Source organism: Alcanivorax hongdengensis A-11-3 (assembly GCF_000300995.1).
Classification (GTDB): Bacteria; Pseudomonadota; Gammaproteobacteria; order Pseudomonadales; family Alcanivoracaceae; genus Alcanivorax; species Alcanivorax hongdengensis.
On record NZ_AMRJ01000012.1, the window covers coordinates 54502 to 106679 of the forward strand.

The 52178-nt window shown below is 61.8% G+C and carries 51 protein-coding genes (1 of these 51 running past the window's edge); 27 read left to right on the forward strand and 24 right to left on the reverse strand.

Annotated elements, in window-relative coordinates; translation table 11 throughout:
- The 9 genes in view from A11A3_RS09130 to A11A3_RS09170 are tightly spaced (at most 45 nt apart) and all read left to right on the forward strand, a layout consistent with a single transcriptional unit that may run on beyond the window.
- Positions 1-174 carry the final stretch of a CpaE/TadZ family protein gene (locus tag A11A3_RS09130; RefSeq protein ID WP_008929002.1) on the forward strand. Its footprint begins 1002 nt before the window's first position, so the window shows 174 of its 1176 coding nt (coding positions 1003-1176); its start codon lies off the left edge, out of view; the stop codon is at positions 172-174.
- Positions 175-199: 25 nt separating this feature from the next.
- Entirely contained in the window at positions 200-1366 is a 1167-nt protein-coding gene (locus A11A3_RS09135) for a TadA family conjugal transfer-associated ATPase (protein ID WP_008929003.1), read from the forward strand.
- Positions 1356-2276 (forward strand): type II secretion system F family protein, encoded by a 921-nt coding sequence (locus A11A3_RS09140; RefSeq protein ID WP_008929004.1) that lies wholly within the window; start codon positions 1356-1358, stop codon positions 2274-2276. The genes A11A3_RS09135 and A11A3_RS09140 overlap by 11 nt, the downstream gene beginning before the upstream one ends.
- Entirely contained in the window at positions 2269-3138 is an 870-nt protein-coding gene (locus A11A3_RS09145; protein ID WP_008929005.1) for a type II secretion system F family protein, read from the forward strand. Before A11A3_RS09140 ends, A11A3_RS09145 begins: the two co-directional genes overlap by 8 nt.
- Positions 3139-3167: 29 nt before the next feature.
- Entirely contained in the window at positions 3168-3845 is a 678-nt protein-coding gene (locus tag A11A3_RS09150) for a tetratricopeptide repeat protein (RefSeq protein ID WP_040296972.1), read from the forward strand.
- A 26-nt stretch (positions 3846-3871) separates the two neighbouring features.
- Entirely contained in the window at positions 3872-4144 is a 273-nt protein-coding gene (locus A11A3_RS09155; protein WP_008929007.1) for a hypothetical protein, read from the forward strand.
- A 45-nt stretch (positions 4145-4189) separates the two neighbouring features.
- Entirely contained in the window at positions 4190-5902 is a 1713-nt protein-coding gene (locus A11A3_RS09160) for a pilus assembly protein TadG-related protein (RefSeq protein ID WP_008929008.1), read from the forward strand.
- Positions 5902-6972, forward strand: a complete 1071-nt coding sequence (locus tag A11A3_RS09165; RefSeq protein WP_008929009.1) for a phosphatase PAP2 family protein — start codon at positions 5902-5904, stop codon at positions 6970-6972. Before A11A3_RS09160 ends, A11A3_RS09165 begins: the two co-directional genes overlap by 1 nt.
- Positions 6965-7993 carry a phosphatase PAP2 family protein gene (locus A11A3_RS09170; protein ID WP_008929010.1) on the forward strand — a complete coding sequence of 343 codons (1029 nt, stop codon included), beginning with the start codon at positions 6965-6967 and terminating at the stop codon, positions 7991-7993. Before A11A3_RS09165 ends, A11A3_RS09170 begins: the two co-directional genes overlap by 8 nt.
- A gap of 36 nt (positions 7994-8029) precedes the next feature.
- Here the strand turns inward: A11A3_RS09170 and A11A3_RS09175 are convergent, their stop codons facing one another.
- Both A11A3_RS09175 and A11A3_RS09180 read right to left on the reverse strand, forming a co-directional pair.
- Positions 8030-9220: a DesA family fatty acid desaturase gene (locus A11A3_RS09175; protein WP_008929011.1), complete on the reverse strand. Its 1191-nt coding sequence runs from the start codon at positions 9218-9220 to the stop codon at positions 8030-8032.
- An 82-nt stretch (positions 9221-9302) separates the two neighbouring features.
- Positions 9303-11273, reverse strand: a complete 1971-nt coding sequence (locus A11A3_RS09180) for a hydantoinase/oxoprolinase family protein (RefSeq protein WP_008929012.1) — start codon at positions 11271-11273, stop codon at positions 9303-9305.
- A gap of 129 nt (positions 11274-11402) precedes the next feature.
- Here A11A3_RS09180 and mutM point away from each other — a divergent pair, with 129 nt between their 5' ends.
- The 3 genes from mutM (at position 11403) to A11A3_RS17720 (ending at position 15198) form a co-directional block, all read left to right on the forward strand.
- Positions 11403-12212, forward strand: coding sequence for a bifunctional DNA-formamidopyrimidine glycosylase/DNA-(apurinic or apyrimidinic site) lyase (gene mutM, locus A11A3_RS09185; RefSeq protein WP_008929013.1), 810 nt, complete (start codon positions 11403-11405; stop codon positions 12210-12212).
- Between the two features lie 129 nt (positions 12213-12341).
- Complete coding sequence (locus A11A3_RS17430) at positions 12342-12683, forward strand: hypothetical protein (RefSeq protein ID WP_083851724.1); 342 nt, start codon at positions 12342-12344, stop codon at positions 12681-12683.
- A 229-nt stretch (positions 12684-12912) separates the two neighbouring features.
- Positions 12913-15198, forward strand: coding sequence for an Ig-like domain-containing protein (locus A11A3_RS17720; protein WP_157375534.1), 2286 nt, complete (start codon positions 12913-12915; stop codon positions 15196-15198).
- Positions 15199-15356: 158 nt separating this feature from the next.
- Here the strand turns inward: A11A3_RS17720 and A11A3_RS09190 are convergent, their stop codons facing one another.
- Both A11A3_RS09190 and hemW read right to left on the reverse strand, forming a co-directional pair.
- Entirely contained in the window at positions 15357-16352 is a 996-nt protein-coding gene (locus A11A3_RS09190; protein WP_008929015.1) for a TetR/AcrR family transcriptional regulator, read from the reverse strand.
- A gap of 69 nt (positions 16353-16421) precedes the next feature.
- Positions 16422-17570: a radical SAM family heme chaperone HemW gene (hemW, locus tag A11A3_RS09195; protein WP_040296973.1), complete on the reverse strand. Its 1149-nt coding sequence runs from the start codon at positions 17568-17570 to the stop codon at positions 16422-16424.
- A 138-nt stretch (positions 17571-17708) separates the two neighbouring features.
- Between hemW and A11A3_RS09200 the strand changes: the two genes are divergently transcribed.
- On the forward strand, positions 17709-18158 hold the full coding sequence (locus tag A11A3_RS09200) for a YaiI/YqxD family protein (protein WP_008929017.1): 450 nt from the start codon (positions 17709-17711) through the stop codon (positions 18156-18158).
- Here A11A3_RS09200 and A11A3_RS09205 read toward each other — a convergent pair.
- From A11A3_RS09205 to metX, 4 genes are all read right to left on the reverse strand, one after another.
- Positions 18149-18790 (reverse strand): hypothetical protein, encoded by a 642-nt coding sequence (locus A11A3_RS09205; protein WP_040296974.1) that lies wholly within the window; start codon positions 18788-18790, stop codon positions 18149-18151. The genes A11A3_RS09200 and A11A3_RS09205 overlap by 10 nt on opposite strands.
- A gap of 126 nt (positions 18791-18916) precedes the next feature.
- Complete coding sequence (rdgB, locus tag A11A3_RS09210) at positions 18917-19510, reverse strand: RdgB/HAM1 family non-canonical purine NTP pyrophosphatase (RefSeq protein WP_008929019.1); 594 nt, start codon at positions 19508-19510, stop codon at positions 18917-18919.
- 41 nt (positions 19511-19551) lie between these two features.
- A complete protein-coding gene (gene metW, locus A11A3_RS09215) occupies positions 19552-20151 on the reverse strand; it encodes a methionine biosynthesis protein MetW (protein WP_008929020.1) in 600 nt (199 codons plus the stop codon).
- Positions 20148-21299, reverse strand: a complete 1152-nt coding sequence (metX, locus tag A11A3_RS09220) for a homoserine O-succinyltransferase MetX (protein ID WP_008929021.1) — start codon at positions 21297-21299, stop codon at positions 20148-20150. Before metX ends, metW begins: the two co-directional genes overlap by 4 nt.
- A gap of 130 nt (positions 21300-21429) precedes the next feature.
- On the opposite strand from metX, the gene A11A3_RS09225 reads away from it, so the two are divergent.
- Together A11A3_RS09225 and A11A3_RS09230 are read left to right on the forward strand one after the other, a co-directional pair.
- The gene (locus A11A3_RS09225; protein WP_008929022.1) at positions 21430-22731 is read left to right on the forward strand and encodes an MFS transporter; all 1302 of its coding nucleotides are present in this window, start codon (positions 21430-21432) and stop codon (positions 22729-22731) included.
- 125 nt (positions 22732-22856) lie between these two features.
- A complete protein-coding gene (locus A11A3_RS09230; RefSeq protein ID WP_008929023.1) occupies positions 22857-23465 on the forward strand; it encodes an outer membrane beta-barrel protein in 609 nt (202 codons plus the stop codon).
- Positions 23466-23508: 43 nt separating this feature from the next.
- Here A11A3_RS09230 and trmB read toward each other — a convergent pair whose 3' ends face one another.
- From trmB to A11A3_RS09285, 11 genes are all read right to left on the reverse strand, one after another.
- A complete protein-coding gene (gene trmB, locus A11A3_RS09235) occupies positions 23509-24225 on the reverse strand; it encodes a tRNA (guanosine(46)-N7)-methyltransferase TrmB (protein WP_008929024.1) in 717 nt (238 codons plus the stop codon).
- A 203-nt stretch (positions 24226-24428) separates the two neighbouring features.
- Complete coding sequence (locus A11A3_RS09240; protein WP_008929025.1) at positions 24429-25208, reverse strand: thiazole synthase; 780 nt, start codon at positions 25206-25208, stop codon at positions 24429-24431.
- 73 nt (positions 25209-25281) lie between these two features.
- On the reverse strand, positions 25282-25479 hold the full coding sequence (gene thiS, locus A11A3_RS09245) for a sulfur carrier protein ThiS (RefSeq protein WP_008929026.1): 198 nt from the start codon (positions 25477-25479) through the stop codon (positions 25282-25284).
- 8 nt (positions 25480-25487) lie between these two features.
- Entirely contained in the window at positions 25488-25856 is a 369-nt protein-coding gene (locus tag A11A3_RS09250) for a DUF423 domain-containing protein (RefSeq protein WP_008929027.1), read from the reverse strand.
- A 118-nt stretch (positions 25857-25974) separates the two neighbouring features.
- Positions 25975-26844, reverse strand: coding sequence for an RNA polymerase sigma factor RpoH (gene rpoH, locus A11A3_RS09255; protein WP_008929028.1), 870 nt, complete (start codon positions 26842-26844; stop codon positions 25975-25977).
- 215 nt (positions 26845-27059) lie between these two features.
- Positions 27060-28073, reverse strand: coding sequence for a permease-like cell division protein FtsX (gene ftsX, locus A11A3_RS09260; protein ID WP_008929029.1), 1014 nt, complete (start codon positions 28071-28073; stop codon positions 27060-27062).
- Positions 28063-28743 carry a cell division ATP-binding protein FtsE gene (gene ftsE, locus A11A3_RS09265; protein WP_008929030.1) on the reverse strand — a complete coding sequence of 227 codons (681 nt, stop codon included), beginning with the start codon at positions 28741-28743 and terminating at the stop codon, positions 28063-28065. Before ftsE ends, ftsX begins: the two co-directional genes overlap by 11 nt.
- A gap of 80 nt (positions 28744-28823) precedes the next feature.
- Complete coding sequence (gene ftsY / locus A11A3_RS09270; RefSeq protein WP_008929031.1) at positions 28824-30002, reverse strand: signal recognition particle-docking protein FtsY; 1179 nt, start codon at positions 30000-30002, stop codon at positions 28824-28826.
- 70 nt (positions 30003-30072) lie between these two features.
- Complete coding sequence (locus A11A3_RS09275; protein WP_008929032.1) at positions 30073-31629, reverse strand: DHA2 family efflux MFS transporter permease subunit; 1557 nt, start codon at positions 31627-31629, stop codon at positions 30073-30075.
- A gap of 10 nt (positions 31630-31639) precedes the next feature.
- Positions 31640-32815: an HlyD family secretion protein gene (locus A11A3_RS09280; protein WP_008929033.1), complete on the reverse strand. Its 1176-nt coding sequence runs from the start codon at positions 32813-32815 to the stop codon at positions 31640-31642.
- An 18-nt stretch (positions 32816-32833) separates the two neighbouring features.
- Positions 32834-34339, reverse strand: coding sequence for an efflux transporter outer membrane subunit (locus tag A11A3_RS09285; RefSeq protein WP_008929034.1), 1506 nt, complete (start codon positions 34337-34339; stop codon positions 32834-32836).
- A 159-nt stretch (positions 34340-34498) separates the two neighbouring features.
- On the opposite strand from A11A3_RS09285, the gene A11A3_RS09290 reads away from it, so the two are divergent.
- From A11A3_RS09290 to A11A3_RS09315, 6 genes are all read left to right on the forward strand, one after another.
- Positions 34499-35179 (forward strand): CerR family C-terminal domain-containing protein, encoded by a 681-nt coding sequence (locus tag A11A3_RS09290; protein ID WP_008929035.1) that lies wholly within the window; start codon positions 34499-34501, stop codon positions 35177-35179.
- A gap of 77 nt (positions 35180-35256) precedes the next feature.
- Positions 35257-36603, forward strand: coding sequence for a M16 family metallopeptidase (locus tag A11A3_RS09295; RefSeq protein ID WP_008929036.1), 1347 nt, complete (start codon positions 35257-35259; stop codon positions 36601-36603).
- Positions 36600-38012 carry a M16 family metallopeptidase gene (locus A11A3_RS09300; protein WP_008929037.1) on the forward strand — a complete coding sequence of 471 codons (1413 nt, stop codon included), beginning with the start codon at positions 36600-36602 and terminating at the stop codon, positions 38010-38012. Before A11A3_RS09295 ends, A11A3_RS09300 begins: the two co-directional genes overlap by 4 nt.
- A complete protein-coding gene (rsmD, locus tag A11A3_RS09305; RefSeq protein WP_008929038.1) occupies positions 37984-38571 on the forward strand; it encodes a 16S rRNA (guanine(966)-N(2))-methyltransferase RsmD in 588 nt (195 codons plus the stop codon). The genes A11A3_RS09300 and rsmD overlap by 29 nt, the downstream gene beginning before the upstream one ends.
- A 136-nt stretch (positions 38572-38707) precedes the next feature.
- Entirely contained in the window at positions 38708-39010 is a 303-nt protein-coding gene (locus A11A3_RS09310) for a hypothetical protein (RefSeq protein WP_157375537.1), read from the forward strand.
- Positions 39007-40116 (forward strand): ABC transporter permease, encoded by a 1110-nt coding sequence (locus tag A11A3_RS09315; protein WP_008929040.1) that lies wholly within the window; start codon positions 39007-39009, stop codon positions 40114-40116. Before A11A3_RS09310 ends, A11A3_RS09315 begins: the two co-directional genes overlap by 4 nt.
- Here the strand turns inward: A11A3_RS09315 and A11A3_RS09320 are convergent.
- A complete protein-coding gene (locus tag A11A3_RS09320; protein ID WP_008929041.1) occupies positions 40113-40499 on the reverse strand; it encodes a cupredoxin domain-containing protein in 387 nt (128 codons plus the stop codon). The genes A11A3_RS09315 and A11A3_RS09320 overlap by 4 nt on opposite strands.
- 271 nt (positions 40500-40770) lie before the next feature.
- On the opposite strand from A11A3_RS09320, the gene A11A3_RS09325 reads away from it, so the two are divergent.
- Entirely contained in the window at positions 40771-41712 is a 942-nt protein-coding gene (locus tag A11A3_RS09325) for a transporter substrate-binding domain-containing protein (RefSeq protein ID WP_008929042.1), read from the forward strand.
- Here A11A3_RS09325 and A11A3_RS09330 read toward each other — a convergent pair.
- From A11A3_RS09330 to A11A3_RS09345, 4 genes are all read right to left on the reverse strand, one after another.
- The gene (locus A11A3_RS09330) at positions 41687-42409 is read right to left on the reverse strand and encodes a DUF6901 family protein (RefSeq protein ID WP_008929043.1); all 723 of its coding nucleotides are present in this window, start codon (positions 42407-42409) and stop codon (positions 41687-41689) included. The genes A11A3_RS09325 and A11A3_RS09330 overlap by 26 nt on opposite strands.
- Positions 42399-43838 (reverse strand): PAS domain-containing sensor histidine kinase, encoded by a 1440-nt coding sequence (locus A11A3_RS18160; protein WP_040296985.1) that lies wholly within the window; start codon positions 43836-43838, stop codon positions 42399-42401. The genes A11A3_RS09330 and A11A3_RS18160 overlap by 11 nt, the downstream gene beginning before the upstream one ends.
- 36 nt (positions 43839-43874) lie before the next feature.
- Complete coding sequence (locus tag A11A3_RS09340; protein WP_008929045.1) at positions 43875-44324, reverse strand: response regulator; 450 nt, start codon at positions 44322-44324, stop codon at positions 43875-43877.
- 188 nt (positions 44325-44512) lie between these two features.
- The gene (locus A11A3_RS09345; RefSeq protein WP_008929046.1) at positions 44513-44941 is read right to left on the reverse strand and encodes a PaaI family thioesterase; all 429 of its coding nucleotides are present in this window, start codon (positions 44939-44941) and stop codon (positions 44513-44515) included.
- Between the two features lie 139 nt (positions 44942-45080).
- On the opposite strand from A11A3_RS09345, the gene A11A3_RS09350 reads away from it, so the two are divergent.
- From A11A3_RS09350 to A11A3_RS09370, 5 genes are all read left to right on the forward strand, one after another.
- Complete coding sequence (locus A11A3_RS09350) at positions 45081-45392, forward strand: hypothetical protein (RefSeq protein WP_008929047.1); 312 nt, start codon at positions 45081-45083, stop codon at positions 45390-45392.
- 57 nt (positions 45393-45449) lie between these two features.
- Positions 45450-46667, forward strand: coding sequence for a TolC family protein (locus A11A3_RS09355; RefSeq protein WP_008929048.1), 1218 nt, complete (start codon positions 45450-45452; stop codon positions 46665-46667).
- A 160-nt stretch (positions 46668-46827) separates the two neighbouring features.
- A complete protein-coding gene (locus tag A11A3_RS09360; RefSeq protein ID WP_008929049.1) occupies positions 46828-48018 on the forward strand; it encodes an efflux RND transporter periplasmic adaptor subunit in 1191 nt (396 codons plus the stop codon).
- A 114-nt stretch (positions 48019-48132) separates the two neighbouring features.
- On the forward strand, positions 48133-51276 hold the full coding sequence (locus tag A11A3_RS09365; RefSeq protein ID WP_008929050.1) for an efflux RND transporter permease subunit: 3144 nt from the start codon (positions 48133-48135) through the stop codon (positions 51274-51276).
- A gap of 175 nt (positions 51277-51451) precedes the next feature.
- Positions 51452-52178, forward strand: a 727-nt coding sequence (locus A11A3_RS09370; RefSeq protein WP_008929051.1) for a hypothetical protein, incomplete at its 3' end; no start/stop codon positions are given.

A 52178-nucleotide genomic window follows, 5' to 3' on the forward strand; every position in this document is an offset into this window, starting at 1 on the left:
GCCGCATTGCCGATGGATTGGCGTCACCGTCTGGAGGCGATCAATCTGGGTCTGCCCATGCAGGAAAGTGCCCCAAAGAGTCTCTATAACAAGAAGCTCAAGGCGCTGGTCGCACAATTGGATAGTGTGGACATAGAAGCCCCCTCCCGCTGGAGTTTTTTCAAGCGGGCCTGAACCAGCCTGACTGACAGGGGATAGTGTGGCGGGACGAATTGACGAAGAATATCAACAGCTCAAGGCTCACACCCATCAGCGGGTGGTGGACCGGCTGGATGAAGATGGCATCGAAGTGGCCCGCAGCAACCGGACCCGGGTCGAGGATGCCATTACCCGTGCCGTGCATCAGCACATCGCCGAGCGACGTATTCCACTTTCCAATCAGGACATGAACCAGCTGGTGCGCGACATGATCGATGAGGTCATGGGCTTCGGGCCGCTGGAGCCCATGCTGCGCGACAGCACCATCAATGATGTGCTGGTTAATGGCCCCGAGGATGTGTTCATCGAGGTGCGCGGCGTGCTGCAACGGGCCCAGGCTCGCTTTATCGATGACGACCATGTCATTCGGGTGATCCGGCGTATTCTGGCTCCTCTGGGGCGCCGTCTGGATGAAGCCAGTCCCATGGTGGATGCTCGCCTACCCGACGGCTCCAGGGTCAACGCCATCATTCCGCCGCTGGCGCTGGACGGGCCATCCATTTCCATTCGTAAATTCAACCGCCATCACATGACCGCCGAGGATCTGATTCGCGCCGGCTCCATGACTGAAGAGTGTCTGCGGGTGATGGTGGAGGCGGTGCAGAAGCGTCGCAACATTCTGGTCAGCGGCGGTACCGGTACGGGTAAAACCACCATGCTGAACCTGATCAGCCAGTACATTCCGCGCAATGAGCGGGTGCTGACCATCGAGGATTCCGCCGAACTGATGCTTGAGCATCCCCACGTGGTGCGCCTGGAAACCCGGCCGGCCAATACCGAGGGCAAGGGGCGCATTACCGCCCGGGAGCTGGTGGTCAACGCCCTGCGTATGCGTCCGGACCGCATCATTCTTGGCGAGGTGCGCTCCAGTGAAATCATCGAATTGCTGCAGGCCATGAACACCGGCCATGAAGGGTCCATGAGTACCATCCATGCAAACGGTACCCGTGATGCGCTGGTGCGCATCGAAACCCTGCTGGCGGTCAGTGGCTATGACGCCAGTGAACAGGCCATTGGCCGCCTGATCGGCTCGGCCCTGGACATGATTATCCAGCTGGTACGCCGCCCGGATGGCAAGCGCGAAGTCAGCGCCATTGTTCAGCTGGCGCCCCGCGAAGACGACCCTTATCACATGGAATACCTGTACAGGAGTGATAATGAACGCTGAGGTACTGCTGGCTGCCGCTCGCAATCTCGCCATCCTGGCCGTGCTGTTGCTGGTCGGTCAGTGGTGGTTTGCGCGTGTGCGTGAGCGCCAGCAGGCCCGTCGGCGGGTCAATGCCCGGCTGGGCACGGGGCATGACATTCAGGATGACGAGCGCGAAGCGCGACTGGCGGGCGGGCGTTTCGAGCGTTTGCTGCTGCGGGCCGGTCTGCATATCAGTCAGTCCACCCTGACCTTGCTGGTGATGGTGGTGGTGGTGGCCACCCTGGTCACCATGGTGCTGGCCAAGGTCTGGATGGCGTTGCTTGTGCCGGTGCTTGCCGCGGGCCTGGCCTGGATGCTCTGGAACATGCTCTACCAGAAACAACGGCGCATCATTTTTGACAGCCTGCCCGGCATCATCGATATCGTGGTACGCAGTATTGATGCCGGCCGTTCGCTGGAAATGGCGCTGGTGGATAGCCTGCGTGAAGCGCCACCGGTATTTGAACCCTTGTCTTTCCGGTTGCGCAGTGCCGTGGAAGCCGGCCGCGATTACACCTATCTGATGGATGATTTTGCCGAACTTTATCAGGTGCCACCGCTGGTTTTCGTGGCCGTGGCCCTGCGAACGTCCAGCCGTTTCGGCAGCTCCATTCGTCCCATCCTGCGACAGGTTTCCGAAGCCCTGCGCTCCCAGCAGGAGATGCGCCGGGAATTCATGGCGGCCACCGCCGAGACACGGATGACCGCCATTGCCTTTGCCGTCCTGCCGGTGGGGATTGGGGTCTATGTGATAGCCATGAACGAAGGCTTTCGCGAGATCCTGCTGCACACCGATACCGGCCAGAAGATGCTGATGGTAGCCGTGGGGCTGCTGGTGTTTGGCATTGCCCTGATCATGCGCATGATCCAGGGGGTGGGCCGTGGTTAATCTCTGGCTGGCCCTGCTGTGTGCCCTGCTGGCGTTGTGGATTGCGCTGGTGAAGTCCCGTACCTGGGAACGGCGCCAACGGGTGCTGACACGCATGAATGAAGGCGACAAGGCCGGCCGTGATGAAGAGAGCCGCAATCTGCTGCTTGCCAGCCTGTCACGGCGGCTCACCTCTTCCGCGTTTGTCAGTGATGATTATGACGAGATTTATGCGGCGCTGAAGCTTACCGGGCGCAGCGCGGAACGTATCCAGGTGATCTACCTGGTGAGTTGCTGGGTGCTGCCGATGGTCATGCTGGTTATCGGGATTCTGGTTGCCGGGCTGGGCGGTGCCATTGTGCTGGGAGCACTGGGCTTCATCATGCCGCGCCGCTATATCCGGGCGGTGGCCGACCGGGCCCGTTACCGTCAGAACCTGGAGGCCATCGAACTGGCTCAGGTCATGCGCATGTTATTGGAGGCCGGGCTTTCCATCGAACGGGGGTTTCGTATCGCAGCCCTGCAGGCCCGCCCCCTGATTCCGACGCTGGCCTATCGACTGGATCGCTTCAACCGCCTGATGGATAGCGGCGCCGATCGCAGTGCCGCGCTGGACGATATCGGCGATGACAAGACCGTGCCGGTCCTGCATAACCTGACTCGCCTGCTCAAGCAGGCCGGTTCGCTGGGTGGCAGTGTGACAGAGAGCATCGAGCAGATCATTCTGGAAGGTCAGGATGTGGAGCGTAGTCGTATCAAGGAACAGGTCAACAAGATCGGCGTGAAAATGACCATCATCATGATGGCCATCATGCTGCCGGCCCTGTTCATCATTATTGGCGGTCCCGCGGGGATTTCCATCATGGAAGCACTGAGCCGTTGAGGCAGCAACAATGTTTTCGGGAGCGAAGAATGAAAAGTAAACGGTTAGGGGTGGCCACAGGGGTTCTGCTGATGCTGGCCGGGTGTGCCCAGAATCAGCCTCGGCCGGTCACCGCTGAAATCGGTAGCCCCAAGACCAGAATCAGTTGCGATGTGGATGTGCAGCCCGAGGATCGGGTCGAACTGGAAATGGTTGATACGCTGATGTCCCGTGATCTGGTATACGCGGCGCTGGCACAGCTGCAAAAGCATCAGCAGCGTAACGAGGAATACTGGCAGCGTTATGGTCAGCTGCTGGCCAAGACCGATGACATGGATGGTGCACGGGATGTGTTTACCCAGATGCGTGACCAGTGCAACAGTGGCGAGGCTTACCATGGCCTGGGGATGATTGCGCTCAAACAGGGCTACCTCTCCGAAGCACTGACCAATTTCAAGGAGGCGGTGAGCCGGTTGCCAGCCTCGGCATCCGTGCGTAATGACTATGGTTATGCGCTGTTGCTGGAGGGCGATTTCCCCGAAGCCCAGCGTAACCTGAGAACCTCCCTGGAGCTGCAGAACGGTTCCGGTGCGGCCCGACAGAACCTGGCCGTGGCTTATATTCTTGCCGGCAACAAGCAAGGGCTGGCATTGCTTCGTGACAAGTACCATTTCACCGATGATGAAATGGCCTATGCCCATTCCCTGGCGGATCAGATGAGGAAATGATGATGAAACCTCTGGCGAAGCCTGTTATGGCAAGCGCGTTACTGCTGATGTTCTGCTCACCGGCATTGGCCGATCAGGATGGCGACTATGCCTTCGGTTTGTCCGACTCCGTAGTCAGGGAAAAGCCGAAGACCACCACGGACTGGCTGCTTGATCAGCAACGCCATTCGCCGCCGTCGCAAAAGAGCGAGCTGCCGGCGCAGCTTTACGTGGATAGTCAGCGTCGTATCAGCGATACCTTCAAACAGCCGATTCCTGAAAGCATTCAGGACAAGGCCACGTCCACGGACGATAACTGACCGCAGCGGCCAGTGATCCTGGGCTGACGGTCGCAAGGAGGAGGCATGAGACAATTCGGCATTGCACGTCAAAGCGGTGCGATTGCGCTGGCCACCCCCTTCGTGATTCTTCTGATTCTGGCGTTGACGGTTTTCTTGCTGGATGGCGCCAGGCTGTATGCCGCCAAGCGGGAAATGCAATCCATTGTCAACGCGGCGGCGACCGCCGCGGCGGATAACGGCCAGACCTGTAACAGCATGGGCGATTCACCGACCTTGTCAGATATACAGACCCGTGCCGAAACCGCCGCCACCCAGCGCGGCTGGGATGGCAAGGGTACGCTGACGGCCAGCACCGGCCTGGTCAGTACGGTGGAGGGCGGTCCCGATGATGGTCAGCAGGAATTCGAAGCCCGACCGGTGCTGCAAAGCAACGCGGTCGCCATCCGCTATTCGCGGCCGCACAACATTTCCCTGTTATTGGGCGGGCTGGGGACCATCACGCTGGATGCCACGGCGGTGGCCCGCAAGGAACTGAATGCCGGTATTTCCGTGGAGTCTTATACCGCCAGCCTGGATTCCACCCAGTCCGCACTGTTGAACCTGGTCATTGGTGGCATTCTTCAGCAGGACGGCGGCTTGCATCTCAATGGCGTCAATTTTGATTCCCTGCGCGGCACGCTGGTGGATGTGGAAGATCTGGTCGCGGGCCTCACGGGCGGCACCGCGGCAGGAGATATTCTGGGTAGCGACGTGACTGCTGATGCGGTGCTGTCCGTGCTGAAAAGCACGTCGGATGCCACCGGTGTTGCAGCCATCGCACTGGATCAGGTGGTCGATGCGGCAGTGGGCACCAATACCAATGTGGCGCTGGCAGATATCGTTAATGTGCTGGGTGATGGCGAGATACCGAAGGGCGCCAAGATCCCGGCGCTGGATGTGATTATTTCAACGGTCTTCAATGTAGGCAAGGCGCTGCCTTCCACTATCCATCTTGATCTGGCTGACAGTAGTGCCCTTGGGTCACTGTTGTCATCGTTGGGTGTGGGGGCGGCGACGCTGGATCTGGAAATTGATCAGGCGCCGGGTTTCGTTTTTGCGCCGGCTCGCCAGGATGAAAATGGCAACTGGTACGGCAAGGCGAAAAGTGCCGATATTACCTTGACGCTGGATCTTGGACTGAATGTATCTGTGCTGGGTCTTGCTTCACTGACGACGTCGCTGCCATTGACGCTGGATACTGGCTCGGCAGAGGTGACACTGGTTGGAGCCAGGTGTGCAGCAGGCACCACCAATCAGGTCACACTGGATACTCAAGTAAAGCGTAGCCTGCTTTCCCTGCAGACCAACGCCAGCGTGGATATCAATGCCATTTTGCTGGGGAAACTGGCCAGTGTTTCCGTCACAGCGGATTCCGGTTCCTATGGCGGTGGCGCCGAGTATGTTGAGCTGGGACCGATTATGCTCAACGACCCACAGCCTTACGCCATTGAACAGGGCGACAGCGGCGCCGCCCTGGATGATGCCCTCACTGGCTTGCTCAGTGATCTCGATCTTAATATAACCAGTCAGGTGCCATTGCTTAACGTCGTGTTTGGCAGTGTGACCGGGCTGCTCAATGGTGTGACACAAACACTGGTTCCCATACTTCAGTCCGTTAGTCAGCAGATACTGGGGCCGCTGCTGGACGCACTGGGTTTGTCGGTAGGCAATGCCAGAATTACGGTGGCGTCAAAAGTTCAGAGTCCGGTGGTACTGCTGGAGGATGTGGATTTCTGATGACCTCCTCACCTGAGGAACAGCGCCCCTTGCTGGAGCGTTGCGCCGCCGGGGTGTGGCGGGGGCTTGGCAGGGATGCCGGCATTTATCTGTTAGTGAGTGGCTATATCGTTATCACGGTGCTGGCAGCCGGGTTGACCGGTCATCTGCCGCATTACTCGCTAATGGTATACCCACAAACCACCATTCAGGTCAGTATCGTTCTGGGTCTGTTCATGGTGGTGGGTTACGGCGGTTATGTCATGCTGTATCGCCGCCCGTCTTTTCCGTTGCGTTATCTTGCCGGCCAGATTCGTCGATTCGTGGTATCTGCTGCTTTTTTTCGCGGGCTCTTTCTGCTGCTTGTCTTTACCCTTTTCTTCTCCGCAGTATCATCCAGTAAATCCCTGATCGGGGTCTGGCAGCCGTTTGCCTGGGATGCGCGCTTTGCCCACTGGGATGCCTGGCTGCACGGGGGCAAGATGCCCTGGCAGTGGTTACAGCCGGTGCTGGGCTATCCCTGGATTACCACCGCGATCAATGCCGTTTACAACCTGTGGTTCATGGTCATGTTTGCGGTGTTTTACTGGCAACTTTTTTCTTCCCGTGACGAGCGACGCCGGCAACGTTTCCTGATCAGTTTTATCGGCTGCTGGGCGGTTAATGGCACCTTGCTGGCGGTGCTCTTTTCATCAGCGGGGCCCTGCTTTTTTCATTACCTTTTGCCGGACGGACCAGACCCCTTTGCTCCCCTGATGCGCTATCTACATGCGGCACAGCGTGTGTCACCGGTGTGGGCGCTGTCCACCCAGGACATGCTTTGGCAATATCACCAGGCCGGGGCCCTGGGTGTGGGCACCGGGATTTCCGCCATGCCCAGCATGCACGTCAGTATCGCCTGGTTGATGGTGCTGCTGACTGCTGGCAGCCCCCTCATTTTGCGCTATTTCCTCAGGGCATTCTTTGTGGTGATCCTGCTGGGCTCCGTGCATCTGGGTTGGCACTATGCCATTGATGGTTATTTTTCTGTGCTGACGACCACGCTTATCTGGAGTGTGACGGCCTGGATTGGCAGGCCTGCTCATGAATAGGTGGGGCTCACCGCTTGATCGTTTTCTGCTGGCGACGGTGGCCGGCTTTGCCGTGCTGGTTTACGGGGTGACGGCCTACTTCCGTTTGCCTTACCGACCCGTGCATGATTTCTATTCCCTGCCACTGCTGTTCGGTACCGGTTTTTTTGTGCTGGGTTTTTTCTGTTTTCGGCTATTGAGGATGATGTTGTTGCATCGGGGGCATGGCTTGTTGAAAGCGGCCTGGCGCGATGTATGGAGCTTTGTATCCTGGCCGCGTTTTTGCACGGCGTTGCCGGTGCTGTTGTTGATCCCGGTATTTTTCTCCGTGTTCACCACCATGAAAAATGCCATCCCGGCGTTGCAGCCGTTTTATCTGGACCCGGCCCTGGCGGAGCTGGATCAGAGGCTTCACGCAGGTACACAGCCCTGGCAATGGCTGCAGCCTTTGCTGGGTATCCCGTTGGTAACCATGTTGATCAGCGCGTTCTATAAAAGCTGGTTCTTTTTCAAATATGGCATGGTGTGTTGGCAGGCTTTCAGTCTTGCCGATCCACAACGGCGTGCCCGTTTCTTTGTCACCCTGTTGCTTTGCTGGATACTGCTGGGTGTGGTGCTGGCCACGTTGCTGTCATCGGCGGGCCCCTGTTTTTATGGCGGCCTGTATCCTCAGCTGCCCAACCCCTATGCCGGGCTGATGACGTATCTGCATCAGGCTGACAGTCACTATCCGGTATTCGATCTGTTTGCCCAGCATTATCTCTGGCGGGCCTACCAGGGGCATGTGGCCTTGCCGTTTTCCGGCATCAGTGCCATGCCCAGCATGCACGTGAGCATGGCTACCCTGTTTCTGCTGTTGTGCTGGCAAAAGGGTAGGGTGCTGCGGTGGCTGCTGGGAGGCTATTTACTGCTGATCCAGGTGGGGTCGGTAATGCTGGGGTGGCATTACGCAGTGGATGGCTATCTGGCCATGATAATGACCGGTTTGCTCTGGTGGGTGGCGGGGTGCTGGGTAAGGCGATGGCGGTTTCCCATGACATAAAAAAGGCCGCATTGCGGCCTTTTTTATTCGCTCGGTTCAGTGAGCGGCTATCTGCCGATAGCGGGTTAGCTGTTCGGCGAATTCCTGCAGCGAGCGAATGCCGGAATCCCGGGCATCGTGGTACCACTGCTCGAGCGCTTCCAGCATTTCGCTGGAGTTGCGGCTGGTCTGGGACCAGATATCCTGCAGCCGCAGGCGGAACTGGTAGATGGCCGCCAGGGTTTCGTTGTTGTCGGTGAGGCTTTGCAGGCGAACCTGATGGCGTGGCTTGATCAGGCTGTGATCCAGATGCAGCAGAGCCTTGGCGCGACCGTAAAGGTCCCGGGTGGCCTCGCAGGCACGGGCTTTTTCCTGTTCGAAGACCGGGGCAATCACGGTCTTGCGGTACTGCGCCATGACCTGGAAGCGGTGCTGCAATACGCCTTTCAGGGCATCCAGATCCACGCCGCTGGCATTGCTGACCCGGGCGGGCTTGGGCGCCACTTTCTTCACTTTGGCCAGGTGCAGGATTTCAAACAACCGGATCCAGGCCCAGCCCATGTCGAACTCGAAGCGGCGTACGGACAGCTTGGCGGAGTTCGGATAGGTGTGATGGTTGTTGTGCAGCTCTTCACCGCCAATCAGGATGCCCCAGGGGGAGATGTTGCGAGAGGCATCGGCGCATTCAAAGTTGCGGTAGCCCCAGTAGTGGCCAATACCGTTGATCACACCGGCGGCAAACAGCGGGATCCAGATCATCTGGATGGCCCACACAGTGATACCGGTGGCGCCGAACAGCAACAGGTCGATGGCGCCCATCAGGGCGATGCCGCCCAGCGGGAAACGTGAATAGACATGGCGTTCCATCCAGTCATCCGGGCAGCCGGCACCGTACTTTTCCAGGGTTTCTGTGTTTTCCGCTTCCTGGCGATAGAGTTCGGCACCCTCTCGCAGCACCTTGCCGATGCCCTTCACCTGCGGGCTGTGCGGGTCCTCTTCAGTTTCGCACTTGGCGTGATGCTTGCGATGGATGGCAGTCCATTCGCGGGTGTTCTGGCCGGTGGTCAGCCACAGCCAGAAGCGGAAGAAGTGTTTCAGGGCGGGATGCAGTTCCAGCGCCCGGTGAGCCGAGTAACGGTGCAGATAGACCGTCACACTGACAATGGTGATGTGTGTCAGCGCCAGGGTGATGAGCACCAGGCCGACAATTCCGGGGGCCAGCAGGCCCTCACTGAGATAATTCCACATGAGCGATAATCGATAATTCAGGAGGCCTCATTGTGCCCTGCCGGGATGACAGACAGAAGATGCCAAACGGGTCATATTCGGACTATCGCTGTAACAAAAGATGCCCCTGCGGGTGCACGTCCGCCTGCCAGCCGGGGGCCAGCCAGGTGGTGCCGACGGCCTCGAAAACCAGGGCCGGCCCGGTGATGCGCTGGCCGGCGGCCAACGCCTCACGGCGGTATATTGCCACTGGCTCAGACTGGCCGGGCAGGGTCAGGCTGCCGCCGGAAGGCATGGCCTTGCCGACCAGTGGCGGGACCGGCGGCACGGCCAGGCGGGCGCTGCACTGAACGCGCACATTGACCTCGTCCACGGGCAGCGACAGGCGATGTCCGAAGCGCTGTTCGTGGGCATTGTGGAAGTGCTGCCGGCGCACGCGACTGTCCCGGTGCCAAGGTATCTGCAGCTGGGAGGACTGGCCGCGGTAGCACATGTCGATGAAGGTCTGGCGGGCTATGCTGTCCGTGGCAATGCCCTCCTGTTCAAGCTCCGCGCGTCCCCGGGCTTGCAGCTGGTCGATCAGCTGTTCCACCAGAGTGGTATCCGCCCCTTCTGGCAGGGCCTGCAGCAGTTCGCGCTTGCGCGGCGCATGGACCAGGCCCTCGGCGGACAGCACGCCGGCGCGCATGGGCACCACGGCCTGGTGCATGCCCAGGTTTTCCGCCAGGGCGCAGACATGCAGGCCGCCGGCCCCGCCGAAGCTGGCCAGGGTAAAATCCTGTGGATCGAAGCCTTTCTGGATGGAGATCACCCTGAGCGCCTGGGTCATGTGTTCATTGGCCAGATCGATAATGCCGCTGGCGGCTTCCAGCAGGGATAGTCCGAGAGCATCGGCAAGGCTGGACACCGCCCGGCGTGCGGCCTCCACGTCCAGCGTCAGGCTGCCGCCCAGGGCAAAGTCCGGCTGTAGCCGGCCCAGCACCACATTGGCATCGGTCACCGTGGGCTGCTTGCCCCCGCGCCCGTAGCAGGCGGGCCCGGGGGCTGCGCCGGCGGATTGTGGGCCCACATGCAGCAGACCGGCCTCGTCCACCCGGGCCAGGGAGCCGCCCCCGGCGCCAATGGTGTGCATGTCGACCATGGGCACGGCCACCGGGTAGGGGCCGATATGGCCCTGCTGGGTGAGGCGTACATCCCCATCCAGCAGGGCCACGTCGGTGGAGGTGCCACCCATGTCAAAGGTCATCAGCTGCGGGCGTTGTAGCTGCTCGCCAATGCGCTGGGCGGCCGCCAGGCCACCGGCGGGGCCGGACAGCAGCAGGTTGACGGCCCGGGTGGCGGCCTGCTCGGCGGCGATGGTGCCGCCATGGGACTGCATGATCGCCAGCGGCGCGGGGCGGGTGGCCTGTTGCAGACGCTGCAGATAGGCGGCTACCTTCGGTTCCAGCCAGGCGTTCAGCCAGGTGGCCATGCCCCGCTCGTATTCGCCGCGGGTGGCCAGTACCTGATGGGAGGCGCTAACGCTCAGGCCGGCCTGGCGCAGGGTGTCCGCCAGGCGCTGCTCGTGGTCCGGATTCAGGTGGGCAAACAGCAGACACAGGGCGACGGAATCCGGCGCATGGTTGCGAACCGCCGTCAGCAGGGCGGCCAGGTCTGCATCGCGCAGTGGCGCGATCTCCTCGCCCCGGGCGCCCTGGCGACACGGCACGCCCAGCACGGGCAGGGTGCTCAGCACGCTGGCCGCCGGGGCCGGAGTCAGGTTGTATAGCTGGTCACGGTTCTGCCTGCCGATGCGCAGCCAGTCCTCGATTCCCTGGTTGGTGATCACCAGCGTCCGGGCGCCCTTGCCCTCCAGGGCGGCATTGGTGGCAACGGTGGTGCCATGGACAATGGCCAGCTGACCGGCGGCCATGGCGTCAGTCAGGCCCAGCTCGTCAATGCCTTGCAGGATCGCCTCTTCCGGCGCGTGCGGGGTGGACAGGACCTTGTGAATGCGGGGTTCACCCTGCCCCAGGAGGACAAAATCGGTGAAGGTGCCGCCGGTATCGACGCCAAGCCAGAGGGAAACGGACATAATTAGGTAATTGATAATGAATAATTGATAATTGATAGCTTAAGAGCAAAAGATGTGTAGCGTAAGTGCGCACCCACGTTGCAGGGGGCGTGTTTTCGTTATCCATTTCCAACGTCCATTGATGTGCCGATGCCTGAATTGCCTGAAGTTGAAACCACCCTGCGGGGGATCCGTCCCCATCTTCAAGGGCGCACCCTGCGTCAGGCCGTGGTGCGTGAACGTCGCCTGCGCTGGCCGGTCAGTGAGTCTTTACTCTCTCTGCGTGACAGTAAAATCATGGCTGTGGAGCGGCGCGCCAAGTATCTCTTGCTGACGCTGGAGAGCGGACAGCTGCTCATCCATCTGGGCATGTCGGGCACCCTGCGGGTGCTGGAGGCTGCCACGCCTTTGCGCAAGCATGACCACCTGGATCTGGTGCTGGATAACGACACCGTGCTGCGCTTCAACGATCCTCGCCGCTTCGGCACGGTGCTGCTATCCCCACCTGGCGAGCCCCATGGATTGCTGGCCAGGCTGGGTCCGGAGCCACTGGCGGACGATTTTGACGGTGACTGGCTGTACCGGCGTTCACGCGCTCGTAAAGTGGCGGTGAAAAACTTCATCATGGATAACGCCACGGTGGTGGGGGTGGGCAATATCTATGCCCAGGAAAGTCTGTTTGATGCCGGGATCCACCCATCGCGGCCAGCAGGCCGTATATCCCGCGAGCGTTACGCGGTGCTGGCGGCGGCCATCAAAGCGGTGTTGCATCGGGCTATTGCCGCTGGGGGAACCACGCTGAGGGATTTTACCAGGGTGGATGGTCAGCCGGGCTATTTTGCCCAGTCCCTGTCGGTCTATGGCCGGGCCGGGCAACCTTGTCCCCGCTGCGGCGCAGCGCTGAAAGCCGACCGACACGGACAGCGCAGTACCGTCTACTGCGCCCAATGCCAGCGCTGACGGGCTCGCCAGGCTATTGCCGCCCCAGGAACAAAGGTGTAGATTGTGATGCAATTGTCGGAATATTAAAGACTTAGAAGACATAATAGCAGCAATACTTTAACTATAAGAAAGCAAGAGGGTCTCACCATGATCGGAGCAATGCGCCAGGTAGCGGCAACTGTTCTTGCCTTTGCCTTGATGTTAGGGCTGTGTTCACCACTTGCCGCCCATGCCAGGTCAGGCCAAGCCGACGACATTGAAGGCGCTCGGCCTGGGGAAGTTGCGATGATCGCAGACACGGTTCTTGTTCGTCCTGTAATGTTTGGCGCAACGATAGTGGGAGCGGCACTTTATACCGTATCCTTGCCATTCTCCCTGCTGGGACGCAATGCTGCGGAAGCGGGAAACGTGCTTGTGGTTACACCTGCACGCTCTACCTTTCTTCGTTGTCTGGGATGTACACCGGGCCAGAACAAGAACATTCGTTAAATATTAGATCATGTCGAGCTATTGCCGCAGTTATCTGGGGTGCCGCTTGATGGGGTCAGCCTCTTTGCTCTTAACGCGTTGGTGAATGGTTTTACTAAGGGGCTTTCAATCTGATTGCAGATTTAAGAGCAAAGGCATAAACAGCTGCAGGAATGATGAAAAGGGCCTGGAGGCCCAGACTCAATTGGGGATTATCATGGCGATAACAAACACAAGTCTCCAGAGACTTATGATGCTGGCCTTGGCAGGCCTTTTGGCAACTGCTCTGACGGCATGTGGAGGCAACAGCAAGGACTTGATTACTACAGGTGGGTCATCAAATGGTGGCTCCAGTGGTAGTTCAGGGTCGGGTGGCGGCACTGATAGCCAGTCACAGGTCGCTGTTGCCATGAGCATAACCGATGCATCCGGTGTTGTGGTTGGCACGGCAGACAGGCCCATCACCGAAAATCGTTCAGGGAAAGTGAAAGTGCAGGTCACCAATGCCGATGGTGGTATTGCGAACCAGGTGGTGACATTCAGCAGTACTCTTGGGGAATTTGATCCTGCTGCTACGGCCCTCACTGATGTAAATGGGGTTGCTGAAGTTTCGTTAAAAGCAGGTAGTCAGGCCGGTGCTGATATATTGACTGCATCCGCTGATGTTGGTGGCAAAACCTATACACAAACACTGGGTTTCCGTACCACTGGAAGCGACCAAACCGGCGACTCAGCGGGGGGTGGGGCTGTTTCCATTCTGATTGGTAGCGGGACTGGTGCAGCTTTCCAGGAAGGTGAGGTTGGCCTCTCTGCGACCACTACCAGTGCCAAGTCAACGCTTTCCGCCATCGTTAACCTGGTAACCTCTGATACAAATGGTGCTTGGGATGGTTCCGCGAAAGTGTCTTTTTCATCATCATGCGCGACAGCAGGGAAGGCTTCTTTTGATCCCCAAGAGGTTATTCCTGTGGCCGGCACGGCGGTAACCAGCTATCAACCGGAAAATGGTTGTACCGAAGATGTTATTACTGCATCTGTGACCATATCTGGTGAAATCAAAACAGCCACTTCTCCTACGATTACTGTAGAACAGTCTCCCCCAGCATCTTTGACGTTCCTTGGTGCTGAGCCTCCCATTATTGGTATTAAAGGTTCGGCACAAGTGGGGGCTCCGGAATCCTCTGTTCTCAGCTTCCAGGTAAAAGACAGTAATGGTGACCCGGCAACAGCCGGTGAATCGGTTTCTTTCTCTGTGGCGTCAGATAATGGCGGTTTCGCCATCACGTCCGATACGACGGCTAGCACTAATGCCCAGGGTGTCGCTCAAGTCACCGTGCGCAGTGGTACGGTGCCTTTCTCGGCATTCGTGTTGGCTGAGTTGGCCTCAAATGGGGATATCAGCTCAACGGGTTCTGTTTCTGTCCAGTCCGGGCCGATTACACAAAGCCGCTTTTCTCTCGCTCTTGATATGGTGAATCCCAAAGCGGGTAATCATCAGGGGTTGCAGGTGCCTGTCAATGTCCGCGCAGCAGACCGTTTCGGGAACTGGGCGCCTGATGGTACACGCATCAACTTCACATCAGAGCTTGGTGATATTGATGGTAGCTGCCAGACAGTTGACGGCACCTGCAGCGTGGTTTGGACAAGCCAGGCAGTACAGACAATTCATTTTGACAAGCAAAGAGACACGCGATCCTGTTTTTCCGGAACAGGGCCCGAGAGGGAGCAAAGTGGTTTAACTGCAGATACAGGCTGCGGTGACTTTGATCGTTTCGGGCGTAATACTATTACTGCATGGACCGTTGGGGAGGAGTCTTTCTCTGACGAGAATGGCAATAACTTGTTTGATGTTGGCGAGGACTGGTTGCCTCTTGCTGAAGCGTTTCGAGATGATAACGGTACCGGTATCCGTGATAACCAATCACCGTATTCCGAAGAGTTCATGGATTATAATTCCAATGGTACTTATGATTCGGCTGGTACGGTTTTCCGTGGTCTGGGGTGTAGTGACGCCGCCTCGGTAGCAGGTAACTGCGAGAGTTTGGCCAATGTGCGTGACTCTTCAGTGATGGCCCTCTCTACGGATACTCTGCAGGTCGAGTTCGTGAAATCTGCAAGTGATCTTGTCGGTGCTTCATGGGAAAGTGCCAGTCAGCCCGGAATGCCGCCGCAGAATTGGGGTGACGCTGCTCTGAAGCTTCAAAGTGGCACAACGCTGTCTAGCCTTGATATTAGTCCAGGTTCCAATAGCTTTGTGGCGGTAATTGCCGATGTTAATGGCAATGCGCCTTTTAACGGCCTTCATATTTTTGTTACGGGCTCTACCCCTGACGTAACGGTGCTTGGGGGTCAGGTTCGATGTGATGTTGACATGACAACGGAGGCGGTTCTGTGTCCCTTTACAGTTCAGGCTCCGCTCGACCCAACAGAGTTCAGCAACGCAAATTTGACCGCAGTAACGGTTAGTTTTGCGTATCCTGGCACGACGGATGTGTACCCCGGTGGTCGTATTATCAGTTTGGTGAAAGTTCCATAAATTTATTCAGGTGAAACCATAAAAAAGCCCCGCCATGCGGGGCTTTTTTATGGCTCTTCGCGGATTAGAGGTAAATCAGCCAGGCCCAACGGTCGGAAGGGATAGGCTGAAACACCAAAGATCCAACCACCCCTAAAAAATCGTCACCGGCTCGTGCCCTAGGGGTGTTTGTTTGCAAATGGATGGGGCTTTATTCGCGTGCAAGCTCGCGCAGGCTGCAGGCGAGGGGCGTAGGCGTGCGGATGCAAGAGGCGCCTCGAAATCTCAGTGCTGAGCCAGCTATCGGGGTTCAGATTGGCGTCCGACCTTGTACGTTTTCCCGCGATCCCGCAATGAACCTTTTTTATGACTGATTTCAAAAGGCAGTCTATATCAGGATGGCTGCCCTGAAGGGCTGCAGCGGTCCATGTCCAACGTGCCTTGCTCCTTACAGAAATCAGAAAAGACTTTTTTTTGCATAACCTTGTCACATCCTCTTCGAGCGCCTTTCGATCGAAAGGATTCTCCGCCAGCGGTTTCCAGCCCAACGCATTGAGCTGCAGGCGAATATTCTGCAACAGCAGACGGTAAGGGTCGTTCAGGTCATAGAGCGACAGGACGCCATCGGCATGGATCAGAGTGTGCATGCCGGTGCTCATGGTCCATTGCCCCACGGCCAGTGCCAGGGGAGCGATGTCGTAGGGTTCCACGTCGCCGTCATCAATGGCCTGCCGGGCCAAGCTTTCCACCATCCTGCCCACCGGCTGCATGGCTTCCAGAAACTGCTGGCGACGGTGTTCTGAGGTGGCCTGCCAGATCACTTCGGTCATCACGTACTGTTCCAGACGAAAATGCTCCGGGTGATGCTGGGCGAACAGGGCATGGGCCACGGCAAAACCGAACATCTTGTCGCGATTATTGGCCCCCTGCCATTCGTGAACGCGGCGGAAGTAGAGCTGGCGAGTGGTGGACAGCTCGCTGCACACCGCCATCAGCAGGTCTTCCTTGCTGGCAAAATGGTGATACAGCGTGCCGGTGGCGAAATTGCAGCTTCGGGCAATGGCCGCCATTTGCACACCCAGTAACCCCTGCTTGCAGATCTGCTGGCGGGTGGCTTCGATAAACAGTTTTTCGCGGTCGGCCAGGGCCTGTTCGCGGTTGGCGCTTTTTTTCATTCTGGTCGGATAACGTTGGAAGGTTTAACAAGTGTGAAGAGCATTGGGCAAGGGATCAAGCGTTGCCGGTTACAGCTGGTCGGCAATTTGTTCCAGCAAGGTATTCAAATGGCGCAGGCCTGTTTCTGTGCAGGCCAGCCTTTCATTCTCGACCCGCAACAGCTTGCGGGCCACAAGAGGCTGAAGGCGGGGTAACCAGCGCTCCGGGGCCTGGCCGCTGGTGGCGGTCAGCTGAGTCAGGGCAATGCCTCCGGGCAGGCGAAGGCCGTTGAGCAAGGCTTCGAACAGGCGCTCGTCCTTCTCGACCCGGGTCCACTGGCGACGGGCGCCGCCCGGGTCAGCCAGATAGTGCTCCGGTAGCCGGGTTTTTTGATAGCGGTGCACGGTGTCGTCAGTCACGTTGGTGAGCTTGCCGTGGGCGCCGGCGCCAATGGCCAGATAATCCCCGTACTGCCAGTAGTTGAGGTTATGGCGACATTCCCGGCCAGGTTGGGCAAAGGCCGAGATCTCGTAGCGGTGGTAGCCATGGTCTGCCAGCAGGGCAAAGCCGGCGCTTTCGGTATCGGCCATGGTATCGCTGTCCGGCTGCGTGGGCGGTGAGCGATAGAATACCGTATTGGGCTCGATGGTCAGCTCGTACCAGCTCAGGTGAGTCGGAGCGAGTTCAATGGCCCGTTGCAGATCATCCAGTGCCTGCTCGCGGCTTTGCCCCGGCAGGGCGTGCATGATGTCCAGGTTGAAATTATCAAAGCCGGCCTGGCGGGCCTGGTGGGCGGCGGCTACCGCTGCCTGGCTGTCGTGAATGCGCCCCAGGGCTTGTAGGTGCTGGTTGTTGAAGCTCTGTACGCCAATTGACAAGCGGTTGATGCCGGCCTCTCGAAATCCCTCGAACCGCCCGGCTTCCAGGGTGCCGGGGTTGGCCTCCAGAGTGATCTCCGCGCTATCGGCCAGCGCCAGTCGCTGGCGCAGCCCGCGAAACAGCTGCTGATAAAAATCCGCGCTGAGCAGGCTGGGCGTGCCACCCCCGATAAACACGGTCTCCACCGTGCGTCCTTCCACCAGCGCTACGTCCTGCTCCAGATCGGTCAGCAGTGCCTGCAGGTAGGCCTGCTCCGGCAGCGCGCCACGCTCATGGGAATTGAAGTCACAGTAGGGGCACTTGCGCACACACCAGGGGGTGTGGATGTAGAGGGAGAGGGGAGGCGTGATGAGTGGCATAGGGAACGCAGTGCCATAGAATGAGTGGGCTATGGTAGCAATAAAATGGATAATTGATAGTTGATAATGGATAACGCAAAGCGCCTGAAGTGCTGTTCCGTTATCAATTTTCCATTCTTAATTATCAATTGGTATTCAATGGCACATATCTGGGTAGACGCGGACGCCTGTCCGAGACCGGTGAAGGATATTCTGTTCAAGGCGGCGCAGCGTACGCAGACGCCCTGCACCCTGGTGGCCAACCAGATGATCGCCGTGCCGCGTTCGGCATTGATTCGCTCGGTGCAGGTGCCGCAGGGGTTTGATGTGGCCGATAACGAGATCGTGCAGCGCTGTGAAGCCGGCGACCTGGTGGTGACCCAGGACATTCCGCTGGCGGCGGAGGTGGTTGCCAAGGGAGCTCTGGCGGTGACACCGCGGGGGCACTGGCTGGACAAGGACACGGTGCGCGAGCGGCTCAATATGCGCGACTTCATGGAAGAGATGCGCTCGGCGGGCATGGAGACCGGTGGCCCGAAAGGCTACAGCGCCCAGGACAAGGGCCGTTTCGCCAATGCCCTGGACCGCTGGCTGGCCCGTCAGAAATAACCGTTCAGGCCCACCCCAAACCAGCTCAGATCGCCGCCGCCGTCGCGGCGCACATCTTCGCCGGCCCAGCTGTGGTGGCCAGCCACGAACAGGGACAGCCTTGGCGCGTATTGCCAGCTTAAGGTCACATCCAGCTGCTGATGGTTGGGGCCATCATGGGCCTCGCTGGTATAGCCGTAATCCAGCCCCTGACTGAGGCGGCCATTGATGCTGACCGTCTTGCTCAGTGCTTTGACAGTGCGTAGCGATAGCAACACAAAGGTGCCTTCGGCCTGGTGCGAATAGGTGGCCTCGATGCCGGGTATCAGCCAGGGTTTGAGCAGAAACTCACCGCCCAGCGCCACTTCGCTGTCGTAATCCCGGCCCGGATCGCTACGTAGCCGTGTGATCGACACAAAGGGAGTCAGCTTGCCCAGCGAGGGTACGTATTCCAGCGTGGCATCGGTTTCCCGGTAATCGGTCTGGTCGCCGCGTCCATGCCACAGTTCCACGCCCCAGTCGCCGTGAGCCAGGTAGGCATCCAGCGAGTAGAGCCCGCCTTTTGCCAGCTGGTTGCGCCCTTCGGAGGCGTACTTGCTGTCCCAGGCGGGCATCAACTGGAATTCCAGGGCGCTGGCCGTTAGTGGTGCCATCAGTGGCAGGAGGCAACCAAGGCCTTTATACATTCTCTTGTTCAGACAGCGATTCATCCGGCCAGCTTAACAAGGGGACGGACCGGCACCGGTTTTTATTATGTAGCCAGTGCCAATGAGAATGGCTTACGCGCCGCGAAGTTGCTCGATCAGGATGGCCATGGCCTGACCGCGGTGGCTCAGGCGATTTTTCTGGTCCGGTTCCAGTTCGGCGGCGGTACGGCCCAGCTCCGGGACCAGGAAATGCGGATCATAACCGAAGCCCTGCTCACCGCGTGGCTCCAGCACGATTTCCCCTTCCCAGGTGCCCTGGCAGATCAGCGGTGTGGCATCGTCCTCGTGGCGCATCATCACGATCAGGGCCCGATAGCGAGCACTGCGCTGGACGTCGGGGGCATCGGCCAGCATTTCCACCAGCAGAGCGTTGTTCTTGGCATCAGTGGCGCCAACGCCGGAGAAGCGCGCGGAGAACACGCCGGGGGCGCCATTAAGCGCATCCACCTCGATGCCGGAATCGTCGGCGATGGCGGGCAGGCGGGTATGCCTGCAGGCATTGCGGGCCTTGATGATGGCGTTTTCCACGAACGTCAGCCCGGTTTCCTCGGCCTCGGGCACGTTGAAATCACTCTGGGGCACCACCTCGATACCCAGCGGAGCCAGCAGTTGCTGCATTTCCTTGAGTTTCTTGGCGTTGCCGGAAGCCAGTACGATTTTTTCCATGATGCAATCTTCCCGGTTGTCGGTGACGGGGCAGAGGAGCGCTACAGCGTCACCCGATAGAGCGCCACTTCACCGAACAGGTTGGGCCAGCGGCGCGCCAGCAGGCCGCTGTGGTGGTGACGGTTGAGCACCTGGCGCTCGAGAATACGGATGCCGTTGTGACGGCAGTGATTTTCGAAGTCGCGCACCGTGCACAGGTGAATATTGGGGGTGTCGTACCACTGGTAGGGCAGTGCCGTGGATACCGGCATGCGGCCCTTGAAGCCGAGAAAGGCGCGGATGCGCCAGTGGCCGAAATTGGGGAAGGTAATGATCGCCTCGCGGCCCACGCGCAGCATTTCCGACAGGATCTGGTCCGGGCGCAGCACCGCCTGCAGGGCCTGGGTCATCACCACATAGTCAAAGCGTTTGTCCTGGAAGTTGTGCAGCCCCTGATCCAGGTCCTGCTCGATCACGTTAACGCCTTTTTCAAAGCAGGCAGCCAGGTTGTCCTGGTTGATTTCCAGGCCATAGCCGCGAATGTCTTTCTCGGCTTTCAGGTGAGCCAGCAGCGAGCCTTCGCCGCAGCCCAGGTCCAGCAGGGTGGCCTGGCGGGGAATCCAGTTGCTGATCAGGTTGAGATCATCGCGCAGCGCGGTCATGACGGGTTTACCTCCTCGGCCACGCGGTGCATGTAGGCGCCGAACAGCTTGATGTACTCGGGAATATCGAGCAGGAAGGCGTCATGGCCCTTGGGCGTATCTATTTCCGCATAGCTCACGTCCCGGCCGGCATGCATCAGTGCATCGACGATTTCCCGGCTGCGCTCCGGCGCAAAGCGCCAGTCGGAGGTGAACGACATGACCAGGAACTTGCAGGTGGGTTTGGCCATGGCCTGCTCCAGCGAGTGGTCGAACTCCCGCGCCGGGTCGAAATAATCCAGCGCCTTGGTCATCAGCAGGTAGGTATTGGCGTCGAAGTTGCGCGAAAAGGTCTCGCCCTGATGGCGCAGGTAGGACTCCACCTGGAACTCCACATCAAAGCCGAAGTGAAAACGGCCACTGCGCAGGTCGCGGCCGAACTTCATGCGCATGGCGTCGTCACTCAGATAGGTGATATGGCCGACCATGCGCGCCAGAATGAGCCCCTGGCGGGGGTAGGTATCATGCAGGTAATAGCGCCCGCCGTGGAAGTTCGGGTCGGTGAGAATCGACTGGCGAGCCACCTCGTTGAAGGCAATGTTCTGGGCCGACAGCTTGGGTGCGGCGGCAATCACCACCGCGTGGGCCACCCGGTCCGGGTAATCCACGGACCACTGCAGCGCCTGCATGCCCCCCATACTGCCGCCGACCACCGCGGCCCAGCGCTGGATGCCGAGATGGTCGGCCAGCCGTGCCTGGCTGTTCACCCAGTCTTTCACGGTCATCATGGGAAAATCCGGACCCCAGGGCTGACCGGTTTCCGGGTTGATGGAGCCGGGGCCGGTGGAGCCGTGGCAACCGCCCAGATTATTCAGGCTGACCACGAAGAAGCGATTGGTATCAATCACCTTGCCGGGGCCGATGCAGGTATCCCACCAGCCCGGGCGCTTTTCCGCCATGCTGTGATAGCCGGCGGCGTGGTGATGGCCGGACAGGGCGTGGCAGATCAGCACCGCATTGGAAGCATCGGCATTGAGGGTACCGTAGGTCTCATACACCAGGTCATAGGCGGGCAACACCCGGCCACACTCGAGCTCCAGCGGTGTGGAGACCGACAGGGTTTGGGGTTCAACCAGTCCAACGGAATCGTGGGGAATGCTTTGCGGCATGATCGGCAACTTGCTTGGATTGAGGCAAAGTCTAATCGGCGTCATGCGGTGGTGCAATCAAGGGCAGTCTCCGTGTCGGCAGGGTAGACTGTGCCGCTGAGTCATCACCGCGAGCAGGAGGACGCAATTCATGGCGCAACGAGAACTGCTGGAGCGGCTCTACGCCCAGGTGGCCAACGAGGAAGACGCCCGCACCTGCAAGGATATCAGCGCGGATGCCTGCCGGGAGGTGCCGGGCAACTTCTTCCGTATCATCCTGGCCAACATGCTGACCAAGGTCGGCGATCTGCTGATCAATCCGAAAACCGTACTGGCCTGGCTGGTCAGCGCCGTGGGTGCGCCCTCGGCCATCGCCGCCATGCTGGTGCCGATCCGTGAATCCGGCTCGCTGATTCCGCAGCTGATGATCGGTGCCTGGGTACGCCGTTATGCCGTGCGCAAGGGCTTCTGGGTGCTGGGGGCGGTGCTTCAGGGGCTGGCGGTGCTGGGCATGGCTGCCGTGGTGTGGACCTTGCAGGGCGTGGCGGCCGGGCTGGCGATTCTCGGCTTGCTGGTGCTGTTCAGTGTCAGCCGCGGTTTCTGCTCCGTGGCCATGAAGGATGTGCAGGGCAAGACCATTCCCAAATCCCGGCGCGGTCGGCTCACCGGGCTGGCCGCCACCCTGTCCGGCGTGATCACCATGGCACTGACCCTGGTGATCTTCCGGGGTGACAGTGACCCGTCCGTGGCCTTCTATACGGCCCTGCTGGCCGGCGCCGGCCTGATCTGGCTGGCCGCCGGCGCTGTCTTCGCCGGGGTCGACGAATACCCCGGCGCCACCGAAGGTGGCAGCAACGCGTTCAGGGAAGCGCTGGCCAGCCTGGGCCTGTTGCGCAGTGATGGCCCCTTTCGCCGCTTTGTCATTACCCGTGCCCTGCTGATGGCGTCGTCGCTGGCCTCGCCGTTTCTGGTACTGCTGGCCCGGGAAAGCACCAGCCTGCCGTTACTGCTGGGCAGCTTTGTGCTTGCCTCCAGCCTGGCCAGTGCGGTCAGTGCCACGGTCTGGGGCTACATGGCTGATACCTCCAGTCGACGGGTAATGATCCGTGGTGGCAGCCTGTCGGCGCTGGTTTGTCTGGCCGCCGGCGCCCTGGCGCTGTGGCAACCGGATGGCGGGCAGCTGCCGTGGATTTATCCCGGTGCCTTCTTTGTGCTGGCCATCGCCCATGCCGGTGTGCGCATCGGCCGCAAGACCTACCTGGTGGATATGGCCGGCGGCAACAAGCGCACCGATTACACCTCGGTGAGCAATACCGTCATTGGGGTGCTGCTGCTGCTGGTGGGTGGGCTCAGTGCTGCAGTGTCGGCACTGGGCAATGACTGGGCGCTGCTGTTGCTGGGGGCCATGGGCATGGTCGGTGTCATCAGTGCCTGGCGGCTGCGGGATGTGTGACAGCGTGATTCGGCGAAGACATTTGCTCTTCTTTTTGTAAGCCATGTCTCAAGGCAGCCCCTGGTCATTTACTTGCGGGCTCGCTTATTTATGCTCGGTGGTTTTGCTTGATCGGGGAAACCACAATGATGAAAAGAACCTTGCTTGCCGCGTCTCTGCTTTCTCTGTCCGCCGTATCGATGGCGGATCAAAAATTGGGCCTTGCCATTGGTGGCAGCCTGGCACTGGATCGCAGCAACTTCTATGACGAGCTGGAAGACGAGTTGCCCAGTGGTGTGTCGCTGGATGAGGATTCCGCCGCGGTGGGCGGCGATATCTATGTGGGGCTGGCCTTTGGCGGCGCCTCCACCCTTCGCCTGGGCTACCGTAAATTCGGTGACCAGGATGCCGATGCCATTTCCGGTGGGGTCAAAACCGGTGATGTGAAAATGGAAGCCGATGGCACCTATCTGGCGGCGGATTTGTTGTTCCCGCTTAACGACAGTTTCTATCTGGGCGGCACCCTGGGCCTGCAGAACTGGGATGGCAAGGTGACCGCTTCCGGTGTCGGCGGTCGGGCTACCATCAAGGATGATGCCCGTGATTTTTTCTACGGGCTGCGTGGCAAGGCACTGCTCAAGGACAGCAACCTGGCCCTGACCTTCAGCTACAACCGCTATGATTTCGACGCCGAAGGCGGTGATGATATCAAGTACGACAGCATCAGCGTGGGCCTGGAAGGCTACTTCTACTGATACACTGAATCCGGGCGGCCGGCTTTTGGCCGCCTGAACCTGTCTAGCCTTTCTCGAACAACAGATCCCACACGCCGTGGCCGAGCTTTTCGCCGCGGCGTTCGAATTTCGTTTCCGGGCGCCATGACGGGCGCGGCGAAAAGGCTCCCTCGCCGGCCAGGTTGTGGAAGCCGCTGGCCTCCTTCATGACTTCCATCATGTGCTCGGCGTAATGCTCCCAGTCCGTGGCCATGTGCAAGATGCCGCCGCTGGCCAGTTTGCGTTGTACCAGTGCCACCCAGGCGGGCTGTACGATACGGCGCTTGTGGTGCTTCTTCTTGTGCCACGGGTCCGGGAAGTAGAGCTGTACGCGGGCCAGGCTGCCGTCCGGGATACACAGCTCGAGAATCTCCACCGCGTCGTCGCAATAGCTGCGCAGATTGCTCAGACCACGTTGCTCGATGTCCATCAGCAGGGCACCGACGCCGGGGCGGTGCACCTCAATGCCGATGAAGTCCTGATCCGGTGCGGCCTCGGCCATGGCGGCCAGGGACTGGCCCATGCCATAACCGATTTCCAGCACGCGGGGCGCGTCGCGGCCAAACACCTTGCCGGCATCCAGCAGGCCGTCGCGGCGTTCCAGCCCGAAGCGCGGCCAGAGGGTGTCCAGGGCGTTGCGCTGGCCGGCGGTCAGGCGCCCTTCGCGCAGCACGAAACTGCGTACCTTGCGCATTACCTTGCCGGTTTCCGGGTCTTTGTCCTGTTTGATGAAGTCGAGCATGGTAGTCGGGCTGTCAGGGTCGGGAGCGCGATTGTAGCAAAAAGCGGCGCCGGCGGGGCTTCACGTGGGGTTCATGTTGGCGGGGGTGTAATGAGAACACCCCCAAAGGCGGATACCCCCTTATCCGCCGCCAGGCTGTCTGACAGCCTGCTAATGACACTTCCCTAGGCGCCGCACCCCCGGCGCCCTTTTTTTGTCTGCGTTTAGCGGCTGATGCCGTCCAGCGGTGATGAAGCGCTGGCGTAGGCCTTGCGCGGCATGCGCCCGGCCAGGAAGGCCTCGCGACCGGCCTCGATGGCCTTTTTCATGGCCGAGGCCATCAGCACCGGCTGGTTGGCGTGGGCCACGGCGGAATTGAGCAGCACGCCATCACAGCCCATCTCCATGGCAATGGCCGCATCCGAGGCGGTGCCCACGCCGGCGTCGACGATGATCGGCACGTTGGCCTCTTCCATGATCAGCTTGATGTTGTGCGGGTTGAGGATGCCCAGCCCGGAGCCGATCAGCGAGCCCAGCGGCATGACGGCCACACAGCCCATGTCTTCCAGTTCCCTGGCAACGATCGGATCATCGTTGGTGTAGACCATCACCTTGAAGCCGTCATCGATCAGTTCGCGGGCGGCCTGCAGGGTATGGGTAATGTTCGGGTAGAGGGTTTTCTGGTCGCCCAGCACTTCCAGCTTCACCAAGTCATGGCCGTCCAGCAGTTCCCGGGCCAGCTTGCAGCAACGCACCGCTTCCTCGGCGCTGTAGCAGCCGGCGGTGTTGGGCAGGATGGTGTAGCGGTCCGGGCTGATGAAATCCAGCAGGTTGGGCTCGTCCGCATTCTGGCCAATGTTGGTGCGGCGTATGGCCACGGTCACGATCTCGGCACCGCTGGTTTCGATGGCCTGGCGGGTTTCATCGAAATCCTTGTATTTGCCGGTGCCAATCAGCAGCCGGGATTGGTAGGTCTTGCCTGCGATGTGGAGCGAGTCGGACATGGTGGCTTCCAGGGTTGGTTCGGGGATTCGGTGGCGTTCGCGGTGGTGGTTGCCCGGCTTGGCGTCGGGCGGTTCAGCCCCCGCCAATGGCGTGGACGATTTCCACCACGTCGCCATCCTGCAGGGCGTAATCGCCGTGTTGGCTTTTCGGCACGATCTCGCGGTTTACCTCCACCGCCAGCCGGCGGCCGGTCAGGGCCAGCTGGTTGACCAGATCGGTGATGGTGGTGCCTTGCAGCGTCAGGGTATCGCCGTTAACAGTGAGCTTCATGATGTCGGTCAGGTATTTTTGAACAGGGACCAGGCCAGCATCAGCCAGCCGATAATCAGCGCGGTGCCACCCAGCGGGGTGATGGCGCCCAGCCATTTCTGCCCGCTCAGCACCAGTACGTACAGGCTACCACTGAACACCAGCATGCCGGCAAACAGTACCCAGCCGGCGGTGACCATGCTGGCGGCGCCGAACTGGCGGGCCAGCAGGCCGACCACCAGCAGTGCCAGGGCGTGGTAAAGGTGGTAGTGGCTGGCGGTGGACCAGACGGTCAGCATGGCGTCGTCCACGCGGCTCTTCAGGCCATGGGCACCGAAGGCGCCGAGTATCACGGCCAGGGCGGCATTGAGGGCGCCAAGCACGAGCAGGGCTTTCATCAATCAGGCTCCGTATCCGCACGGGGCGGTTGGGACAGGGGGCATAGTGTAGCGAATTTTCCCCGCGCCGGGGGCACAAAAAAGCCGCCCGTGGGCGGCTCCCTGTGCGGGCTTGCCATCAGGCAGCGATGGCGTTGCGCAGTTTCTTGATGGCGTTGTTCTCCAGCTGGCGAATGCGCTCGGCGGAGACGCCGTATTCGTCGGCCAGTTCCTGCAGGGTGGACTTCTGGTCGGCCAGCCAGCGACGCTCGAGAATATCGCGGCTGCGCTCGTCCAGTGCCATCAGGGCGGAGCCCAGCTGACGGCTTTCGCGCTGTTGCTGGTCCTGCTCGGCGAGCAGGTCCGCCGGGTCGCTGTTGTCACTGTGCAGATAGGCCGCCGGCGAGACCACGGTGTTGTCGTCGTCATCGTTGGTGGGGCCGTCGAAGCTGGCGTCGTAGGCGCCCAGGCGGCCTTCCATCTCCTTGACCTGCTCGGTGGTTACACCCAGATCGTCGGCCACGCGCTGGGCTTCTTCCAGGGTCAGGCGGCCCAGGCGCTTTTTCTGGCTGCGCAGGTTGAAGAACAGTTTGCGCTGGGCCTTGGTGGTGGCCACCTTGACGATGCGCCAGTTACGAATCACGTATTCGTGGATCTCCGCCTTGATCCAGTGCACGGCAAAGCTCACCAGCCGCACGCCCTTGTTCGGGTCAAAACGTTTCACCGCCTTCATCAGGCCCACGTTGCCTTCCTGCACCAGGTCGCCCAGGGGCAGACCATAGCCGGTGTAGCTGCGGGCGATATGCACCACAAAACGCAGGTGAGCCAGCACCAGGTTGCGAGCGGCATCCAGATCCTGATCGAAGTACAACCGCTCGGCCAGGCGCTGCTCGTCCTCGGCGCTCAGTACCGGCACGGCGTTGACGGCACGCATGTAGGCATCCAGATCATTGCCCGGTACCGCCAGTGTCATTGCCTGTGCTTGTGCCTGTTGCAGTTGCTTGTTCATGTGCGATGTCTCCTCCAGACAGGATTCGCGATCCTTCAAGAATCCCGATATTAGCACTCGAGTTTATAGAGTGCTAATAGGCAAAAAAGTTCCCGGTTATAGGCCCCTTGAATGGCCTGATTATGGGCTGACGCCGTGACGGTGCCGTGACCGGGGTCAACATTGGAGGGGCCGGCGGACGGGGAAGTTCCCGGCGTGGCCGGCCGGTGGGCGGGTCAGAAGTTGGGCTCGATCTCGCCCAGATGACGGCCCACCGCCAGCCAGGCGCCCAGCAGCCCGAGAATGCCGCTGAACAGGGGCAGGGTCAGCAGGCTGGAAATGCCCAGGGTGGCCAGGGTCTGGTCGCTGCTGTACAGGCGCAGCAGCTCGTTGATGGGGCCGCCCAGCCACCACAGCGCGATCTGCACCAGAATCACCGCCAGCAGGCCGCCGGCAAAGCCGAAGCAGAAGCCGGTGTAGAGGAAGGGGCGGCGCACAAAACCATCGGTACCGCCGACGATTTTCACCACCACGATTTCCTCGCGGCGGCTCTCGATGGCCAGCCGGATGGTATTGACCACCACCAGCACCACCGCCAGCGCCAGCGCCAGGGTCAGGGCCGTGATCATGCGCTCACCCAGCTCGATCATGGCATGCAGGCGGCGCACCCATTCCACATCCAGTTGCACCAGGTCCACCGCCGGGCTTTCCTCCAGGCGGTTCTGCAGCGCTTTCAGGCTGACCGGGTCGGTGCTGTCGGGGAACACCACGATCAACGGCGGCAGGGGGTTGTCCGGCAGCGCTTGCAGCACATCGCCAAAGCCGGACAGGGCCTGGAACTCGGCCAGTGCCTGTTGGCGGGTAATCACCTGGGTACGCTGGATATCCGGTCGTGCCTGCCACTGTTCGGCCAGCTTGCGCTGGGTGCTGTCATCGGTATCCAGCTTCAGGAACACCGACAGATGGGCATTGCCGTCCCAGCCGCGGGTAATCACCTTGGCGTTGTCCAGCAGCACCGACAGGCCGGAAGGCAGTGCCAGGGCGATGGCGATCACCACGATGGTCATGGCGCTGCTGGCCCGGGCGCGGCGCATGCGGCCCAGGGCATCGTAGAAGGAATCGCGGTGGTGCAGACGCCAGGCGGTGAAACGGTCGCGCAGGGACGTCTGGGCGCTCTGGGCGCCGGCACTGCGACGGGGTTTTTCCAGCCGCTGGCGGGGCGCCTTGCGGGGGGTGGCATTACGCGCCATGGGCGGCCTCCTCCGCGTCGTGGATCAGGCGGCCTTCACGCAGGGTCAGCAGCCGGTGACGGTAGCGGGCGATCAGGCTCAGATCGTGGCTGGCAATCAGCACCGCCACCCCGACCCGGGCGAAATCCTGGAACAGGTCCATGATCTCCGCCGACAGTTGCGGGTCCAGGTTGCCGGTGGGCTCGTCGGCCAGCAGCAGCGGCGGCTTGTTGACCACCGCCCGGGCGATGCCCACGCGCTGTTGTTCACCGCCGGACAGCATGATCGGGTTGAGCCGTTCCTTGTCCAGCAGGCCGACCTTGTCCAATGCCGCGCGTACCCGCTTGCCGATATCGGCGCGGGCATAGCCGGCGATCACCAGCGGCAGGGCCACGTTATCGAACACGCTGCGATCGAACAGTAGCTGGTGGTTCTGGTGCACCATGCCGATCTTGCGGCGCAGCAGGGGGATATGGCGGTTGCCGAAGGCATTAAGACTTTGCCCTTCCACCAGCACCTGGCCGTGGGTGGGGCGCTCGATCATCATGATCAGCTTGAGCAGGGTGGACTTGCCGGCCCCGGAGTGGCCGGTCAGAAAGGTCAGTTCGCCGGCGGGCAGCGTGAAACTCACCTTGCTGAGTGCGTCCTTGCCATTCGGGTAGCGCTTGCTGACCCGGTCAAACTGAATCATGAAGTCTGCTCGATGATTGTTGGGTGTCCGGCCTGCCTTTGGCGCCCCGCTTCATGGGGGCGCACGTCAGACGTCTGGCGTCAGACGATATCTTCAAACAAGGCCTGCACAAACTCTTCCGCATGGAAGGGCCGCAGGTCTTCCAGTCGTTCCCCCACGCCGATAAAGCGGATCGGCAGACCGGTACGTTTGGCCAAAGCGAACAGGATACCGCCTTTGGCGGTGCCGTCGAGCTTGGTCAGTGCCAACCCGGTCACGCCGGCGGCATCGCGGAACTGTTCGGCCTGCTGGATGGCATTCTGGCCGGTGCCGGCGTCCAGTACCAGTAGCACCTCGTGGGGCGCATCCGGGATCAGCTTCTTCATCACCCGGGTGACCTTGGTCAGCTCGTCCATCAGGTTGCCACGGGTATGCAGGCGGCCGGCGGTATCGGCGATCAGGACATCGGCCCCCCGGGACTGGGCGGCCTGCACCGCGTCATAGACCACCGAGGCGGAGTCGGCGCCGGTGTGCTGGGCGACCACCGGGATGTCGTTGCGCTCGCCCCATACCTGAAGCTGCTCCACCGCGGCGGCGCGGAAAGTGTCGCCAGCGGCCAGCATGACGTTCTTGCCTTCGGCCTTGAAGCGCCGGGCCAGCTTGCCAATGGTGGTGGTCTTGCCGACGCCGTTCACGCCGACCATCAGGATCACGTAGGGCTTCTTGCTGCTGTCAATCTCCAGCGGCTGGTCCACCGGCTCCAGCAGTTTGCGCAGTTCGTTCTGCAGGGATTCGTAGAGCGCGTCGGCGTCCACCAGCTCTTCGCGGGTCACCTGGTCGGTGAGTGCCTGGATGATCACATCGGTGGCTTCCACGCCCACATCGGCCATCAGCAGCTGGGTTTCGATGTCTTCGAAAATCTCGTCATCGATTTCCTTGGCGCCCACCAGCAGGTCCGCCAGGCCCTTGCCCAGGCCCTTGCGGGTCTTGCTCATGCCCTGCTTCATGCGGGTCCAGAAGCTGCCGCCATCGTCCTCGTCCATGCCGCTGTCGGCATTGGCGGTCACGGCGACGGGGTCGTGGGTGGCCGGCGGTTCAGTCGGGGCCGCCGGTGGCTCGACCGCTTCGGTGGGCGCGGCGTTGTCGGTGGAGGCCGGCTCGGCCGGGGTATCGGTCTCGTCACGCTTGAACATGCGCGACCAGAAGCCCCCTTTCTTGTCGGCATCCTGGTCGGGCGGGGTATTCGCCGTTGGCTTGTCGTCGCGGGAATCGTCGTTCATTGGGTGGTCTCGTTTGCGTACAGCGCGGCGCTATCCTACCACCGGCGGGCGCGGCATAGAAACGCGCCCGTCAGTGCGCCCCCGCGCCGCCGCCGGTCCCCGAGATGCCGCGCCGGATCAGGAAGATCAGCGGCACCATGCACAGGAACAGGATGGCCATGCATTTGAACACGTCCAGGTAGCCCAGCATGCTGGCCTGTTCCACCAGCTGGTGATAGAGCTGACCGTTGGCCGCCAGCTCGCCGCCGCCGGTGGCCTGGCCGATCTGGTGCACGCTGTCCTGGTAGGCCGGGTTGTAGGGGCTCATGTTCTCCGCCAGTCGGTCCTGGTGGAACTGGGTGCGCCGGGCCAGCAGGGTGGTGGACAGGGAAATGCCGATACTGCCACCGATGTTACGGGCCAGGTTGATGATCGCCGAGGCGTTGCTGGATTTCTCCATGGGCAGGCTGTCATAGGCCGCCGTGTTGATGGGGATGAACAGGAAGCCCAGCGCCGAGGCCTGCAGCAGCCGCGCCAGCATGATGGTGTTGTAGTCCGCCTGCAGGCTGAAGCCGGTCATGGTATAGACGCCGATGCCGCTGACCAGAAAGCCGAAGCCGATCAGATAGCGCGTCTGCACCTTGGTCACCAGCCGGCCCACCAGCGGCATCAGGGCGATGATGGCAAGCCCGCCCGGGGTCAGCACCAGGCCTGCCTGGGTGGCGGTGTAGCCCATCAGCTCCTGCACATAGAGCGGTAGCACTGCGGTGCTGGCCAGCAGCACAAAACCCAGTGCCATCATGAACAGGTTGGATACGGCGAAGTTGCGGTCGCGGAACAGGTGCACGTCGACAATCGGTTCCTTGTCGTACCACTCCCAGACCAGAAAGGCGATCAGCCCCACCACGGCGATAAAGGCCAGGGACAGGATGAAGGTAGAGCTCCACCAGTCATCCTGCTGGCCCCGGTCGAGCACGATCTGCAGGGCCCCCAGGCCCACCACCAGCAGCCCGAAGCCGATGTAGTCCACCCGATTCTTCTGGCCCTTGCGCGCCTTGCGCGCTTCCACCATGTGCTCCGGGTCCTTTACCAGCGCCTGCACCAGCGGCAGCAGGATCAGCCCCACCGGCAGGTTGATCAGGAACACCCAGCGCCAGGAAAAGTGGTCGGTGATCCAGCCGCCGAGAGTCGGGCCGATGGCCGGCGCAAATACTACTGCAATGCCATACAGGGCAAAGGCCATGCCGCGTTTGGCCGGCGGGAAGGCATCGGACAGGATCGCCTGGGAACTGGGTTGCAGGCCGCCGCCGGTGATGCCCTGCAGGGTACGGAAAACAATCAGCATGCCGAGGCTGGGCGCCAGCCCGCAGGCCAGCGAGGTAATCGTGAAGCCGATGATGCAGAGCATGAAGAAGCGCTTGCGCCCTATCACGTTGGACAGCCAGCCACTGATGGGCAGGGCGATGGCGTTGGTGACCGTGTAGGAGGTCAGCACCCAGGTGGCTTCGTCCTGGGTGGCGGACAGGCTGCCGGCAATATGCAGCAGCGCCACATTGGCGATGGACAGATCCAGCACCTCCATGAAGGCGGCAATGGCCACCACCGGTGCGATCAGCCAGGGGTTGGTCGCTTTTTGCTGCGTGGCCATCAGTGGCCTCCTAGTCCGACGCGTCGTCGTGGTCGCCCCGGTTGGCCGCGATGATGCTGTCGATCAGGGCCTGGGCACCGCTGTCATCCGGTTGGTAGACCGGCGTGCTGAAGCGACTGCCGGATACCGGACTCTGTGCCAGGCGGTCGCCGTCACGGTTTTCGGTGTCGATGGTCACCTCCATGGACAGGCCGATGCGCAGCGGGTGGTCCTTGAGGTCGTCACCCTGCAGCTGAATGCGCACCGGAATGCGCTGCACCACCTTGATCCAGTTGCCGGTGGCATTCTGGGCCGGCAGCAGGGCAAAAGCGTTGCCGGTGCCCGCGGCCAGGCCGGCCACGGTGCCGTGGTAGGTATGGTCCGAACCGTACAGGTCGGCGGTCAGTTCCACCGGCTGGCCGATGCGCACATTGGTCAGCTCGGTTTCCTTGTAGTTGGCGTCCACCCATACCTGCTCCAGCGGCACCACCGCCATCAGCTTGTTGCCCGGCTGCACCTGCTGGCCCACTTGCACGCCGCGCTGGGCCACATAGCCGCTCACCGGCGCTACAATGCGGGTGCGTTGCAGGGTCAGCCAGGCCTGGCGCAACTGGCTCTTGGCCTGCATCACCTGCGGATGGCTGGCCAGGGTGGTGTCGCCCACCGCCGCCTGGCTGGCGGCCAGCTGGCTTTTTGCCTCCAGATAGCCGGCCCGGGCGGTCTGCAGGGAGGTCTGCGCGTGCTGGTAATCCTGGGTGGAAATGCCGCGCACCTTCTGCAGGTCTTCGGCCCGCTGGTAGTCGCGCCGGGCCTGTTGGTAGGAGGCCTGGCGCAGGCTCACGGTGGCCTTGAGCTGTTCGGCCTGGTCATAGAGCTGGCGCACCTGGCGTACCGCCTGGGCCAGGTTGGCCTTTGCCTTCTCCAGGGCCACCCTGGCATCGGTGTCATCCAGCTGCACCAGCACATCACCGGCGTTGACCCGGTCGGTGTCCTCGGCATTGATGGTCACCACCGTGCCGCTCACCCGCGGTGAAATGGCCACCACATTGCCGCCCACATAGGCGTCTTCGGTGGTGATGTGGTAGCGACCCCACAGGGCCCAGTAGAGGCCGTAAATCAAGGCAATGGCCAGTACCACCACGGCCAGGATGGTGAGAATGCGTTTGCGCTTGGCGCCGTTTTCGGCGTTGCCGTTCTGTTCTGCCATGACAGGAATCTCCGGCGGTTATTCAGTGGGCGGCGTGGCCGCAGCGTGGTCGGTGGTAGTCGGCCGGTTCCACCAGCCGCCGCCCAGGGCGTGATAGAGCGCCGCGGTATCCGCGTAGCGCTGGCGGGTGGCACTGACATGGGCCAGCACCGCCCGGTTGTAGCGTTGCTCGGCGGTCAGCACATCAATGTAGGCGGCGGCGCCGGCGCTGTACTGCTTGCGCACCAGCTCCAGGCTGGCCTGGTTGGCATCCAGGGCGTGGGTGCGGGCTTTCAGGGCTTCGGCATCCTGGTGGATGGCATCCAGCACATTGGCCACCTGGGTAAAGGCCGACAGCACGGTGTCCTGGTAATGGGCGTACCGGGCATCCCACTGGGCCTTGGCGGCATCGCGCCGGGCGCGCAGGCTGCCACCATGGAACAGCGGTGCGGTCAGCGAACCGCCCAGGCTCCACACCTGGGCCGGGCTGTGGAACAGGTCGCCGCCATGGTTGGCGGTGGAGCCGAGGCTGGCGGTCAGGTTGATGTCCGGGTAGAGGTTGGCCGTGGCCACACCGACCCGGGCGCTGGCCTCATGCAATTGCTCTTCGGCGGCCAGAATATCCGGGCGCTGATGCACCAGCTGCGAAGACAGACTGACCGGCAATTGCCCCGGCAGGGTCAGGTCGGCCAGCGACAGGGCCGGCGGCTGGAAGCGCGCCGGGTCGGCACCCACCAGCTGTGCCAGGGCGTGGCCGGTGACCGCCAGCTGATGTTTCAGCGAGGGCAGCTGGGCCTGGTTGTCGGCCAGCTGGGCGCGGGCGCGCAGCACATCCGAGTAGGCCACCGAGCCGGCGTTTTCCTGTTTGTCGAGCAGGTTCACCTCGCGCTGCTCCGCCTCGATGATTTGCTCGGTGGCGGCAATGCGGTCGCGCAGGGCGGCATAACGCACCGTGGTCACCACCACATTGTCCACCAGCGCCAGCAGGCTGCCGCGCAGCAGGTTCTGCTGGTAATTCACCTGCGCCTGCTGGGCCTCGATGGCGCGGCGGTTGGCGCCGAACAGGTCCAGGTCGTAGCTCAACGAGACGCGGGCGTCGTAAAGATTGAAGACATTATTGAAAAGGGGGTTGTCCAGGCCGATCTGGGCGCCGTTGGCGCGCTGGCGGCTGGCGCTGCCGCCGGCATCCAGGTCCGGCAGGTTCGAGCCGGTGACCGCCTCCAGCTGGTGGGCGGCCCGGCGCAGGCTGGCCTGACTCTGTTGCAGGGACGGGTTATTGGCCAGCGCCTGCTCGATCAGGGCGTTGAGCGTGGGCGACTGGAACAGGGTGTACCAGTCTGCGGCAATGGGGCTGCCCGGTTGCAGCGTCTGGGCATTGCCGCCGGGCCCGCTGGTGCTGGCGGTGGGCTGGCCATCACTGTCGATGTGGTAACGGGTGGCGCTGTCATCGGCCGGCGACTGGAAGTCCGGCCCCACGGCGCAGGCACTCAGCAGGGCGCCGGCAGCGAGCAGACCGGTGCTGAACAGGCTGGATAAAAGCCGCATAGGCGTCTCCCTGGAACAAAAGACACTCCGCGCGGCCGGGCCGGGCAGAGAAAACGAATCAGATTCAAAACTGCTGTATACTTTTAATTCATCTGAATGACAAAATCAATCAAATGAATTAAAGTGCATTTGGTTTTTAAGCGTGGATGACTGACAAGCATGGCAAGGAAGGGCACAGCAAACCGTGAAGCCTCCGGCAGTGAAGCCACCCGCGAGCGTTTGATCGAAGCGGGGCTGACCCTGTTTGCCGAGCACGGTTTCGACAGCGTCAGTACCCGTGCCCTGGCCAATGCCGCCCAGGCCAACCAGGCCGCCATTCCCTACCACTTCCAGTCCAAGGAAGGCCTCTACATGGCGGTGGCCGAGCGGGTGGTGGAGATCGTGCGGGCGGGCATGGAACCGGTGCTGGAGGCCGTGCAGGAGCGCCACCGCGAAGGTGTCACCAACCTGGCGCTGGCCCGCGAAGACGTGGCCATGATCATCACCAGCCTGCTGCGCCGTATCATCAGTCAGCCCCATCGCTGTGAAATCGGCAGTTTCATCATGCGTGAGCAGATGCAGCCCAGCGCCGCCATGGAGCAACTCTATGGCCGCATGATCGGCCCGCTGCATGCACACCTGGCGGCGCTGGTGGCGGCCCTGCGCGGCCTGGGCGAAGATGACCCGGATGTGATCATCGAGGTCCATGCCCTGTTCGGCCAGGCAGTGGTGTTCGGTGTGCATCGTTATACCCTCAAGCGCCGTCTGGGTGCCGACGAGCTGGATGAGGAACATCTGGTTCGCATTACCGGTGTGGTTCGTAATATGGTGTTGCGGCAGTTCCCGACGTCGGGAAACTAAGCGGCCTGCCCGGAGTCCCATTTCCTGGTTTGCAGGCCTCGGGGCCGAACACTAACGACAATGACACCGGGCGACCCATGTTGCGATTTCTTTTGCTGGCGATAAGCCTTCTAGCCTGTGGTGCGGCCAGTGCCGCGCTGACCACCCATGAATATACCCTCGATAACGGCCTGAAAGTGCTGGTGCGCGAGGACCATCGCGCTCCGGTGGTGACCGTGATGGTCTGGTACAAGGTCGGCAGTATCGACGAGGCCCCCCACGAAGCCGGGCTGGCACACCTGCTTGAGCACATGATGTTCAAGGGCACCAAGCACCTGGGCCCCGGCGAATTCTCCAAGACCGTGGCCCGTTACGGCGGCGTGGATAACGCCTTTACCAGCTATGACTACACTGCCTATTACCAGCAGTACGAATCCTCGCGCCTGCCGCTGGCGCTGGAGCTGGAGTCCGAGCGGCTCAAGAACCTGAAGATTGACGATGATGCCTTCAGGAAGGAACTGCAGGTGGTGCTCGAGGAGCGCCGCCAGCGCACCGACGACAACCCCAATGCCCTGGCCTGGGAAAAATTCCAGGCGGTGGCGCGCCCGGGCACCGGCTATTCCCACCCGCCCATCGGCTGGCAGGCGCTGTTGTCCCAGCTGCAGCCGGAGCAGGCGCGCAGCTGGTTCCACCGCTTCTATGTGCCGTCCAACGCCACCCTGGTGATCGCCGGCGATGTCACCGAAGACCAGGTGCGCCCGCTGGTGGACAAGTACTTTGCCTCGCTGCCGGCCGGCCACACGCCGCCGCGGCCCAGCCAGAGCGTGCGCCCGCCGGCCGGTGAACGCCGCATCAACCTGCAGCTGCCGGTGCGCGTGCCGGCGCTGTATATGATGTACAACGTGCCGTCGCTGGTAACCGCGCCGGACAGCAAGGACTTCTACGCCCTGACCATGCTGGCCGGCGTGCTCGACGGCGGCATGAGTGCCCGCATCGAAACCGACCTGGTGCGCGGCCAGCAGCTGGTGGCCGGCGCCGGTGCCAACTACGACGGTCTGCAACGGAGCGATGGCACCTTCAACATCACCGCCACGCCGGCGCCGGGCAAGACCCTCAAGCAGGTGGAAGACGGCCTGCTGGCCGAGGTCAAACGGCTGGCCGAGAGCAAGCCGGACCCGGCGGAAATGGACCGGGTGCGCGCCGGCGTGCTGGCCGGCCAGATCTACCAGCGTGACTCGGTCATGGGCCAGGCCATGGAACTGGGCATGCTCAGCACCCTGGGGCTCGACTGGCGCCTGTCCGCACAATTCAGTGACAACCTGGCCAAGGTCACCGCCGAAGACGTGCAGCGCGTGGCCCGCCAGTGGCTTACGGCGGAGCGCCGCACCATCGCCTATGTGCAACCCGAGAATGTGCAAGCCCAACCCCAGGAGAGCGGCCAATGAAAATGATTCTGCGATTGGCGGCGCTGACCGGCCTGCTGGCCCTGGCCGCCTGTACCAGCTTCCCGCACACCGAAAAGGCGGTGGCCAAGGCCGAGCCCGCCGCCCCGAAACTGGATATCCAGGCCTGGCACACCGACGGTGGTGCCCGGGTGCTGTTTGTGCACAGCGATGCCCTGCCCATGCTGGATGTACGCCTGGTGATGGATGCCGGCTCCGCCCGTGATGGCGGCACCCCGGGGCTGGCGTCCATGACCAATGCCCTGCTGGGCGAGGGCGCCAACGGCCTGAGCGTGGATGACATCGCCCGCGGCTTCGAAGACCAGGGCGCCAACTTTTCCGCCAGCAGTTACCGCGACATGGGCATCATCGGCCTGCGTACCCTGTCCGACCCGCAATACCGCGACCCGGTGGTGGATCTGTTCTGCCGGGTGATCGGTCAGCCGGATTTCCCGCAGAGCTCGCTGGATCGCATCCGCGCCCAGATGATGCAGGGCCTGCGCATGAACCAGCAGGTGCCCGGCCCGCAGGTGGGTGACGCCTTCCAGGCCACCCTGTTCGGGGCGCACCCCTATGCCCACCCGTCCGATGGCACCCTCAAGAGCCTGCCGACCATCGAGCGCAAGCAGCTCACCGACTTCTATCAGCGCTATTACGCCGCCGGTAATGCGGTGATCGCCCTGGTCGGCGATATTGATCGCCAGCAGGCCGAGGCCCTGGCCAACCGCATCAGTCAGGCGCTGCCCGCAGGACCCAAGGCACCGGCCCTGCCACGCGCCAAACCGCTGGCCGAGCGTCAGGTGAAACACCTGAACTTCCCGTCCAGCCAGACCCATATCCTGATCGGTAATCAGGCCACCTGGCGCGGCAACCCGGACCATGTGGCCCTGTTTGTCGGCAACCAGATTCTCGGTGGCGGCGGTTTTGCCTCTATCCTCACCGACGAGGTGCGCCAGAAGCGCGGCTATGTCTACGGCATTACCAGCGCCTTCCAGCCCATGGCCGCCGGGGGTCCCTTCACCGTGCAATTGCAGACCGCCAACAAGAATGCCGACCAGGCACTGACCCTGACGCTCAACCTGATCCGCCAGTTCATCAATGACGGGCCCACCGAGGCGCAGCTGCAGGCGGCCAAAACCAGTATCCTGGGCAGCTTTGCGCTGGGTACCGCCGACAACAGTGATATCCTCGGCCAGCTTGGCGCCATCGGCTTCTACGACCTGCCGCTGGATTACCTGCAGCAGTTCAATGCCGCCGTGCAGAAAGTCACCGCCGACGATATTCGCCGGGCGTTCCAGCGCACCGTGAACCCGGATGATCTGGCCATCGTCAGCATCGGCCCCAAGGCACCGCACATTATTCCCGACACACCGCAGGACAGTGATGGCAAAACCGGGCAACAACACCCGTAAGGGACAGGTACGCATTATCGGCGGGGCGCAGCGAGGGCGGCGCCTGCACTTCGTCGACCAGGGTGGCGACCTGCGCCCGTCCTCGGATCGCATGCGGGAAACCCTGTTCAACTGGCTGCAGTTCGAGCTGCCCGGCATGGCCGTACTGGATCTGTTTGCCGGCTCCGGCGTCCTGGCCGCCGAGGCGCTCAGCCGCGGTGCCGCCAGTGCCACCGTGGTGGAGAAAAAGCGCGAGCGCTGCGCCGACCTGTCGCACCAGCTCAAGCCACTGTTCGACCACAAGGTGCGGGTGGAATGCGCCGATGCGCTGCGCTGGCTGGAGCGGGCCAGCGGCCCCTTTGACCTGGTCTTTGTCGACCCGCCCTATGACCTGGGCCTGGCCGAGCCGGCCTGTGCGGCCTTGCAGGCCAGGGGCCTGCTGGCGGATAACGGCTGGGTCTACGTGGAATCCCGCCGTCAGCAGCCGGCGCCGGCAGTGCCCGCCGGCTGGCAGCTGCACCGGGAAAAGAGCAGCGGCGAAATCCGCGCCTGCCTGTACCGGATCAACCCCGCCGGCTGACCCGCAATCGCGCCGTGATTTCTGGGAGGAGCTGTTCACCCTGGCCGACCGGGGCACCACCCTGCTGGTCACCAGCCACTACATGGACGAGGCGGAGCGCTGCCACCGGCTGGCCATTTTGCAGCGGGGGCGGTTGATGACCGAAGGCAGCCCCGAGCAACTCAAGCACGAACTGCCGGCGGTGCCGCTGCTGGTGCAGACGCCCACGCCGCGCAAGGCCCAGCAGGTCATCCGTGATCTGGATGGGGTGTTTTCCAGCGTGCAGATCGGCGCCAGCCTGCGCGTGCTGGTTACCGAGGCGGATCGTCAGCAGACCATCGATCAGGCCCTGCGACGTGCCGGCATCAACGCCAGCGTGGCGCCCACCGACGCCAATCTGGAAGACGTGTTCGTGGCCGCCACCCACCACCAGCAGGCCCGGGAGGGCCAGCCATCATGACCGGCTTCAACCTGCGCCGGTTGCTGGCGGTGGTGTTCAAGGAGATAAGCCAGCTGCGCCGTGACCGGCTCACCTACGCCATGATCATCGGCATCCCCACCATGCAGCTGATCCTGTTCGGCTATGCCATCAACCTGGATGTGCGTGGCCTGCCGGCGGCGGTGGTGGACCAGGCGCAGACCAGCCACAGCCGCCAGCTGCTCGACGAGTTGCGCCAGTCCCAGGTGCTGGATTTCCGCGACACCCTGCCCACCCCGGCGTCCGCCAACCGGGCGCTGGAAAGCGGCGACGTGAAAGTGGCGGTGGTGATTCCGGCGGACTTCGAGCAACGGCTGGCCCGGCCCGGCCGGCCGGTGATCCAGGTACTGGTGGATGGCTCCGACCAGGTGGTGCAGCAGGCCGCCCGGCAGATGAGCCAGTTCCCGGTGCGTGAATTTCTCAGCGGCCAGGCCATCGCCACGCCCACGCCCCAGGTGCAGGTGGCCACCTATTACAATCCCCAGCGCGATGCGCCGCTCAACACCGTGCCCGGGCTGATTGGCGTGATCCTGACCATGACCATGGTGATGTTCACCGCCATTGCCCTGGTGCGTGAGCGCGAGCACGGCAACCAGGAATTTCTCATCACCACGCCGCTGTCATCGGCGGAGCTGACCATCGGCAAGGTGTTGCCCTTCGTGGCCATTGGGCTGGTGCAAACCACCCTGATCCTGATGCTGGGCTACTTCATCTTCGATGTGCCGGTGCGCGGCAGCCTGCTTGATCTCTACGCCTCGGCGCTGGTGTTTATCGTTGCCACCCTGTCGCTGGGTATCTTCATTTCCACCTTCGTCAGCAGCCAGTTTCAGGCCATGCAGGCGGCCATTTTCACCTTCCTGCCGCAGCTGCTGTTGTCCGGTTTCATGTTTCCCTACGAGGGCATGCCGAAGCTGGCCCAGTGGATTGCCGAGGTGTTGCCACTCACCCACTTCGTGCGCCTGGTGCGCGGTATCATGCTGCGCGGCGCCAGTTTCGGGGATCTGTGGGTGGACCTGGTGGCGCTGGCGGTGTTTGCCCTGGTGGCCATGGTGGTGGCCACCCTGCGGGTGCATAAACGGCTGGATTAGCGCCGGGCGCCGGCGGGGCCTTTCACGGTGATAAGCAGTGGCGCCTCCCGGTCCTGATGGTCCGGGCGCATGCAGCGCATGGCAAAGTGCCCCGGCTCATCGAAACGCCAGTCCAGCGTTGCCTGGCCGCCGGCTTCCAGCAGCCGGGTGTTGGGGAAGTCCTTGCGCAGGTCCGGCATCAGCCGATGCATCAGGGCCTGATCGCGCAGCGAGGTCTCGCTGCCCAGTGCCATCAGGTGCCAGTCATTACTATGGTTAACCAGCGTCAGCCGCCGAGCCGCCTGTTCCGGCAGGGTGATCGTCTGCGGTTGCCACTGACCGTCGTATTGCAGCGTCAGGGGCTCCAGCGTGCCCGCCTGGCGCAGCGCACTGCCGGCGGCCATGGTCACCTCGTCTGGCACTATGCCGTGGGCATGGCTACCCTGAGTGCAGGCAACAAGCAATAAAATGCCTGCAAAATGCCATAAGAAGCGGCGGGGTTGAGTGTCGCTAACGAGGGTGTCATGCATAAGAGTGAAGGAGGGCGCGTGTCCAAGGCTTGCCATAGCGTATCCCGGATTTTCCTGTTCTGTCTTTTCCTGTTTTCCGCCGGCCTGTTGCAGGCGGCGCCGCTGACCGTGGCGGTGAAGGCCTCGCCGCCTTTCAGTTACCAGGATGGCGACCGCTGGCCACATCAGCGTGGAGCTGTGGGAGCAGCTTGCCAGCCAACTGGGGCAGGATTACCGCCTGCGTCCCTACAAGAGTGTTGGCGACATGCTCAATGCCGTGGAGCAGGGCCAGGCGGATGTGGCCATCGGTGCCATCAGTGTCACCGCCGACCGGGAGCGGCGGCTGGACTTTACCCAGCCCATGTTCCGCGCCGGCCTGGGCATTGCCACCCGCACCAGCCCGTCCGGCTGGATGGCCACCCTGCGCAGCCTGTTCAGCTGGAAGTTCCTGTCCGCGGTGCTGGCACTGGGGCTGGTGCTGTTGCTGGTGGGTTTCGTGGTCTGGCTGCTGGAGCGCCGCCGCAACCCGGAACAATTCGGCGGCAGCGTGCGCCAGGGCATCGGCAGCGGCTTCTGGTGGTCGGCGGTGACCATGACCACGGTGGGCTATGGTGACAAGGCGCCGGTGACCGCCGCCGGGCGCACCATCGGCCTGGTCTGGATGTTTGCCAGCATCATCACCATTTCCGGTTTTACCGCCGCCATTGCCTCCAGTGTCACCGTCAATCAGTTACAGACCCGGGTCTCCGGCGTCGCCGATCTGCCACGGGTGAAGGTGGGCACGGTGCAAAGCACCAGTGCCGCCCAGTGGCTCGATGGTCAGGGTATTCGCTTCCAGCCCTATCCCAATATCGAGCAGGCCATGCGGGCCGTGGCCCTGGGGGAGGTGGATGCGGTGGTCTACGATGCGCCGGTAATGCGCTACATGTTGCGCCAACGCCACGACAACAATGTGCTGGTGCTGCCGCAACTGGCCCGTGAAGAGAGCTACGCCATTGCCGTGGCCAACGGCTCCCGCTTGCGTGAACCCCTGGATCAGGCGCTGCTGAGTATCCTCGCCAGCGATGACTGGCGCGCCCTGGTCAATCGTTACCAGGGGGCTCAGTAATCGCGGCCCCGGCGTCGCCGGTATCAAACAGCGGCGCCAGGGATTCCAGCAGCTCGTTCAGCTCCCCTTTCATGTCCCGGCTCAGCACCTGCAGCAACACCATGGCGTTGACCGGGGCATCCGACTGGCGCCCGCGAAAGCGTTCCACAAAGCAGCGGTTGAGCACATTCAGTTGCCGGTACTGTTCGTTCAGTTCATCCAGATCCACCGGGATCGCCGGGTCATGGCGATGGGCGATATAGCGTTGCAGCAGGTAGAGGCTGGCGGTGCGTACCAGGGTTTCGGTCTCGTTGCTCACCGGCAGATGAAACAGCGCCATGGGCCGCAAAAAACGGGTATGCGGGCAGTCACTGAGCGCACAGACCAGGCCGAACAGTGAGCCCAGTGCCCGTTGCAGGCTGGTTTCCATCTGGTAGCGGCGCTGGTGGGCATCCACGCGCAGATCAATGCGCTCGTGGGAGGGGCCCAGCTCATGGTCGGGCAGCAGCCAGGCCAGATTGCGGGCCACCGGGCAGTCCCGGTATTCGTCCTGGCTCAGCGGGCAGTGACTGCACTGGTGATACTCCAGCCGCGCCCAGTGCGGCGCCTCGAAGTCCGCCGGCACCTGCAGGCTGTGATCGTCCGGGTGCAGGTGCAACGGAATGCGTTGCTGTTGACCGGCGCGATTGCGCAGGTCATAGCAGATATCAGGCCGCATGGGATGACTGGCCGTTACGGTCCAGCGGCAGGCGGATGTAGAAGGTGGTGCCCTTGCCGGCACTGCTGTCCGCGCTCATGGTGCCGCCGTGACGCTTGATGATGTCCTGGGAGATCGACAACCCCAGGCCGGTGCCCTGGCCGATGGGCTTGGTGGTGAAGAACGGCTCGAAAATCTGCGCCAGGGTCTCGGCGGGAATACCGGGGCCGTCATCCTTCACGGTCAGCTGGTACCACTTGTCGTCGGCGGTGGCGCTGATGACGATTTCCCCTTCTCCCTCGATGGCCTGGGCCGCATTGACCAGCAGGTTCATCAGTACCTGGGCCAGCTGGCTTTCCGAACCGTTGATGGTTGGCAAATCCGGGGCAAAGTAGCGGGTGATGGCAATGCGATGCTTGAGCTCGTGGTGGGCCAGGTTCAGGGAAATATCTACACAGCGAGCCAGATCCACCGGCGAAAAATCTTCATCCTTGTTGCGGGAAAAATGCTTCAGGTCACGGATGATTTTCTTGATGCGGTCAATGCCGTCGTGGGTTTCCGCCATCAGCTCCGGGTAATCGGCAAGAATGAAATCCAGCTTGTCTTCCCGGTTCACCGGCAGGTTGCCGGTTTCCAGAAACTGGCGGAATTTTTCATCGCTGATGCGCTTGCGCAGCCCTTCGGTAATGCTGGCCAGGGCCTGCAGATATTCCTGGCAGCGATTCAGGTTGGAGGCCAGGCTGGCAATGGGGTTGTTGATCTCGTGGGCAATGCCCGCCGAGATGGTGCCCAGTGACGCCATCTTTTCGGAATGCAGCAGCAGGGTTTCCACTTCGCTGATCTTCTGCTCCTGGTCGCGCACTGCCTGCTTGAGTTCGTTGTTCTGTGCCTTGATGTGGGTGATGTCGGTGCCGAAGCAGATATAGCCCTGATCCTCATCGCTGATATAGGACAGCGGGAAGATAAAGATATTCATCCAGTAGAGCGAGCCGTCCTGACGACGGTTGCAGACCTCGCCATTCCATACGCCCTGGCGGGCATGTTGGCTTTCCATACGGGCGTCGGCCAGATCGTCCTGCTCGGGGAAGTTGATGCTCTCCGGGCGGCCGATCAGTTCGTTGAAGTTGAAGCCGCTCAGTGACAGGAATTTGTGGTTGGCAAAGGTGATGGTGCCGTGGTCGTCGGTGGTCATCACGCAGTATTCGTCGATGATGCGCGCCAGCGGCCCCAGCACCTGCTTGTTGAGTTTGAACTCGTCGGCGTTGACCTCGATCAGCCGCAGCTTGCGGCCGAAACGGTTGTCGGTCAGTGAGGAGAATTCCGCCAGTCGCGCCTCCACATTGATGGAGCTGCGGTAGGTCTTGTACAGAAAGAAGATGATGATCAGCAGGATCACCGTGGAGCTGACAAGAAAAAGCCCCTGGCTGTTCAGGTTTTCCAGGATATTCATGTTGGTCACGGGCCCCTTCCCGATGACTGATTTTCGCTAGCCCTTGTAACCCATGCTCTTCAGGGCTTCTTTTTGTTCTCGCACAGTCTCGGCGAGCATTTTGTTTTCCAGAATGATGTCGCGGAATTTCAGCCCGTCGCCAATGCTGTCCAGCAACTGGTCGTCTTCCCAGGGTTTGGGAATAAAGCGGAAGGCACCGGCTTCGTTGATGGCCGACATCAGGGTGTCGATATCAATGACCCCGGTGAGCAGAATGCGAATGGCATCGGGCTGGATCTCGCGGATTTCCTTGAGCAGCTCCAGGCCGTTCAGCTCCGGCATGATGTAATCGGTGATTACCGCATCGAACACCGTGGTGCGGGCCCGGCGCAGGGCCTCCATGGAACTGGTGTAGGTTTCCACGCTCCAGTCGGTGTGGGCTCTCAGGGTGCGGCTCAGTGATTTGAGGATGTAGTCTTCATCATCAACGACCATGATCTGATACATGGCTTGTCCCTCTCTGTATTACTGCCAACCCGGACGTCCCTGCCGGGCCCGCCAGGCCTCGTTACTGAAAACGATACGCCGGCGGAAAAGGGAGCTCAATTGACCGTACCGGTCAGGCGGGGCCAGTAAGGGCGCCCGTTGGCCCGCCTGTCAGGAAGCGCCGAAAATGAATGCCAATCAGCAGCAAATCAGCGTTTGCGGCCACTCAACACCGCCTTGGTTACCGAGCCGGTGGCGATCAGCCGCTCGCGGCCATCCTCGCCCAGGGCAAACACCTCCGCGCGCATGGCCGCCAGGGTGCGGCCCAGGCGATCCACCCGGGCACGGATCTCGACCTGTTCGCCATCGCTGGCGGCGCGCAACATGCTGGTGTGGGTTTCAATGGTCACCGCATGCTGGTCCTCGGCCAGCTGCGTCATCACCGCCAGAAAGCAGGTCACATCCAGCAGAGCGTAGACAATGCCGCCGTGCAGTGCGCCGGCCGGGTTGCGGGTGAAGGCGTTGACCGGAAAGCGGGTATGGCACACGCCGGCTTCCGCGTGGGCCACCGACAGCTCGCAGGCCCGGTGAAAGGGCAGGGCCAGCACCTCGTCACGGGTGGCATCAAAATGACTCATGGGAACTCCCGGTACCAATGGAAACGGCGCTTACTTTGCCGCAAAGCCTGCGCCAATGTCATGACCGTGCGAACCGCCGGCCTTGACCGTTGTCTATCATTATCAATAGAGTAATGGCTCCACGCCTGACGGATCTCGCATGAAAGCCTGGGTATTCACATTACTGACCATCATTGGCCTGCACGTGCTGGTGCTCGACACCCTGCACCACGGCCACGATCAGGGTGTGTCCGTGACCCAGAGCGAGGCCGCCGGTGAGCTGGCCCAGGCCGACGTGCTCGATCAGGGCAGCGACCATTGCTGCCAGTGCCACGGTTTCCTGGCCATCGCCGCCACCCCGGCCAGCCAGTTGCCCGCCCCCGTCGCCCCCCAGGTGGCGGCACGGCCCCCCATGCCGGATTCCCCGGCGGACAATCCCTATCGCCCTCCCATCCTGATTGCCCTTTCGTAAACCCTCGCCCGGCCTGCGCCGGCGCGTGATTTCCGACTGAACAATCAGGAGATTCCCATGGAATCGAAAACCGTGGTGCGCACCAGCGCACTACTGGCCGTGCTGCTGTGCGCCCCCGGCGTGCAGGCCGCCGGTAATGAATGGGCCCGCTGGGTGCAGCGTCAGGTCAGCGCGTTGCCCGCCAGCGCCGCCATCAACGCCGCCCGCGATCAGGCCCGGGCACAAACCGAAGCGGCCAGCCAGCCGCTCTACAACCCGGCCCTCAATATCGGCTATGAAGACAGCGCCGATATTACCCGCACCGTGGGCCTCAGCCAGACGCTGGACTGGTCCGGCAAGGCCCGGGCCGCCCGTGACAGCGCCACCCTGCGCATGGATCTGGTGGACAACCAGGCCGGCCAGGCCCGCGCCCGGCTGTTGGCCGACGCCCTCGACGCCCTGGTGCGCTTCGATGCTGCCGGCGCGCGGCTGGCCGCCGCCCGCCAGCAGGAACAGCAGCTCACCGACCTCACCGACCTGATCCGCCGCCGCGAGCAGGCCGGCGACCTGGGCCAGGTGGACGCCCAGCTGGCCTACCTGTCGCTGGCCCAGGCGCAACAAAAGCTGGCCGACGCGGAAGCGCAGTCCACCGCCGCCACCACTGCGTTGCAACAGGGGCTGGCGGTGGCCAGGCCGGCCCGGGCCTTGCCCGCCGTGGACCGCTGGCTGGCCGAGCCGGCCCCGGTGGATAGCCGCCTGCCGCACAGCTACGCGCTGCAACGGGCGGACCTGCGCCAGCAACTGGCCGAGCGCCAGGTCACCCTGGCCGACAAGGCCCGCAACAGCGATCCCTCCCTGGGTCTGCGCCTGGGCAAGGAGGGTGACGACCGGCTCTGGGGCGTGGACCTGAGTGTCCCGCTGAAGGTCTTCAACACCGGCAAGGCCGATTACCGCGCCGCCCTGGCCAGCCAGGACCAGCGCCAGGCCCAGCTGGCCAAAACCCGCAATGATGCCCGCGCCGCCCTGCAGGGCGCCCGGCAGACCTACCTGCAACGCCGCCATCGCTGGCAGACCTGGCAGCGCCTTACCGGCGACAGCCTGGCCGGCAGCGACGACCTGCTGGAGCGGGTCTGGCGCCAGGGCGAGCTCACCACCCAGGACTATTTACAGGCCCTCAACCAGCGCCTGGAGACCCGCCTGTCCGGCATTGCCCTGTGCGAAGCCATGCAGCAGGCCTGGCTGCAGTGGCTCTATCAAAGCGCCCAGCTCGACGACTGGCTCAATGACTTTCGCTAACCCCATCCCGGCCTTCCCCTTGGAAATGGGAAGGGGCACGGCGCGACAGTCACGGTCCACCACCCTCGGTGAGAGAGGGGCACGGCGCGACAGTAATGGTCCTCCCCCTCAACGAGGGGGAGACAGAGGGGGTTCCCTCTCGAAAAAACGGAATCTATTTATGAAAACGCAGACATTGTTCAAAACATCCCCACTGGCCCTGGCACTGCTTCTGGCCCTCAACACCCCGCTATGGGCCGAGCAAACCGAGAGCCATGATCACAACGAAAAAAGCACCCAGCAGCATGATGAGCACAACCATGAAGCGGGCGCTGAAGAAGAGCACGAAGGCGTCCACGACGAAGGTATCCTGAAACTCACCGCCGACCAGCGGCAGATGCTGCAACTGCAGGTCATCACCCTGGCCGCCGAACAGGACGCCCGCCAGACCCTGCGCGTACCAGCGGAAATCACCAGCAACCAGTACCGTACCTGGGTCGTGCCGGTACGCATCGACTCCCAGGTGCGCGCCCGCAGCGCCACCCTGGGCCAGCACCTCAAACAGGGCGAGCCCATCGCCACCCTGTTCAGCCCGCAGATGGCGCAGCTGCAGAGCGACCTGCAGGTGGCCGCGGACCAGTGGCGCCGGGTCAAAAGCCTGGGCCGGCGCACCGTCGGTAACCAGCGCTTCCTGGATGCCCAGGGCCAGTACCAGTCCCTGCGTGCCCGCGCCCGGGGCTACGGCCTGGATGACGCGGCCCTGGCCGCCATCGAAGCCGGCAACAGTGAGCAGGGCGTCTACACCCTCACCGCCCCGGACGACGGCCTGGTGCTGGAAGATGCCTTCCAGCAGGGCCAATGGCTCAAGGCCGGCAGCCCGCTGGTGACCCTGGTGGACGAATCGCAACTGTGGGCGGAAGCCGCCCTGCCGCCACAGCCCGGTTTGCAGGTGCCCATCGGCACTCGGGCCAGTGTGATCATTGGCGGCACCACCGTGGCCGGCGAGGTGATCCAGGCGGGCCACCGGCTCAACCCGGTCACCCGTACCCTGGCCGTGCGCGTGGCGGTGCCCAATGATCACCACCGGCTGCACCCGGGCATGTTTGCCGACGTGGCCCTGTCCCTGCCGGCGCCCGACGGCGCGCTCACCGTGCCGGAAGAGGCACTCACCCGTGGCCCGGATGGCGACTGGCAAGTGTTCGTGGAAAAAGAGCCCGGCCATTACCAGCCGGTGGAAGTGGAACTCAATGGCCAGCTGGAAAACCGCCGCATCGTCAGTGGCCTGGACGCCGGCACCCGGGTGGTTACCCGCGGCGCCTTCTTCCTGGCCAGCGAAATGGCCAAGTCCGGTTTTGAAATCCACAACCACTAATCGAATTCGCCGGTGTTTCGGCTTCTGCGAGTGTGTTCTCCCCTCTCCCTCAAGGGAGAGGGGACCTGTCAGACAGGCTTGCAGAAAAAACATCGTCGGGTCCAGGAGACCACCATGTTCAACAAACTGATCGATTGGACGGTGAACAACCGTCTGATTGTGCTCATCCTGTTGGTCATCACCATCGGCGTGATCGGCTGGCAATTGCCCAACCTGAAACTGGATGCCTTCCCGGACGTGACCAACGTCCAGGTGCAGGTCAACACCGAAGCGGAAGGGCTGGCCGCCGAAGAGGTGGAGCAGCTGATCACCTACCCCATCGAGGCGGTGATGTACGCGCTGCCCCAGGTGGCGGAGGTGCGCTCCATCTCCAAGACCGGCCTGTCCATCGTCACCGTGGTGTTCGAGGACGGCACCGATATCTACTTCGCCCGCCAGCTGGTGTTCGAGCGCCTGCAGGCGGCCCGCGAGGATATCCCCGAGGGTGTCGGCACCCCGGAAATGGGCCCCAACACCTCCGGGCTGGGGCAGGTCTACCAATACCTGCTCACCGCCAAGCCCGGCTCCGGTATCGATGCCATGCAACTGCGCAGCCTCAACGACTGGGTGGTGAAGCTGCTGCTCATGCCGGTGGGTGGCGTCACCGATGTGCTCAGCTTCGGTGGCGAAGTGCGCCAGTACCAGGTCAACGTCAATCCCACCCGCCTGCTGGCCTACGACCTGACCCTGCAACAGGTGATGGATGCCATCGCCGCCAACAACCGCAACGCCGGCGGCTGGTATCTGGATCGTGGCGCCGAGCAACAGGTGATTCGCGGCATGGGCTGGGTCGGCCACGGCGAGCAGGGCCTGCAGGACATCGCTGCCATCCCCCTCAAGGAGGTGGACGGCACCCAGGTGCGTGTCAGTGATGTGGCCCGGGTCGCGTTCGGCGGCGAGATCCGCCAGGGCGCCCTCACCATGACCCGCCGCGATGCCAACGGCGACCCGCAAGCGCTGGGCGAAGTGGTGGCCGGCATCGTGCTCAAGCGCATGGGCGCCAACACCAAGGCCACCATCGACGGCATCAAGGCCCGCGAAGCGCGCATCCAGCAGGCCCTGCCCGACGGCGTGGAATTCCAGGTGTTCTACGACCAGGCGGACCTGGTGAAAAAGGCCGTCAGCACCGTGGTCACCGCCCTGTTGCTGGCCTTCCTGTTTATCGTCATCGTGCTGGCCCTGTTCCTGATGAATATCCGCGCCACCGTGCTGGTGCTGTTGTCCATTCCCCTGTCCATTGGTCTGGCGTTGCTGGTCATGGCCAGCTTCGACATGTCCGCCAACCTCATGTCCCTGGGCGGTCTGGCCGTGGCCATCGGCATGCTGGTGGATGGCTCGGTGGTGATGGTGGAAAACATCTTCAAACACCTGAGCCGGGTGGAAGGCGGCCACGATGCCAAAGGCGGCATCGTACTGCGCGTCAAGGATGCCGCCCAGGAAGTGGCGCGGCCGGTGTTCTTCGCCGCCGGCATCATCCTGGTGGTATTCATGCCCCTGTTCGCCTTCGAAGGGGTGGAGGCGAAAATGTTCGTGCCCATGGCCATCAGCATCATGCTGGCCATGGCCGCCGCCGTGATGGTGGCGCTGATCGTGGTGCCGGCGCTGGCCACCTTCCTGTTCCGCCACGGCGTGGAAGAAAAGCCCAACAAACTCATGCAGTGGCTGGAGGCGCGCTACCGCTCCGTGCTGGCCAACGCCATGAAGGCGCGCAAGGTCGTCATCGGCGGCGCCCTGGGCCTGCTGGCCCTGGCTCTGGCCACCACCCCCTTTATTGGCACCGAGTTCGTGCCGGTGCTGGAAGAGGGCACCCTGGACCTGCGTGTCACCCTGGCGCCATCCTCCAGCCTCGACACCGCTCAGCAGGTCGGCCAGAAACTGGAAAAGGAAATCATGACCTTCCCGGAGGTGACCTACGCGCTCAGCCGGGTAGGCCGCGCCGAAATCGGCGGTGACCCGGAGCCGGTCAGCAACGTGGAAATCTACATCGGCCTGAAACCGGTGAGCGAATGGCAAAGCGCCGGCAACCGCCTGGAGCTACAGGAAAAGATCGAGCAGAAACTGCAAAAGCATCCCGGCCTGCTGCTCAACTTTTCCCAGCCCATCGCCATGCGCGTGGACGAACTGCTCTCCGGCGTCAAAGCGCAACTGGCCATCAAACTGTTCGGCCCGGACCTGAAAGTGCTACAGCAAAAAGGCGAAGCCATCACCCAGGCGGTGAAAGCCGTCAACGGCGCCACCGACGTGCAACTGGAACAGATCGCCGGCGAAGCCCAGCTGGTAGTCACACCAGACCGCAACGCCCTCAGCCGCTATGGCCTGAGCGTCAATCAGGTCATGGATCTGGTCAGCAACGGCCTGGGCGGCGGCAGTGCCGGGCAGGTGATCAACGGCAACGAACGCTACGACATCTATGTGCGGCTGGAACGCAACGCCCGCCAGGACGCCGAAGCCATCCGCAACCTGCGCCTCAAGGCCGCCGACGGCGCCTGGGTGCGGCTCATGGATGTGGCAGACGTGAGCCTGGTCTCCGGCCCCCCGCAGATCAGCCGCGACGACGTGCAACGCCGGGTGGTCATCCAGGCCAACGTGGCCGGGCGCGACATGGGCTCCGTGGTCGCCGACATCCAGCAGGCCATCGATAAAAACGTGGACCTGCCCGCCGGCTACAGCGTCGACATCGGCGGCCAGTACGAAAACCAGCAGCGCGCCCAGCAACGCCTGGCCATGGTGGTCCCCGTGGCTGTCGGCCTGATCGCCCTGCTGCTCTACTTCGCCTTCGGCTCCGTGGCCCAGGCCGCGCTGATCTTGGTCAACGTCCCTCTGGCGCTCATCGGCGGCATCCTCGCCCTGGCCCTCAGTGGCCAGTACCTGTCCGTACCCAGCTCCGTGGGCTTTATCACCCTGTTCGGCGTGGCGGTGCTCAATGGGGTGGTGATGGTGGAAGCCATCAATCATCGCCTGCGCGATGGCGAGGCCCTGGACACCGCCATCTTCGAAGGCGCCGTCTCACGGTTGCGTCCGGTATTGATGACCGCACTCACCTCCATGCTGGGGCTGATTCCCATGTTGCTGGCTACTGGTGTTGGTAGTGAGGTGCAGCGACCGTTGGCGGTGGTGATTGTGGGTGGCTTGGTGTCGGCAACGGCGCTGACGTTGTTGGTGTTGCCGAGTCTTTATGGGGTGTTTTCGAAGCGCAAAGTGGAGGAGTTAACGCGGTGAGGCGGGCAATTTGACCCGTTATGGAGACTATTTAATAATCAAGTCACAACTCACCCCTCGCAGACATTGTTTAAGTTGGTGTTTGCGAGGGGCGGAAAGCCGCCGGTTTGGCGGCTTTTTTGTTGGAGCCGATTAGGTTGGCAAAGGGGCAGATTTTTTTAAAGGAGAATAGGCCGTGGTCGAGAGTAAGAGAGTTGGAAAGGAGATTTTTAATTCTGGCCCACTTCATGATCAGGCGGTTTTTAGGTGGTCAATACTTATTTTGACTTTCGTTATACTATTCGTGTGGTTATTTTCCTTGTCAGATAAAAGCTTTGATTTTTCTGCCTTGGGAATGAGACGGTTTCTAGGCCTGTCAAAAGATTTGGTGCCATTTGTTGCGTTGTCTGTAGCTGTAATTGCGCTTTTGGCTAGGATGCATGCCACAGTGCAAGCACATGAAAGGATGGTCATGGATAAGGAGGTAAATGCCTATAATGGGTATTTGGCTCACAGAAAGTATATCTCTGAAGCGCTAGAGGATTTTGAACATATTATTTTTGATAAAAATACGATTGACAAATCAATGTTCTATAGAAAGGTTTTTCCGGGAAACGGTCCGCGTTACTTTAGTCCTTTTTGTAGAGAGGGCAATGTTCTAGAAGAAGTAGGGAGGAGGGCTTTCTTTTCATTGAAAATGGATTTGCATGAAGAGGAGGAATCAGGGTTAGATGAGTGGGACTTTAGGCCAAATAATATGGTGGTATTTATGTCGACCTTTTTAAGATATGTTGGGGTCGAACCTTCCATGCATTTGAGGGAGATTGTTGGGAAAATAGTAGATCTTGATATGGAGTGGGATGATGATTCATTATCTGGTTTTATCAATTACCTTGCATCCTTCAGGAAGCTCATAGGGAGGG

Excerpts from the sequence above, each read along its gene's own strand:
- A11A3_RS09330 (WP_008929043.1), bottom strand. The coding sequence starts at position 42,409 with ATGCGGCCTGATATCTGCTATGACCTGCGCAATCGCGCCGGTCAACAG.
- rpoH (WP_008929028.1), bottom strand. The coding sequence starts at position 26,844 with ATGAACAAGCAACTGCAACAGGCACAAGCACAGGCAATGACACTGGCG.
- A11A3_RS09315 (WP_008929040.1), top strand. The coding sequence starts at position 39,007 with ATGACCGGCTTCAACCTGCGCCGGTTGCTGGCGGTGGTGTTCAAGGAG.
- A11A3_RS09180 (WP_008929012.1), bottom strand. The coding sequence starts at position 11,273 with ATGTCCGTTTCCCTCTGGCTTGGCGTCGATACCGGCGGCACCTTCACC.
- A11A3_RS09170 (WP_008929010.1), top strand. The coding sequence starts at position 6,965 with ATGAATAGGTGGGGCTCACCGCTTGATCGTTTTCTGCTGGCGACGGTG.
- A11A3_RS09240 (WP_008929025.1), bottom strand. The coding sequence starts at position 25,208 with ATGTCCGACTCGCTCCACATCGCAGGCAAGACCTACCAATCCCGGCTG.
- A11A3_RS09190 (WP_008929015.1), bottom strand. The coding sequence starts at position 16,352 with ATGAAAAAAAGCGCCAACCGCGAACAGGCCCTGGCCGACCGCGAAAAA.
- A11A3_RS09340 (WP_008929045.1), bottom strand. The coding sequence starts at position 44,324 with ATGTATCAGATCATGGTCGTTGATGATGAAGACTACATCCTCAAATCA.
- metX (WP_008929021.1), bottom strand. The coding sequence starts at position 21,299 with ATGCCGCAAAGCATTCCCCACGATTCCGTTGGACTGGTTGAACCCCAA.
- A11A3_RS09290 (WP_008929035.1), top strand. The coding sequence starts at position 34,499 with ATGGCAAGGAAGGGCACAGCAAACCGTGAAGCCTCCGGCAGTGAAGCC.
- ftsY (WP_008929031.1), bottom strand. The coding sequence starts at position 30,002 with ATGAACGACGATTCCCGCGACGACAAGCCAACGGCGAATACCCCGCCC.
- thiS (WP_008929026.1), bottom strand. The coding sequence starts at position 25,479 with ATGAAGCTCACTGTTAACGGCGATACCCTGACGCTGCAAGGCACCACC.
- A11A3_RS09325 (WP_008929042.1), top strand. The coding sequence starts at position 40,771 with ATGGCGACCGCTGGCCACATCAGCGTGGAGCTGTGGGAGCAGCTTGCC.
- A11A3_RS17430 (WP_083851724.1), top strand. The coding sequence starts at position 12,342 with ATGATCGGAGCAATGCGCCAGGTAGCGGCAACTGTTCTTGCCTTTGCC.
- A11A3_RS09300 (WP_008929037.1), top strand. The coding sequence starts at position 36,600 with ATGAAAATGATTCTGCGATTGGCGGCGCTGACCGGCCTGCTGGCCCTG.
- A11A3_RS09275 (WP_008929032.1), bottom strand. The coding sequence starts at position 31,629 with ATGGCCACGCAGCAAAAAGCGACCAACCCCTGGCTGATCGCACCGGTG.
- A11A3_RS09355 (WP_008929048.1), top strand. The coding sequence starts at position 45,450 with ATGGAATCGAAAACCGTGGTGCGCACCAGCGCACTACTGGCCGTGCTG.
- trmB (WP_008929024.1), bottom strand. The coding sequence starts at position 24,225 with ATGCTCGACTTCATCAAACAGGACAAAGACCCGGAAACCGGCAAGGTA.
- A11A3_RS09160 (WP_008929008.1), top strand. The coding sequence starts at position 4,190 with ATGAGACAATTCGGCATTGCACGTCAAAGCGGTGCGATTGCGCTGGCC.
- hemW (WP_040296973.1), bottom strand. The coding sequence starts at position 17,570 with ATGCCACTCATCACGCCTCCCCTCTCCCTCTACATCCACACCCCCTGG.
- A11A3_RS09320 (WP_008929041.1), bottom strand. The coding sequence starts at position 40,499 with ATGGCCGCCGGCAGTGCGCTGCGCCAGGCGGGCACGCTGGAGCCCCTG.
- A11A3_RS09155 (WP_008929007.1), top strand. The coding sequence starts at position 3,872 with ATGGCAAGCGCGTTACTGCTGATGTTCTGCTCACCGGCATTGGCCGAT.
- A11A3_RS09365 (WP_008929050.1), top strand. The coding sequence starts at position 48,133 with ATGTTCAACAAACTGATCGATTGGACGGTGAACAACCGTCTGATTGTG.
- A11A3_RS09360 (WP_008929049.1), top strand. The coding sequence starts at position 46,828 with ATGAAAACGCAGACATTGTTCAAAACATCCCCACTGGCCCTGGCACTG.
- ftsX (WP_008929029.1), bottom strand. The coding sequence starts at position 28,073 with ATGGCGCGTAATGCCACCCCCCGCAAGGCGCCCCGCCAGCGGCTGGAA.
- A11A3_RS09175 (WP_008929011.1), bottom strand. The coding sequence starts at position 9,220 with ATGTGGAATTATCTCAGTGAGGGCCTGCTGGCCCCCGGAATTGTCGGC.
- A11A3_RS09310 (WP_157375537.1), top strand. The coding sequence starts at position 38,708 with ATGACCGAAGGCAGCCCCGAGCAACTCAAGCACGAACTGCCGGCGGTG.
- A11A3_RS09150 (WP_040296972.1), top strand. The coding sequence starts at position 3,168 with ATGAAAAGTAAACGGTTAGGGGTGGCCACAGGGGTTCTGCTGATGCTG.
- A11A3_RS09285 (WP_008929034.1), bottom strand. The coding sequence starts at position 34,339 with ATGCGGCTTTTATCCAGCCTGTTCAGCACCGGTCTGCTCGCTGCCGGC.
- A11A3_RS09225 (WP_008929022.1), top strand. The coding sequence starts at position 21,430 with ATGGCGCAACGAGAACTGCTGGAGCGGCTCTACGCCCAGGTGGCCAAC.
- mutM (WP_008929013.1), top strand. The coding sequence starts at position 11,403 with ATGCCTGAATTGCCTGAAGTTGAAACCACCCTGCGGGGGATCCGTCCC.
- A11A3_RS09205 (WP_040296974.1), bottom strand. The coding sequence starts at position 18,790 with ATGGCACCACTAACGGCCAGCGCCCTGGAATTCCAGTTGATGCCCGCC.
- A11A3_RS17720 (WP_157375534.1), top strand. The coding sequence starts at position 12,913 with ATGATGCTGGCCTTGGCAGGCCTTTTGGCAACTGCTCTGACGGCATGT.
- A11A3_RS09280 (WP_008929033.1), bottom strand. The coding sequence starts at position 32,815 with ATGGCAGAACAGAACGGCAACGCCGAAAACGGCGCCAAGCGCAAACGC.
- A11A3_RS09250 (WP_008929027.1), bottom strand. The coding sequence starts at position 25,856 with ATGAAAGCCCTGCTCGTGCTTGGCGCCCTCAATGCCGCCCTGGCCGTG.
- A11A3_RS09345 (WP_008929046.1), bottom strand. The coding sequence starts at position 44,941 with ATGAGTCATTTTGATGCCACCCGTGACGAGGTGCTGGCCCTGCCCTTT.
- A11A3_RS09165 (WP_008929009.1), top strand. The coding sequence starts at position 5,902 with ATGACCTCCTCACCTGAGGAACAGCGCCCCTTGCTGGAGCGTTGCGCC.
- A11A3_RS18160 (WP_040296985.1), bottom strand. The coding sequence starts at position 43,838 with ATGAATATCCTGGAAAACCTGAACAGCCAGGGGCTTTTTCTTGTCAGC.
- A11A3_RS09295 (WP_008929036.1), top strand. The coding sequence starts at position 35,257 with ATGTTGCGATTTCTTTTGCTGGCGATAAGCCTTCTAGCCTGTGGTGCG.
- A11A3_RS09350 (WP_008929047.1), top strand. The coding sequence starts at position 45,081 with ATGAAAGCCTGGGTATTCACATTACTGACCATCATTGGCCTGCACGTG.
- rdgB (WP_008929019.1), bottom strand. The coding sequence starts at position 19,510 with ATGGAAAAAATCGTACTGGCTTCCGGCAACGCCAAGAAACTCAAGGAA.
- metW (WP_008929020.1), bottom strand. The coding sequence starts at position 20,151 with ATGACCGCGCTGCGCGATGATCTCAACCTGATCAGCAACTGGATTCCC.
- A11A3_RS09200 (WP_008929017.1), top strand. The coding sequence starts at position 17,709 with ATGGCACATATCTGGGTAGACGCGGACGCCTGTCCGAGACCGGTGAAG.
- A11A3_RS09230 (WP_008929023.1), top strand. The coding sequence starts at position 22,857 with ATGATGAAAAGAACCTTGCTTGCCGCGTCTCTGCTTTCTCTGTCCGCC.
- rsmD (WP_008929038.1), top strand. The coding sequence starts at position 37,984 with ATGGCAAAACCGGGCAACAACACCCGTAAGGGACAGGTACGCATTATC.
- ftsE (WP_008929030.1), bottom strand. The coding sequence starts at position 28,743 with ATGATTCAGTTTGACCGGGTCAGCAAGCGCTACCCGAATGGCAAGGAC.
- A11A3_RS09140 (WP_008929004.1), top strand. The coding sequence starts at position 1,356 with ATGAACGCTGAGGTACTGCTGGCTGCCGCTCGCAATCTCGCCATCCTG.